Here is a 57,671-nt window from a genome sequence, read left to right as displayed (position 1 = left end):
CTGATATTCCTGGCTTGATCGAAGGTGCGTCAGATGGCGCGGGTTTAGGCATTCGTTTCTTAAAGCATTTAGAGCGTTGTCGTGTGTTATTACACATTATCGATATCGACCCTATTGATGGTAGCGATCCGGTTGAGTCTGCGCGTTCAATTGTGGCTGAACTTGAGAAATATTCTCCTAAATTGGCTGCTAAGCCGCGTTGGTTAGTATTTAACAAGATTGATTTACTACAAGAAGATGAGCTTGCTGAGAAAATGGAGCACATCGTTAAGGAAATCGATTGGAAAGGTGACATATACACTATGTCAGCATTTAATCGCACCAATACTGAAGAGTTAAGTTTAAAACTTCTCGACTTTATTTCTGCATTGCCTGACGAAGATGAATCAATCAGCCCTGACGATGAAGTCGAGTTTAAGTGGGATAATTACCATCAAGCTAATGTTGAATCTGTTAACGAAGACTACGATGATGACTTCGACGACGATTTTGACGATGATGACTATGATGTGGAAATTATCTACCAACGTTAAATTGAGTTAAATAAGAGAAAAATTGTGTACGCCGACACTCAAAATGATATCACTCGTCTTGTAGTACGAAGTGCACAACTTCTCTTAGCTTATGGCGCTGAATCTGATCTTGTTGAAGAGATTAGCCAGCGCCTAGGCAAAGCCCTTGGCCTAGCCAGTGTCGAACTGTCGATTTCTTCAAATTCCCTCGTATTGACCAGCCTTGTCCATGGCCGTTGTATTACCACGACGCGCCGTTTACGCGAGCACGGCATTAACATGATGATTGTATGTGAAGTGCAACGCATCTGTATCTTGGCCGAAAAAGGCATTTACAACGACAAGCAAGTTAAACGCCGTTTAGAAAAAATTGAACCCAAAACGTATCCAGCCAAATATGTCATCGCGATGATTGGCTTGTCTTGTGCGAGTTTCTGTCATTTATTCGGTGGTGATTTAGCGGCATGCTTTATTACGTTTATCGCTTCAGCTGTCGGCATGTCGGTTCGTTTATCCTTAGTGAAAAAACATTTCAATTTGCTGATAATTTTTGCTATCACCGCCTTTATTACCACCTTGGTTGCGCAACTTGGTCACCTTTTGGAATTGACCTCAACACCGAAAATTCCAATGGCTGCAAGTGTGTTAATGCTTGTGCCGGGTTTCCCACTGATAAATGCTATTTCTGATATGGTCAAAGGGCATATGAATGTCGGTATATCTCGCTGGGGACATGCCACTTTACTCACTCTGGCAACGGTTATCGGTATTACGCTAGCTATGGCATTTGGAGGGACGTTGATCACATGAATCTTGTGCTGACTTTACTTAATGATGCATTCTTTTCTGCAATTCCAGCAATGGGGTTTGCGATGGTATTTAATGTCCCAAGACGATTTTTACCTTATTGCGCTCTTGCAGGTGCAATCGGTCATAGTTTTAGAACCTTGTTATTGCACCTAGATATGCCAATTGAATGGGCGACATTTGCTGCTGCCGCGCTCGTTGGAGTGATAACCATCCGTTTTGCTAAAAGGCATCTTGCTCCACCGCTGATGTATGCAGTGGCAGCAATCATTCCCATGGTACCAGGGACTTATGCGTATAATACGTTAATTGCAATTGTTCAGCTAAGTGTGCAAGAGCAGGTGAGTTCAGATCTCACCACTATGGTTATTCAAAATGGGTTAAAAACAGTTTTCATTCTGGGGGCGCTGTCAGTAGGCCTGGCTATGCCGGCCTTGGTTTACTATCGCACTCGACCAATTATTTAATTTCTCCAGCATCAAATAAGGATTTTACATGCGCATCGCTATGATCGCCGCTATGGCCAATAATCGTGTAATCGGTAAAGACAACAAAATGCCATGGCACCTGCCTGAAGATTTAAAACATTTTAAAGCTATGACACTCGGCAAGCCTGTAGTGATGGGGCGTAAAACCTTCGAATCAATTGGTAGACCATTACCGGGTCGCCACAATATCGTCATTACCCGTCAAAGCGACTATCAACCAGAAGGCGTTTCTTGCGTCAATTCTTTTGAGGCTGCAAAAGCCCTTGTGACAGGTTGTGAAGAATTAGTTGTTATTGGTGGCGGACAACTCTATAAAGAAATTTTACCTTTGGCCGATACCCTATATCTAACCTTTATCGACTTAACGGTTGATGGTGATACTTTTTTCCCTGAATGGGATGACGGTAGCTGGACGTTAAAAGATAAGGTAGTTGAGATAAATGAATCACAATTGCAATATAGCTTTAACACTTTGGTGAAATAATGTTAAATTGTGGCCTGTGTTACCCTGAATAGATACTTGCCCTTGATGGCAGGTACAAAAATAAAAATACCTAAAAAGGAGTGTCAGATGCGTTTAATGCCTGTGGCCTTAGCAGCCCTAATCGCAGCATCTTTTGTGTCAACCCCTGCCGAAGCGAATACTGATCAACTTGTCGCGAACATTTGTGATTATGTAAAATCTAATGACAAAAACCGTTTGCGTAAAAAGTTGAAAGAAAGCCGCGTAAAATTACGCAATATTTACACTGGTGTTTCTTGCGACGGTAATAGCTTATTAAGAACTGCATACAACTCTAACGCCTTAGAAGTGGGTGAGTACATTGCAAAACGTCTTCCTGCTGGAGATTTAAATACTCCTGAAGCAGACGGACAAAGCATTCTTGATTGGGCAAATGCAAATGGTCATAGCGGTAGTGCAATCACTGCTGCAGTACAACAACGAATCAGTAGTGGCGAATAAGCCATCTCGTTGGAATGACTTGCTTTAGCATTATGTAACTGTTGTGAGTGTTTGTATTCATAACGTGTAAAGCAGACTCAGATACATCTGATTAAAAACCGCCTTTGGGCGGTTTTTTTATGGCTAAGCTTTTTCGTCTCGCTCATTTTACTAGCAAGAGTTCTCAAGAGCAGCACAGACATCTGAATTTAAATAAAAGAAGCGTATAAAAAGGCTTGAATAGAAACCGATAACAGTGAGCTATCATAAACAGTTATCACAGACTGCTATCCAAGACTGTCACCCTAGATAGTCAACAGAAATAGTCAACATAGATAGCCACCCTAGATACTTGTCACTGACACTGTTAAAACTTTATCGAAATCTAACTTAATGAGTGAGATGGATTATTGGGGAAGAGTGGTTGAGTGAAATAATAACCGAGCTGATACGGTTCGGCATATTGGGTAATATGTTTTTTATTCTGACAAGTTGAGTAAACTATATAAACTCAGGTAGAACTGAGTTTATATTATTAAGTTTAAGCCACTAAAAAAGGCTCCTGAGAGCCTTTTTAGTAAAAGATGAATATCTATAGCAGTTAGACCTTAAATTCACCTACAGAGCCTTGTAGCTCTTCAGATAACATTGCAACTTGATGGCTTGATTGTGCAGTTTGATCAGCACCCGTCGCCGTTTCCTCTGATATTGCTGCAATATGTTCTAGCATCTCAGAAACCTGTTGGCTCACTAAGTTTTGCTCTTGAGCAGCTTGAGCAATGTGGTTTCCTGAATCATAAGCTTTGTGCACTGACTGGCTAATCGTTTCTAGTGCTAAATTCGCTTGCTCTGTCTTATCAACACAACTTGTAGCTTGGCTGCGTCCTAGTTCCATCACTGATACCGCTTGTTGCGCGCCTTGTTGCAGCATTTCAATCATTTGCTGAATTTCGCTGGTTGATTCTTGTGTTCTAGAAGCAAGGCTTCGAACTTCATCAGCAACAACAGCAAAGCCACGACCTTGCTCACCAGCACGTGCAGCTTCAATTGCCGCATTAAGTGCAAGTAGGTTGGTTTGTTCTGCAATTCCTCTAATAACATCCAAAATAGAACCAATTGATGCGCTGTCAGAATGAACCTTGTTAATCACTTGTCCTGCTTTGGCTACTTCATCTGCAAGTGCGAGAATGGTGACTTTGTTTTCTTCTGCAAGTTTACGCATGTGCTGAGTTTCTTCGTCAGCTTGCTTGATTTGCTCTAAGGCTTGGTCAGCACTCATTGAAACCTGCTGAGCACTTGAACTTAATTCAGTTGTTGCTGTTGCCACTTGGTCGACTTGGCTCTTCTGTTCTTGAATGCCACTGGTCGTTTGCGTGGTAATTGCTGATGTTTCTTCAGCTGCTGCTGCAAGTTGATTAGAGCGATCTAAGATACCTACAATCAGGTTTCGTAAGCTATCAACTAAGCTATTACAGTTCTTCGCTAACTCGGCAAACTCATCGTGACCTGAGTCGTCGAGTTTATGGGTTAAGTCACCTGAAGCAAGAATGTTAAGAGCTTGATTAACCTTGGCAAGTGAGCGAGTCAGTGGTTTTACTACTGCAATACTGACGATAATAGAAACCAAAATCGCTAAGATAACAACAAACATAGTTTTGAGGCTGGCTGAATCAATATTTTCAATAGCACTATTACCAATGTGACTAGTGAAGTTTTCGATATTATCGGCGAGACTAAACATTTTAGCGTTGACTTCTAAACGATCTTTGTCTGTTGCAGCTAATAGGTTGGCAGCTTGTTTATTGTGTTTAAGTTGTTGTCCTTTTAGGGCAACGATTGAGTTATTACCATTAATCAAAGCAAATACAGCGTTACTTTCAGTATTTAAATCGTCTAATGTACCGTCGCTGATAATGCCACGACCTTGAAGATTAATATGTTCAATCTTTCTTCTCGTGTCACTCACCATGTACTCAAGCTCTTTAACGATAACATTGTATTTACTGTCATCAGTAGCAGCAACTAAGTCATAAATGGTGGTGATAATATTAATAAAAGTACTGTCAACAACCCCTGCTGTTGCTGCAATGCTTTGTTCGGTCGTATCGTCACTCATTTCTAAATCGATCAGATCAAGTAAGATAGACGAGGCTTCGTCAGCACTGTCTTCAAGATCATCACGTAAAGATAATAATTGTTCATTCTTAATTAATGCATTTTCATGCTCTTTAAGCATTAATTTACCGTTCTTTTCAAAACCAGCGTAGCTAGATTTTAATTGCGATAAATTACTTGAGAATTCTTGTCTATCTGAAATCAGTGCAGTCAATCTGTTAAGCGTTTTATGAAACTCACTCGACTCTATTTGGATTTTTTTCTCAACAGCGGGGATTTTATTTGATTCATTAGTGTAATAACCAAATAGAATTTGGATTTGCTGGGCACTTAAATTTTTTGTTAATTCACCTGTTGCAGTCAGCGCGGGTAAGCTAACTTCTTGCAAAGTTGTTGTACTATCTTTAATGGTATTATTGGTCAGTAAAGATACGCCACCTAATACAATTAAAAGCAGTGTCACAACAGTAAAACCGCCAATAACTCTGGTGGCAACATTAATTTTCATAGCATACTCCGGCTGTTATTATTTTATCCCGAATTTGTCTCAAGATCGCTCAGGGTTATGTGATCATATGAGATCTAATAGCTTTATCGGCTAAGTTTATTATTAGTTTAACAATTTATTAATTATTTTAGTTTTGCTTGAGTGAGTTGTTCATTCGTTTCAGCATGCCAAAGTGTCATATATTCACCCCAGCAGCATCCTGTATCTAGTGCCTTTACATTTTCTTGGTGAGTGATTCCCATTAAAGCAGCCCAATGGCCAAATACGAGTGTATGGCTAGATTTAAGGACTGAGTCGAATTCAAACCAAGGAGTTAATTCAGAAGGTTTATCACTGATTGGCGTTTTGCAGGCAAAATCCAAGCTGCCGTCAGGAAATAAATAGCGCATGCGCGTGAGTGCGTTGATGCAATATCTCAATCTGGGTAAACCTTTTGCCTTACTATCCCATAAATCAGGCGCTTCAGTGTACATTTTCGAGATAAGTGTTTTTAAATAATCATCTCGTTTTAGCGCGTCGCTGACTGCTTTTGCTTCAGCTAACAAGGTCGTTAAATCCCATTGAGGCGGCACGCCTGCGTGAGTCATGATGATGTTGTGAGAAGGTAAGGTGTGAACTAAAGGTTGTTCACGCAGCCAATCAATTAACTGGCTTAAATCATCGGCATTTAGGAGTTCAGTGAGATTATCTTTGGGGTTTGCTCTTTTGATTTTACCGTGTAGCGCCAGTAAGTGAAGATCGTGATTGCCTAAGGTGATTTTAGCGCTATTATCTAATGACTTTAAATACCTGAGCGTTGCAAGCGAGTCAGGTCCTCGAGCAACGAGATCCCCAACAGCCCAGATTTCGTCTTTTGACGGGTTAAAATCGACCGCAGCAAGTAAGCGTTGAAGTTCTTTAAAGCAGCCCTGAATATCACCAACAAAATAATGTGCCATAGGATTACTGAAATATTCCTGGGACAGCGAGTCTGAATGTTGGGATCTGCGCACTAAAGCTTTCGCCTTGGTCTGTCACCATGCCATAGCTTCCTTCCATAAAACCGACAGGCGTTTCCATTACAGTACCGCTTGAATATTGATAAGCAGTATCAGGATCTATGGTTGGGGTTTCGCCTACCACGCCAGGTCCTTTCACTTCGCTTGTCTCACCGTTGGCATTAGTAATGATCCAGTGGCGATCTTTTAGGGTAACGGCAATTTCACTGAGGTTGATAATAGTGATGGTATAGCTGAATAAGTACTTTTCATCTTCTGCTGAAGATTGATCTTCGAGGTATTTTGTTTCAACTTTAATTTTGACGTTTGAGGCTACAGAGGTCATTCAACATCCTAAAAAGCAGAAGGGCATTTAACGATATAAATGCCCTTGAGGTGACTAACTTTTATCGCAAACTAAATTAGCGAGAGCAACGTATTGCTCGACGCTGATTTGTTCTGGTCGTAACGACGAGTCTATATTGAGTTGTGTAAACTCTTCGTCAGTGACCATTTGCTTTAAGTTGTTTCTTAATGTTTTACGGCGCATGTTAAACGCTGTGGTACAAACATGTCTTAATACATCGACATCTTTGCATGGGAATGGTTTTTCATCAAAAGGCAATAAACGTACTACCGCAGAATCTACTTTTGGAGCGGGTTTAAAGCTTTCAGGTGGTACTTCTAATACTGGAACAACTTTACAGAAGTACTGAGCCATAACAGTTAATCGTCCATAGGCTTTGGTGCCTGGACTGGCTGATAAACGAAGTACAACTTCTTTTTGCAGCATAAAGTGCATTGTTTCGATAATTTCAGCGAACTCGAAAAGATGAAACATCAGTGGCGTTGATATGTTGTATGGCAAGTTACCAAACACCTTGAGCTTTTTATCACCTTGCTGCAGTTGGCTAAAGTCAAAATTAAGCGCATCACCTTGATTGATGGTTAACTTATCTTTTAATACAGGGTGGTTTTCTAAACGCTCAACGAGGTCTTTATCTAACTCAACCACGGTTAAGTTGTCAACGGCTTCAGCCACAGGCTCAGTTAATGCACCTAGACCAGGGCCAATTTCGACCATGACATGATCATTATCCGGAGAAATTGCGCCCACAATTCTACTGATGACGCTTTCATCAGTTAAGAAGTTCTGTCCGAAACGTTTTCTGGCCGTGTGGCCTAAATGTACTTTATTGCTCATTGGAAAATTATTTACTTACTTTTGAGGCCAATTCAATGGCTTTATTTAATGCGCAGGTAAAACTACCGCAATCTGCTTCACCTGTACCTGCAAGTTCTAATGCAGTGCCATGATCGACAGAGGTTCTGATATACGGAAGACCTAAGGTAATGTTAACCGATTTTCCAAAACCTAATGATTTAAGTACAGGAAGTCCTTGGTCGTGATACATAGCAAGAACCACATCTGCTTCTTGTAAGTATTTAGGTTGGAATAAAGTATCCGCTGGTAACGGTCCTACAATATCAATATTTTGCTCTCTCAGCTCATCTAAAGCTGGGATCATTATATCAATTTCTTCTCTACCTAAGTGTCCATCTTCACCTGCATGTGGATTTAGTCCACATACATATATTTTAGGTGAAGCAATACCAAATTTCTGCACTAATTCGCGGTGCAAAATTTGAATAATATGATGTAAACGATCGCGCGTAATCGCTTTAGCAACATAAGCTAAAGGAATATGCGTAGTCATCAATGCCACTTGTAAACCTGGTGCTGCAAGCATCATGACCACATCTTGGCAATTTGCTTGTAATGCAAAGAACTCTGTGTGACCACTAAACGGAATACCCGCTTGGTTAATAATGCCTTTATGTACTGGGCCTGTTACAACAGCGGCAAATTCATTACTCATGTTTTTTTCACCAGCGTAACGCAAGGTGTCAACGACATAAGCACTATTTGCTTCGTCCAACTGACCACATTTAACCTCAGCAGCCAGTGTGAAAGGTGCAATGGTTAATGTGCCCGCTTCTTGAGGTTTTGGCTCAAGCGTTGGCTGATAAGGACGAAGGTTAAGCGGCAAGCCTAACATCTTAGCTCGGCTGATTAATAAATCAGGATCTGCACAAACAACTAACTCAGCAGGCCAAGCCTGCTGAGCAAGTTTTATAACGAGATCGGGGCCGATACTTGCCGGTTCACCCGGTGTTATCGCAATTCGTTGTGTCATTAAGTTAGCTTAACCTCGAATAATCTCTGGTTCAAAAACTTCAATGTAAGCTTCAGAACGCATTTCGTCTAACCAGTTCTGCAGTTCTTCATTGAACTTACGACGATAAATCAATTGGTGAGCACGATTACTATTAAACTGATCCGTTGCATCCGTTGTACGTTTTTCTTCTAACTGAGCAATGTGCCAGCCATGAGTTGTACGGAATGGTTCACTAATTTCGTTAATTTCTAAGCTATTTAATGTCTGTGCAAACTCAGGTACGTAGACAGTTGGTTCAGCCCAACCTAATTCGCCGCCTTTTGCTCCTGAACCCGGATCTTCAGAGTATTGACGAGCAAGGTCTGCAAAGTCTGCTTCACCAGAACGAATTTGAGTTAGGAAGTTTTCTAACATCGCCTTAGCACGTTCTTCTGACAAAATTGGCGAAGGCTTTAGTAGGATATGGCGAGAGCGAACTTCATTAATTTCTTGAGTTTGTAAGCCTCGAGCATCCATGATTTTAATAATATGAAAGCCTGATGCACTTTTAATTGGCCCAATAACATCACCGGTTTTTGCATCAGTGACGACTTCTGCAAATAATGTCGGCATTTCATTAATGCTCATGTAGTCCCAGATACCGCCTTCAAGTGCTTTAGGACCAGACGATGATGCAATTGCTGTGCGGCGGAAGTCTTCACCATCATTTAGACGTTTTAACACGATGTTGGCACGTTTACTTGAGGCTTCAAGTTGCTCACTTGTTGGATTGCTTGGTACTTCAATGAGAATATGACCCATTTGGAACTCAACGTCTTTAAGACCTTGTTCTTGGATCATTTTTACCAGGTTATTGATTTCTTGCGGTGATACTTGAATACGGCGTTGAACCTGAATACGTTGAATTTCACCTAGGGTGATTTCTTCACGTAGTTGCTCGCGGTATTGAGCAAAGCTCATACCTTCGCTTTCAATCTGTTGTTTCATTTGGCTAACAGATAAACCTTGTTCTTTTGCGATGTTTTCAATGGTTTGGTCTAACTGTAAATCACCAATAGATAGACCGATTCGCTCAGCCATTTGTAGCTGTAAATGCGTTAGAATAAGTCGCTCGATAACCTGTGTACGCAGTGCGTTGTCAGAAGGAAGACCTTGACCGGCTTTTTGCGCATTGGCTTTAACCGAGGTAACCATGTGACTGATTTCGCTTTCGAGTATAATGCCTTCATTAATCTGCACAGCAACTCTGTCCAACTGAACAGGCGCCGCAACTGATACTTGGCTAACCGCCAGAGTAAATAAAGCAAAAATCATTTTCTTACAGTGTTTCATCCACAGAATCCTTGGCACTTAAATTTCTAATTATTGTTGGCGTTTCGCCAAAATAGTGTTGTTAACTTTTATTAGGACTATTTGTTTTCCACTAGGTTCAGCAATCTATCACAATTGATGGATAAATGATGGCTAATTCCTTAAGTAAAGCGGTTTACGGTAGTTAAATAACCCTTCGTTAAGCATATCTTCAACCCCTAATGGACCTGAACCGCCTAAGCCTTTAATAATAAAGTTTAGATAAACACCACTTTCAAATTCTTCACGAGCATCAACACTCGGGTTTAAATCATCATCGTAGTTGGTTTTAATACGGTAATGATAACTTAGGCGCATTGCCCAGCAACAAGATTCGTATTGCACCCCAGTATAAGTTTCAATACTACGAGATTCGTTCAAGTCGTAGTAAAAATTACCAACAAAGTAAAAGTCATCGTTGATAGGCCAGGTCGTACGCATACCAAGCTGAGAAATATTCACTCTATCGTTGGTATTGGTATTTAATAAATCTGGCACGTAACGATAACTGAACTGAAGTAATTTATCATTACTTGGGCGAAAATCGAGTGTCATTTCGCTCTTCTTGGTATCACCGTTTTCAGTATCGAATTGAACTGCGCCACTAACAAACCAATCGTTATAAAGGTTGGCATCAAGCTCGGCTGCTAATACTGAGGTTGAAGGCGCTGCCTCAATATTTTCATCGGTGTAATTAATCTTACTGTCTTGGAAGAAGATAATTTGGCCTAGGCTAAACTTTAACTTCTCGATGTTAGCGTCATCAAATAGGCGTGTTGTTAATCCTAAAGTCATTTGGTTAGCATCAGCAATTCTATCTAACCCTGAATAACGTCTATCACGGAATAATCCGAAGTAATCTTCCTGGAGTTGTGCAGAATCATAGATACCAATGCCATCTTGGTTTTCATATCCTACATATAAGTATTGGAACTGAGGTTCCAGTGTTTGTTTATAATCCATTTCAAACATTTGAGTTTGACGCTCAAAGTTAACTTGGCCATGTACCCGGACTTGAGGAATAGTACGGCTAACGGAGTCATCTAGGTCACTATCATCGGCAATATCTTGCCAATATTGTGTTTGCATTAGTTTAACTTCACTGGTTAAAGAGCCTGCTGGCCCTTGAATAGGTAAGCTAATGCTTGGTTCCATATGGAAGCGGGTTGCAGTTGAATATTCGTTTTCTTTATGCTGGAAATTGGTTAATTCTGAATTAAATTTAAAGTCCAAACTGTTCCAAAAGTCATTGGTTTGGTAATTAAAATTAAGTTGCGGCATAACTTGATAAGGCACTTCATCTTCGCCCAAAACTTTAATGTCTTGCACTTTCATGCCGAAATCCCAATCTCGCTCAAAATAGCTTATTTCACCCACTCGAGATAATTGGTTGTCAGTTGAGCGGTTGACGTCAGAATTCAAATCATTGAAATAGTTGTTATCTGATACATCAGTGAAGTTAGCTTGAACACGCCAGTTGTCATTGATGGCACCTTGATGACGCCAATGGTAAAGGTAACGGTCTGGGCTGTTATCTAATTTATCGTCGTTAGCTAAGTATTCGAAGTTTAATTGACCATCTTGATTCTCACCCGCTAAATAACGGAACTCGGTTTTTGAATAAAAGCCGCGAGCTGACATATAGGTTGGGGTGAAAGTGAGGTCAAACTCAGGTGAGATATTCCAGTAATAAGGGGTACTGACTTCAACACCGTTAGTTGTACTGGTACTAAAATCTGGAAATAAAAAACCAGATTTACGCTTGTCAGAAACGGGAACGGTCATGTAAGGAATATACATCACTGGCACACCGCCAATGCGCATTTTAGCTTCCCAAATTTCTCCCCACTCTTCAGTGCTATCAATGCGAATTTCTTTGGCTTCTAATAGCCAAGATTCATCGCCAACAGGGCAGGTAGTGAAATTGGTATTGGTTAACTCTAAGTTATTTTGCTCGGTAATGTTGAGTTGCTCTGCATCACCGTGAATTTGTTGGCCGTGCAACCAATATTTAGCGCCTTTCAAGGTTGCGCTATTGGTAACCATTTGGGCATTTAATGAATCAGCGGTAACGGTAAACAGTTCGTCCGAAAAAATGAGATTGCCGTTGGCATCTAATTTTTCGTTTCGTTGATCAAGAATCGCTTCGTCTGCACTGATGTGTCTTGAACCTTGACTAAAACTCACATTACCGGAGAAGTGGGCTTTGTCACCCATAGCAGCTTCAGAGCGATCAGAAATGATGACAATATCTTCAGGAGATAAATTAGTCAGTTGTTGACGGTCATCAACAGAACTAGAAACAGGCGGTTGAATCACACATTGAAGTTGAACCGTTTCTGTTTCAGAAGGTTCTTGCGCCGAGACTAGGTTTGGTAACAGGCTTAGTGCCAGAAAATAGCGGATCTGCATTTTAATTAATGATTATGAATTCTTAGTCTAGACAAAATGAATCGAAAAAAAGCCGCAGCTAAACAAGTTATCTTTAGCTGTTTCCAAGTGTTATGTTGGCTATAATAAAGCAATTTTCCCATAAGAGCCATTGAGATGACTTTATCTGATACAAGATTTATTTTACTTAGGAAGTGGTTAAGTCAATATTTTAAGACAGAAGTCGAGATAGAGCTAATCTGTGGAGACGCAAGTTTTCGCCGTTATTTTAGAGTTAAACATTTAGCAAAGTCTTATATAGTCTCAGATTCACCGATCGAGCTTGTGCCAATACAACCTTTTATTGATATGGCAATTTCGTATCAAAAAGTCGGATTAGTTGTACCTGAAATTATTGCTCAAGATAATGTGTCAGGATTTGTTTTGCAGTCTGATTTAGGTGATGAGCAGCTAATTAATCAGTTAAATCTGCAAACAGTTAAGCCGCTTTATACTCAAGCACTCGAATTACTACCACAAATTGCACAAGTCAAAGCTACCGCCTCAGGTGAGCTGCCTTTATATGATCGTCAATTTGTTGAACGTGAATTAGCGATTTTTAGTGAATGGCTGTTAGGAACACATCTGAAATTAACTTTATCAGACCATGATAAGCAAATTATCTCACACGCATTTAGTGTGCTGATAGAAAATGCTATCGCTCAGCCACATGTCGGCATGCATCGAGATTATCATAGCCGCAATATTTTACTGGTGGATAAGCAACTCGGTGTGATTGATTTTCAAGATGCAGTGATAGGCCCTGTGACTTATGATGCCGTGTCTCTTTTACGAGATTGCTATATCAAATGGCCAAAAGACATCGTTGATGAGTTAAAGCAATCTCATTTTCGTCTTTGTCAGCAGCATCAGTTCATTGATGAGTCTGTGTCATTTGAGCAGTATGAGTCTTGGTTTGATTTAATGGGATTACAACGCCATATCAAAGCCGCAGGTATTTTTGCAAGGTTACATCACCGAGATGCAAAACCAGGTTATTTAAAAGATATTCCGTTAACACTCACTTATATCGTCGAGGTCTCGGCGCTTTATCCTCAGCTAGAAGAGTTTGGCTTATGGGTTAAAGAGCGAGTGTTCCCTCTGATATCAAAGTAAAGAAATCAGTAGCGAATTAATAAGTTACCTATTTTGTTGGAGATAGAATGAAAGCAATGATTTTAGCTGCTGGCCGTGGTGAGAGATTACGACCTTTAACTGACACATTACCTAAACCAATGGTAAAGGCGGCTGGAAAAGCATTAATTGAGTACCATTTAGACAAATTAGCTCAAGCAGGATTTCAAGACGTTATTATTAATCATGCCTGGCTTGGGCATAAGCTTGTCGACAGTTTAGGCGACGGAAGTCGATGGGGCATAACGATTAAATACAGTGCCGAGGAAACAGCTCTGGAAACGGCAGGTGGTATTAAGCAGGCATTGCCTCTTATCGGTCATGAGCCGTTTTTTGTTATTAATGGTGATATTTATATCGATAAGTTACCTGATATAACGCAGGCAATAGATGTGATGGCGTCAAATTCAGCATTAGATGCTTTTTTGTGGTTAGTGGATAATCCTACGCATAATCCTAGCGGGGATTTTGCTATAATAGACAATATGCTAGCTGAAAGTGAACAGGACAAATTAACCTATTCAGGTATGGGAATTTATCACCCTAAGATGTTCACAGAACTAACAGCGGGTAAAAGTGGTTTAGGACCATTGTTAAGGCAAAAACTAGCGAGTGAAACATTGGCGGCGAGCCACTTTCAATCCTATTGGTGTGATGTCGGTACAATCGAGCGATTAACACAGTTAACACATTATATTGAGAATCAATAAATTCATTACATGGTGAGCTCATGTTTACCATGATTAATTAGCAGGAAATTCAATGCGCATTTGGGGTAAGTTTTTTGGGTTTGTCATTGGATTTATGGCGGGCAAATTTTTTGGCGCTTTAATCGGTTTATGGCTGGGGCATGCTTTTGATAAACGGGCAGGGTTGGCCGATTTAGTGCGCAAAGGTCATGAGAGGCAAGCTCAATTTTTTAACACTACATTTATGGTGATGGGCCATGTTGCTAAAGCATCTGGACACGTAACCGATGTGGATATTCGCATTGCTACAATGCTGATGGATCAAATGAAGCTCACCGGTGATGCGAGGCGTGATGCACAAGCGGCCTTCAGAGCTGGTCGAGATGCACAATTTGATTTGGTTAAAACCTTGCAAGAATTTCGAGCTATGGCACAAGGCCGTAGTGAAATTCTACAAATGTTTTTAGAAATACAAATTCAAACAGCGCTTTCTGATGGTGAATTACACAGTAAAGAAAAACAAATTTTATCTACAGTTGCCAAAGAGTTAGGTTTGGGGCAAGCTCACTTAGACGCACTACTTAGTCGTTGGCAAGCTGAGTTTCACCATCACCAATCTGGCAAAGGCAATAATATGCAGTTGGATGATGCGTATTCTTTACTGGGTAAGCAGGAGTCCTCCAGTGACCAAGAGATTAAACGTGCTTATCGTAAATTAATGAATGAACATCACCCTGATAAGTTACTTGCAAAAGGCTTACCTGAAGAAATGATGGAGCTTGCTAAATCTAAAGCCCAAGATATTCAATCTGCGTATGAAACGGTTAAAGCGTCAAGAGGGATGCGTTAGTATTCGATTAATGCGGTATTTACCGTGTTTTGCTTATGACATTGGTTGTTGTACATGGAGTTACACATGAAATTACGTTCTTTTATTTGCGCGCTATCTTTATCCGCTGCGGCTTTGCCTGCAAGTGCCGAGATATATGTATCACCTTTTGGCGGCTACAGTTTTGGTACATCTGAATTTGATATTTCAGAAGTGAGTACCGATGAAACTGGCAAACTGAAAATATCAGAATCAGAGCACTATGGTGTCATGATAGGTACAACCACAAAAGATCCTGGCAATATCTACTTCCTTTATAGTACACAAGCGACAGATGTTAGAAGTGGCGCATTTAGTGATGAAATTTTTAATGAACTGGATGTCGATTATTTCCATTTAGGTGGCAGTCTATATTTCCCTAATGGCAAATTTAAACCTTATGTCACTGCCACTGTCGGTGCAACTCATCTTAGACCAAGCGGTAACTACTCATCTGAAACGCGATTTTCAATGGGATTTGGTGGCGGTGCAGCATTTGAAATAACTCCACAAGTTGCTTTATTTGCTGATGTGAGAGGTTATGCCACCTTTATAAATTCCGATAACACCTTCCTTTGTGGTCCTAATGAATGTCTTTGGCATATTTCGGGAGATGTTATGTGGCAAGGGCAAGCGAATGTGGGTTTAGAGGTTAGATTCTAAAAACGCTTTTTAGCACGGTTAAATTCAAGCACTGTAAATTATAGGTGGGTGAGCGAGTATGAAAATTGTAGTGCTTGATGGTTATACGCTTAACCCAGGCGACCTAAGTTGGGATGCGCTTTCACAGTTCGGGGATATAGAGGTGTTTGAGCACACTGAACATGATCAAATCATTTCTCGAAGTCGTGATGCCGATATAATACTAACCAATAAAGCCGTTATAACGAACAAGGTTATTGAGCATTGCCCAAAGCTTAAATATATCGGTGTGACGGCAACAGGAACCAATGTCGTTGATATGACTGCGGCCAGTTCCCGTAATATCGTTGTGACGAATGTGCCAGCATACGGTCCTGATGCAGTTGCGCAAATGGTGTTTGCTCTTATTTTGCAGCATAGCCAGCAAGTGTCTTTGCATGATGAGGCGGTTAAGCAAGGTCAATGGTCGAATGCGAGAGATTTTTGTTTTACCTTATCACCATTAATGTCACTAAAAGGCAAAACCATTGGCATTGTGGGTTATGGGGATATTGGTCAACAGGTTGCTACATTGGCCTTAGCATTCAATATGAACGTCATTATTACTAGTGGCTCAAAGAAAACCAATTTACCTCTTAATGTAAGTTGGCAGCCCTTAGAGGTATTACTGACTCAAGCTGATATTGTTTCATTGCATTGCCCGCTAAATGAGACGACAGATAAACTCATTAACAGTCAGAGTTTAGGTTTGTTAAAACCTGGTGCGTTATTAGTCAACACAGCTAGAGGCGGATTGATTGATGAGGATGCACTGGCATTAGCACTAAATCAGCGTAAGTTATTTGCCGCTGTGGATGTGCTTTCGACTGAACCCCCAGCAAAAGATAACCCCTTGTTATCAGCTAACAATATTGTCATTACTCCGCATATTGCTTGGGCGACGATAGAAGCAAGACAAAACCTGTTAACAATAGCAGTTAATAACATAGAGCAATTTTTACAGGGTAAGCCTTGCCATCAAGTTAACTAGACTTTGCTGGATAAATTAACACAGTCTGCAAAATGTAGTGATAACCAACAATCATAAAAAAAGCCTAACAACAGATGTTAGGCTTTTTTAATTTTAAAGCTACCGTCATTTAGCTAATGTCACTTAGTTAATGCCAGTAAGCTCAATGTCGGCAAGAGAGAGGCCATAAGTCGTCAAGCCCTAGGTAATCACGTTTACTTTTGCAGCTGCTCGTTTAGCTTTAGCTATTGCTAAATCAATATCGGTATCTCTAGCTAATGCAACGCCTAATCTTCTGCGGCCGTCGATATCTGGCTTACCAAATAACTTAACTTGAGTATCTGGCTCAACTAATGCGTTGGCAACGCCTTGGTAGCGAATATTATCTGAGCTACCTTCAGCTAAAATGACTGCAGAAGCACTCGAACCATGTTGCTTAATTTGCGTAATAGGTAAGCCCAAAATCGCACGTACATGTAGCGCAAATTCTGATTCATCTTGGCTAATTAACGTCACCAGTCCGGTATCGTGTGGACGAGGAGATACTTCTGAAAAATACACATCATCGCCTTTAATGAATAATTCAACGCCAAATAAGCCGAAACCGCCTAATGCCTTGACTACCGCTTGGCCGATTTCTTGCGATTTTGCTAATGCAATGGCTGACATGGCTTGCGGTTGCCATGATTCACGGTAATCGCCGTCTTCTTGTCGATGACCAATTGGGGCACAATAATGAATACCGTTGACTGCACTGATGGTGAGTAAGGTAATTTCATAGTCAAAATCCACAAAGCCCTCGACAATGACGCGCCCACCGCCTGCACGGCCGCCTTCTTGAGCATATTGCCAAGCTTGTTCAATTTGCTGTGCTGATTTGATCACACTTTGGCCTTTGCCTGATGAACTCATGACGGGTTTTACCACGCAAGGCAAGCCAATATCTTCAATTGCTTTAGTAAATTCAGCTAAGGTATCGCAAAAATAATAAGGTGAAGTCGGGATACCTAAGGTTTCAGCTGCTAAACGTCTGATCCCTTCTCGATCCATCGTCAGCTGCGTTGCTTTGGCTGTAGGGATGATATTAATACCAGTGGCTTCAAGTTCCACTAAAGCTTGAGTAGCAATAGCTTCAATTTCTGGAATGACTAGATGAGGCTTTTCTAGCTCAATGACAGCTTTTAACGCCACTTCATCCAACATATTTACCACATGACTTCGGTGTGCCACTTGCATGGCTGGTGCGTTAGGGTAACGGTCTACACCAATCACTTCTATTCCGTATCGTTGTAGCTCAATTGCTACCTCTTTGCCTAGTTCACCACATCCTAGCAGCATAGCTTTAATCGCACCTTCAGTACCGGCAGTACCAAAATCTAATGGGGTCTTCGCGTTCATTGTTTTACCTTCTAGGAAGCCTGTAGGGAGTTTGCTGCAGAATGTTAACTTGTATTCAAACTTGATTGATTAGCAAAGCCTATAAATGTGTAAAAGATCACGTGAAAAGAGTTATTTTTTTAACGAATAAACAGTGTTTTATAGTTATTTTATTGATATTCATGTGTTATCTTGAGGTTGTGTTTGTGTTGCGCTAATTGGTTGCGAATTGGTGAGGTTAACTTAAAACAATACTGGTTGGTTTTCTGGCTATGAGTCGATAGGAGAGTCATATGTTTTTGGATTATTTTGCATTAGGGCTGCTGTTTTTTGTAGCGCTAGTGATTTTTTACGGTGTGATTGCAATTCATGATATTCCCTATGAAATTGCCAAGAAACGTAATCACCCTCAGCAGGATGCATTGCATATAGCGGGTTGGGTGAGTCTTTTTACCATGCATGCTATTTGGCCATTTTTATGGATTTGGGCAACCTTGTATCGTGAAGATAGAGGCTGGGGATTTAGTAATGGTAAAAAGCGAGAGTTAATTCTTGAAGGTGAGGTACGCGAGTTAATGGAAAAGGTTGAAGATTTAAATCAGCGCTTAGCCTCTATTGAGACGCTAAAAACTGACAAGGTTTCAGAAAACACGCCAGAACAACAACCTAAGCAAGAGGTGTAATCATGGATCTACTACTGATTTTAACTTACACCGCGTTTTGTGTAGCAATATTCAAGATATTTAAGATCCCATTAACCAAATGGACAGTACCGACAGCAGTATTAGGCGGTATTGTGTTAATTGGTACACTGCTTATCTTAATGAACTATAACCATCCTTATACTCGTTTTGCACGTGAGTACTTTGTATCTATTCCAATCAACCCTGCTGTACGTGGATTAGTGGTTGAAGTGAATGTGAAGCCTAATATTCCAGTGAAGAAAGGCGATGTTTTATTTAAAATAGACCCGACACCATTTATTGCTGCGGTTAAACAAAAGCAAGCTGCACTAGAAGATGCTAAGCAAGCAGTACCGCAATTAAAAGCATCTTGGGATAGTGCTATTGCTCGTGTAACTCAAGCAGAAGCTAATCGCGATAGAGCGAAATCAGCTTTTGAACGTTATGATGAAGGTAAGCGAAAAGGTGGTAAAAACTCGCCATTCTCAGAAATTGAACTCGATAACAAACGCCAGTCATATTTATCTGCTGAAGCACAGTTTAAAGCCGCTGAAGCAGAAGAAATTCGCTATCGATTGGCTTATCAATCTAATATTGATGGAGTGAATACCGATGTTGCGGTTATTCAAGCGCAACTAGAAGAGGCGCAATTTAATTTAGACAGTACAGAGGTACGTGCACCCGTTGACGGTGTTGTGACTCAAATGGCTCTTCGTCCTGGTGTAATGGCAGTGCCTATTCCCCTTAGGCCTGCGATGACGTTTATACCTGATGAAGATAGATACTTTGCTGGTGCGTTTTGGCAAAACTCATTATTACGTCTTAAAGAGGGTGATGAAGCTGAAATTATTTTAGATGCAATGCCAGGGGTTGTTCATAAAGGCCGAGTAGCTAAGGTGTTACCAGCAATGGCTGAAGGTGAGTTACAGTTTGGCGGGGCACTTCGGTCTTCTAATCAATTGTTCCAGCGTGGTCGTGCTCTGGTATTGATTGAGCTTGACGATGAAAATGAATTGCTTAGAACATTACCTGCGGGTGTCGCTGGGCAATCGGCCATTTATACTGAGCATTTCACTCATGTATCGATCATTCGTAAAGTATTACTGCGTATGCAAGGTTGGTTGAACTACTTGTTTGCTGAAGGTCATTAATCGCTATTTTTCTGATACTGACGATAGTAGTAGTCAATCATGGTATTAGTAAATAGTGACGATAATGAAACTAGCGCCATAATGAATAAGCACAATAATGGATAGTTACGAGCTAACCTTATAGCAGTAAAATAAAAGTCCGCACTATGCGGACTTTTTGTTTTTGATTAAGTACCTTGAAGTTGTTTTAACACTTTGGCTGCTTAGTTAACCTTAGGGCTAGGGGGGAATAAGGCCAGTATATTGGTGATGGTTTTACTGGTTTCTACGACTTTCTCGTCGCCGCCAGATTCAAAATCAAACTCATCTGTTCCACGCCAGATAAGGCGGTTCTCTTTTGCATCGATGATATCTACTTGAATAACTTGGATTTTCGCACTGTCACTACCGATTGGGATCCCCATACTGGTGCCCACACCGACACCACCGTGGCTCCCACTGGTGCCAGTACCTAAACCAATCGATAACCCAGAGCTTTTAGGTTTATCTTTGGTTAAAAAGCCATAACTAACAGTAAAATCGCTGTTTTCTTGTTGTTCAACAAACCCCTTAGCTGTGAGAGTAGAAAGAATATTTGCACGAATGCGTTCAGCGCTTAGTGGATCGCCTTGATCTGGCGTATCAATGAAATGGAACGTTTTTAGATCAGAGAAATCATACTTGGTATCATAATCAGACTGAACATTGGTGCTTTGGCAAGCCCCAAGACACAGTAGCATGGTAAATAACATCATATATCGATAAAACATAGACTCTCCATTAATTCGAACGTTTCAGACTGCAACTCATGCTTTAATGAAATGTTTTAAGCACAATGTAGTTATTAATTTAACGGCAGTTTGTTCATAAACTTACTGTTAGCTTAATGCAAATTCAGTGCTTTAACCAATGTTAGCGATGGCATGCTACTGATTAATTGATGAATAATTGTTTAGTTATATGGCAATCTGCTTATTTAATGCTAAGTTAGAATGATTATTGTGCAATACGAAAGAGGTTATGGAGCAACTCAGTTTTCTGTCGGTACCCAGTCCGTGTATAGGTGTGTGTCAAACAGATGCGCGCGGATATTGTGTGGGCTGCTTAAGAAACCGAGATGAACGTTTTAACTGGCTTCATTTTAGTGACGCGCAAAAGCACAATATTATTCGCTTATGTATACAGCGTAAACGTCGTAGGCAATATGCAAAATATAAAGCGCATCAAATAGCGGTAAAACAGCAGCAAGCCGAAGTTAACCCTCAATTTGATTTTGATGAAAAGCCAGATGATGACCTTGATTTTGGGGATTTTTCGTTAGATTAAACTCGCTAAGGTGTTGGATTTACCTTGGCCATATTAACGTAAAAGTCGTGGCCTTGTGGTCACTTTCTAACTTCACTTGTCCTTTATGGCGCTGCATTATTCGTTTAATAATCGCTAAGCCTAATCCGTGTCCTTTATTGCCTTTATGTTGAGATTTACTACGATAAAATGGCTCAAAAAGTTTAGGCTGATCTTCTTCTGGGATAGCTTCACCATCATTGACTACCGCTAAATAGACTTGCCTTTCATCATAACTTAGATAGATATGAATATCGGTGTTGGCGTATCGTTGTGCGTTTGTCACTAGGTTCTGAATCGCTCGCTCGACAAGCGATGTTTCCGCCATAATACCCATGTTATTCATCGAGTGATGAAAGTGAATAGGTTTCTCATTCAATGGCTGCAGGCGGCTGACGAGATCCTCTGTAAGACTCACTAGTTCGCATTTTTCTAATGTCGGCTCTAGTTGAACCTCAAGGCTTGCATAGGTTAATAGCTCTTGCAGTAAGGTTTCCATTTCTTTTATGTCTAACTGCATTTCATCTAGAAAAGCTTGTCTGCGCTCTGCATCACTTTTAGGAAGGCAGTATTGAGGTAGAAGCGCTAAAGCAAACTTTAATCTCGCTAAAGGGGTTCTTATCTCGTGCGATACAGCATTGGATAGGTGTTTCTGGTTCTCAATTAAGTCACTGATATGTTTTGCCATATCATTGAATGTATTGGCCAGTGGTGCAACCTGTGAACCTGCATTAAGTTCGATGCGAGTGTTCCACTTGGCCTCACCAAAGTTTTGGGTCGCTTTTTTTAATGTTTTAAGGTCTTTTGATAAAGGCCAAACCCAAATTAGCGCAACAAATGCGAGTAATAAATAAAAGAAAATGGTGAACAAGTTTCTAAGCTGGCCCCTCGGGTCAACATCCACAGGCCCTGCCATCAGGACTTGATCGCCTACAGCAATGAATTGCAGTTCATGATCTTTATCTGCTGTGGTGGTAATGATTTGATTGTCAGAGAACACCACTTCAGCACTGAGTGCTATTTCATGTTTTTCAAATAGTTGTAAGGGGTATGGGTATTTTTCGATGATCGCTTCTAGCTGCTGTTGTCGATCAGCTTTAGGTTGTTGCGCCAATAGAAGGGCAAAAGCAATTAAAGGCGAGTCTATGTTGTCGTGATCGTCGACTTGTTGTTGCCAGAGGCTATCTAAAGTCCAGCCTATACCTAAAAAGCTTAAGCTTAATAATAGGTATAGGCTGATGAAGAGTCTTTTCAAAGTCTTCTATAACTCGATTAGTTATTCCACGCTTCCGGCGCGAATAAATAACCTTGTCCCCAAACAGTTTTAATTCTGAATGGTGTCTCAATACTGTCGCCTAGCTTTTTACGCAAACGCGAAATACGGACATCGATTTTTCTATCTTTACCATCAAAGTCAATATTAAGCAGGTATTGGTAAATGTATTGACGACTCAACACTTGGCCCGCTTGTGAGGCTAATAACCATAATAACTCAAATTCATGGCTAGTTAGGTCTACTTCCGTATTCCCCAAGCGAATAGCTTGAGTATGAGGATCAATACTTAATTTACCAAAACTTAAACAGTGTGACTCAGGTTTTGAAGGCTGTGCCTGACGGCGAAGTAAGTTATTGATTCTAGCTACTAATAAACTAGGGTCAACAGGCTTAACTACGTAGTCGTCTGCACCCAATTCTAATCCTTTGATTTGATCTTCAGGTGAGCCTAATGCGCTCATTAATAAAATTGGACCTGCAAAATAGTCAGGTAATTTTTCACAAAGGCTTAATCCATCAAGTCCAGGTAGCATGATATCCAGTAAAATAATATCAGGCTTGTAACTAATTAATCGTGTTAGAACGGTATCGCCACGTCGCTCAACTTCAACGTGCATATCGTGTGACTTTAAATAGTCCACAATCAAATTGGCAAGACGAATATCATCTTCAACCAATAAAACTCTATGAGTTGATGGGGGGGTTGCCATTAAAATAAACTCCAAGGGTTTCGGTAACGTCGTCGAATTTTGGGTTCAGACGTTTTTGTGACTTTTAGGATTACTTCCGCCAGTTCATTATTATTGCTTTTATTTATTAAGACAAAATGAATATCTTCATTTGTACTTACTGATATTTGCAACGAGTGTTCATCAGTTGAATCACTACACCAGCGAGCAATAGGTTGGTAATTTGACTGGATACAAACCAATTGTTCGTTTTCGACCTGCCAATTTAGCTCAATGTCAATTTCACAAATACTATCATTTGCATCAATAAGACATAAACGAGGCGTAGCCGAAAGCTGTGCTTGCCCGATAAGCGTATCAGCTTTGGCAAAGAAAGCACTAAAAATCAGTATTAATATACCGAAAAGGTGATAGACCTTATGTTCTTTGAGGAACAAGGTTAGAACCTATATGCAGCTCCTGCAAAATAGGAGTTGGAGTAATCTTCATTTATTATTGGGCTGTCTATAATTTCATCTGCAAGTAGAGCATGGCGCAAAGCTAATAATAAGTCCCAACGCTCTGATATACGGTATCGCGTTGTTAATTCTATTGCTTTATTCCAGCCTGAACTTGGTTGGTATTGTTCACTCCAGTATGCATTTTCACTGGGGCGAATACCATAGTAATAATCAATGACTTCAGCGCTTTTCCATTCAGTTTCTAGAGTGAGATCAAAACGCCAATCACTCACAGCTAAAGAATAGTTCCAGCTAATATTTACTTCTTGCCCGTTATGGACATTCAGTAAGTCATGAGCGGCTGCGATTTTCAGCACGCCAAACTGGCCATACCAAAATAATTCAGCACCACCATATACGGTGAAGTTTCGACTTTCAAGTTCATTTAAAACAACGGGTTGCTCAACACTCTGTACTCCAAACCCTCCAATATTAGGTAGAGAAGAAACTGGGTCAGTATTAGCAGATTGAGGAAGAAAGATATTAGAAGGATCCCAGCGATAAAAAAAAGCGCGTTCATCGCTATAGCTTGTTGCTAAGTTGATGGTAAAGGTTTCTTGTTCTGTTAGGGTATAGCCAAAATTAAAGTTGTCAAAAAACCAGCTTTCACCATAGTAAGCTATTGATGGTATTACATATAATGGAATGTCGTCGTAATTGGCAATAGGATTAGTTTTATTGCCATAGCCAACTGCAACACTAATATCCCATTCACCTACAACAACGCAATCACCGTCAAGTTGACAAGGTTCATCCGCAATGGCAGGAAAAAGAATGAATTGTGATACAAATAAGGCAAAAAATAATCGATACATCAAAAACAAACAACCTATATTTATCAATTAAACCGATGAATAGGTGCCACTTTAACACCTATTTAATCAATGAAAAATTTGTTTAATTGATTTGATACAAACTGATACTTATGTTTGCTTGGTGTTGTTTAGGTTGTGTGTTGGTTTGTTTTTGGCTATATCAATGTTTTTACAGGTTAAATGTTTTCTTTTGTCTCATCTGTTTTTGCTAGCTGACGTTGGCGTTGATAGCCCATTTCAATCAGTTGAGCATTGATGCAATCAGATACAAACTGTTGCCTTTCGTTTTTATCCACTTGTTCTTCTGTTGCTGTTGTTTCACAGGCGACAGTAAGTGAATTAACAATATCAATTGGCGCTTGCGTATTATTGGCTAAACTGGCTGAACTCACTATGAGTGATAATGAAATGAATGTATAAAAAGCTGGCTTTTTCATGTGTTGTCCTTTGAGAACTTATTATTGGTTTAAGGCCACTGTGACATCTTTTTTCATGGTTAACTCATTAAAATGTGGACAAATAATGTGAAGTATTTATCCACTTAAATTTACTAATGACTTAACCTCGTTACGCTCATAGGTAGCCTTGTACGTTATTTAGTCAGCTTAAAATGGTTTTAGTTCAGTTTTAGATTAATAAACGCTATGGCAGCATCATTTAAGCAACGCTTAGAAATGTAATGCTTTAATGATTGAGTGGTTAATAAGAAGCCTTCATCGGTCTCTTTAGCACGACAGATATCTGTCCAAGGAAGAAGGTGATCAATATAGTTAGATTTAGAATGTATTCCCTGCTCATTAATCGTAATAGTAACGGGATTGTTGGCCGACTTACTGATCATTTGTCTCATTAGCCACCATGCGCGATTAAAGCGAACCTGTAATGCTTCAACGCCACCTAAACCAATAAAAAAGTAGGCAAGATAAGGTGTCACATCGGTGAATGTCATTAAAAATCCTGCAACAGTAAAAGCGATCGCTTTGAGATACCGTTTGGGACTTAAGTTAACTTCGACAGATTGGTCGTAGGTTTCTTCAAAATGAGATTTATCAAGGATATATTCTTTAATGTAACTGAAACCGACGGTATTGGTGTCATCGGTTTCAGCAACATTATTAATAGTACTGGCTTCAGTTTGATTATGACTTTCAGACATATAAGGCTCTAATACAACAAAGATAGGGCAATTATAATGTTGAAGTGATCGATTTGACTAATTTTTCCTGCAGTTCAGCTTGCTCCAATTCAGTTAACTGTGCGCCATGTTGATTAGATAATGCAAATACATTATCCGCACGTTCGCCCACAGTACTAATTGCTGCTGAATGAATGTTGAGATCGAGTGCTCTAAAGGCACTGGCAATTTGTCCCATAAATTCATGGGTTTCTAATGCCAGTACATGCACTAGTGTGCGGTCGGCCTTCTTAGAATGAATAAACTCAATCGTGGGTTTATTATCAAAGTTTTTGGTATGGCGAGAAGGTCGAGTTTTAGGCGGTGACATATTGTCATCGAGTACCTGACGTAATTTTTTAATGACTTGTTTACGGCGTTGGGCACTAAAAATAGGTTTGCCATCAAAATCGAGCACTTTAAATGCTTCAACAACATATCCGTCTTTGGTTTTAGATATTTGAGCTTGGTTAACGGAAATTTTTAGTGTCGACAGTGTGTTAAATAATGAAATAAATAATCCAGGTCTGTCTTTGGTGTAAACAAACACATCACTACAGCCTTTAACGCTACTGTCATCAAGTATGATGAGTGAGTGATCATCAGGATGATTTTCTTGTTCGTGGCTTAGAATACCTAGACTGTATTTAGCGATTTCACTTGGAATTGCATTACTAAAGAATGATAACGGTAACCGTTTCCACAAGGTATTTATTTCAGTAAGTTGAGCTTCACTAGGACTAATAATGCCTAAAGCATCTTGTTTGTGCTCTCTGACGAGGGTTCTTAATTGCAACACATTTTCTAAGCCATTTCTGAGCGCTTTTCGCGTTGCAAAATACAGGTCGGTAAGTAAGCTTGCTTTCCAGTCATTCCATAAATCGTCATTGGTTGCTTGGATATCTGCAACTGTGAGGCAATATAGTGCATCAAGTTTTGTAATACTACCAACTGATTTTGCAAAGGTTTTAACCACTTCTGGGTCGTGTATATCCATTCGTTGAGACGTAATAGACATTAATAAATGTTGCTCAACTAACCAGCTGATTAATTGCTGTTGTGAGGTTTTTAACCCGTGAAACTTTGCGAATAGTTTGGCATCTACTGCGCCAAGCTCACTATGATCACCGCCACGACCTTTTGCTAAGTCATGGAATAACGCTGCAAATAATATGGATTCTTTCGCTTGAAAACGTTCAAAAATATCAGCAGCCAGTTTTTGATCTGCTGGCACTTCATCTTGAGTTAAGCCATATATTTTTTTCAGTAGCTTATGAGTATGCTCATCTACTGTATATGCATGGAATAAATCAAACTGCATTTGACCTACGACTTCACGCCATTGAGGTAAGTAGGAGGCTAAAATACCGTGCTGATGCATTAAGGTTATTGCCAGACCCATTCCATGAGGGTGCTTAAATAAGCTAACAAATAACTCTCGGCAAACCTGATAATCTTGCAAGTCACCCATTAGTCTTCGTCGCACTTGGCGCAATAGTCGTAATGTTTCTGGGGTGATACCTGTTACTTGCTCGTGATAAATGGCAATAAAGGTAAACATCGACATGATTTGGGTACGATCAATAAAAACGTCTTGGTTTTGAGCGTGAATTTGCCCATTATAAATTTGGAAGTTTTCATTTATCTCAATTATCACAGGTGTTTTTTGTGGCACAATTTCACGTTCGAAATAAGCCATTAACATTAGATTTAGCTCACGAATACGTTTCATGGCTCTAAATAATTGGCGCATCATTTTTTCAATGGCGATATTACCGCTATCGCCAAAACCTTGCAGACGTGCAACTTCAGCTTGGTGCTGGAGTAATAATCGATTTTCAGAGCGGTTAGAGGCTTGATGCAAAGCAAAACGGACACGCCAGATGAAGTTTTGACACTCCATAAACTCAGCGTATTCATCGTCAGTTAAAAATTTAAGTCGGCGTAGATCTTTTAAACCATCAATAGAGAAATGCTTACGAGCAATCCAGGTAATGGTTTGAATATCCCTCATGCCACCGGGACTGTTTTTTAAATTGGGCTCAATATTAAATGCGGTGCCTTGCGCCTTATTGTGTCGCACTTTTTGTTCATCATATTTAGCATCAAAAAATGCTTCACTTGACCAAATTGTTTCGCCATAAAGCTTACTCAGAACTTGGTGTTGGTGATTCTCGTGGCCACAGATATGTCTAATTTCTAGCAGTGTTGTCGCAATAGTGACATCTTCTGCGCAGGCTTTAAAAGTATCATCAAGTCGTCTTACTGCATGGCCCAAATCTAACCCTAAATCCCATAATTGAGTTAAAAAATGGCTTAAGGAGTTTGCGTCATGTGCTGATAAGTCACTGTCATGGATAATGCAAATATCAATATCAGAAAAAGGGTGAAGTGTTTTACGCCCATAACCACCCACTGCATTTAAGGAAATGGTGCTGGTTTCAAACGGGGTAGCTTGCCAAAGGTGATTTAGTAAAATGTCGAAAAACTGCGCTCGATGCTGCAGTATTTCTGCGATAGAACAACTATTTATTTGTTGTTCTAACCAGGTATCAAACTCAGTAATGGATTGTTTTAGGTCTACAATGCTCATTTCTGGCTGTAAAATCGGATAAGCTGGTTGCAAAGACATGTTACTCCTTTATTGTTTTGCCTTTAAACAGGGTATTCGATTTGGTTTGTTAACTCAAACGAAGTAACTAAATGAATCGGAATAAGTTAATTCTTTTAATTAGTTAATTGAGAATAAATTATAAAATGCGAAGTAAGCGAAGTCGGTTAGATCAATTTTTTGCTCAAAAGCTGCAAATTTCTAAGAAAGCTGTCAGGCTGTTATTACTTGATAATCGCATTGAAGTGGATGGTGAAATTTGTAAGTCAGTCGATTTACAAATTGATGAATTTACTCATATACGCTTTGATGGTGAGTGGTTACAACATCATACACGGCAATACTATATGTTAAATAAGCCTGATGGTGTCGTCAGCGCAACTAAAGACCGTATCCATCCCACTGCTTTGTCATTACTTGACAATATCGATCTGGATTTGATGCATATTGCAGGTCGCCTAGATTTACATTCGACTGGATTACTATTAATTACCAACGATAGCCGTTGGTCTGAAATGCTGATGGCACCTGATACTAAGGTTAATAAGCAATACTTGGTGACGTTAGCAAATCCACTTGATGAAAGCTATATTGCTGGTTTTTTACAGGGGATGCATTTTGGATATGAAGATATAGTCACCAAGCCAGCAAAATTAGAAATTCTATCGACTTTTCAAGCTAGGGTGACTTTACAAGAAGGTAAGTATCATCAAATAAAGCGTATGTTTGGGCGCTTTAGAAATCCTGTTTTGGCATTACATCGTGAGTCGATAGGTAGTATCAAATTAGATACTCAACTCGAATGTGGAAAATTTCGTCATTTAACTGAGGAAGAGATTTTAATGAAATAATTTAGATAGATATGAGCAGATTCAAGATTAATAAGTCTGCACTGGATCAATATACTTTGTAAATATTAGTGCTAATGTTTTGGCTGGATGAAATTTAAACAGGCAATAACATGGATATAAAAGCACTAAAAAAAATTAGCGAACTTGATGTATTCAGTTTATTGGTTTTCAAAATTATCTATGAAACGGGGTTTGCCAATCTTGCTGCAAAAGAGCTTGGCGTTTCAGCGCCTAAAATTAGTCGCTGCCTCACAGCACTTAGGCTGACCTTTGACGACGAGTTGTTTTATCGTCGCCAGCAAGGTTTAAAACCTACCGCGTTAGCTGAGCACCTTTATCAACCCATCTGCGAATTTTGTGAATCTGCCTCAAATATAGAAAGAATTGTTTGTGCAGGGAATAAAACCAATTCTTCTAAAGTCCTCAATATTGCTGTCACTCCTATCATTATTAATTCGCTGGCTTTGTCTTTAGGCCGTGAAGAGGTGATGGATAAATTGGGTAAAGTGAGGCTTCATTTATGGAACGAATACTCAGAAGAGAAAATTCATCAAGGTGATATCGACCTCGGGATTAATTTTGGCGGGGCTTGTGTGACTGAATTAGAGTCTCAAGTTATTGGTATTTCTACTTCTACTTCTATTGCTGCTCGGCGAAATCACCCTATTTGGAACAGCGGTTATATTGATTTAGAAGAAATTAGCAACTATCCGTTTTTGATTCTTGAAGGAAAGGGGTTTAATGACAAATTAGATCCGTTTGAAATCTATTGTCGTCAATCGGGTATCGAACCACCAAGCATCAGTCGGGTGACTTCAGTTTCAGAGTGGTTTTGTCATCTATTGACGATGAGAAGCTTCAGTTTTATGTCGACTGCTGAATCCAAAGTATTGGGTAGCTTAGACGATATACGTGTAGAAAAGCTCCCCGCTTTTGAAAGACAAAAATTGGTGGGTAAATGTTTATCCCCTGAGTACAACATTATTGAACGTTCATCGCCTTATAGACGTTACTGTGAAAATAGCAGAGAAATTATATTGGACTCAGTGAAGTATTTGATCAGTTTGTAACGCATAGCTTCTCGAAATAAACGCCTAAAATGAAGCCGAAAGGCTTCTTTTTTATCCTTCAAATTAAGTCTGGTTTTTGAGTTTGTTTACCGTGTTTAAATAAGTTTATTCCTACTCAGACGATAGTACCTATTACCCATCATTTTGTTACTTTGTTTTCTTCCCAGTTTTGCTGATTATAAAATTGTAAATATCATAAATTGAACTCAAACTATCAAATAAAAGCAATAAGTTATGTGAGTTTTACATAGCGAAATTGCTAAGCTCGAATTGTGCAATTTTTAGCTAAGAATCTTTAAATTTCAATCACAATTACCACACAAGTTTAATACATATTACAGGCTGTCTTTTATATTGGAATCACTGCCACGGCAGAATCAAATACCTAAAATAAAGGGATACGATAATGAGAACTTATAAGAGAACAATACTCGCAACAGCGTTGATGGCTGTTATCGGGTTAGTGGGATGCAGTGATGGTGAAGATGGCCAAGATGGGGCTCCGGGTGAGCCAGGGGCACCAGGTGAACCGGGTACACCTGCGGGTAATGTTGTTTCAACAGTAGAATCTGCAGCAGACTTTATATTAACGGTTGCACCAGAAGATATCGTTGTAGTGGGGAGCGAAGAATTTTCTGTTAAATTTACTGCCACAGGTAAAAATTCAGCAGGTGAATCTTTACCTTTTACTGGTTTAGAGCAAGTGGCTATTTATGTGGCTAACCAAACGGAAAATATGACTGATACCGGTGCACCTCTCGTTTGGGAAAGTAATGGTTTAGCAAATGATTTTAGCTACAGCATGTATTGTACGCCTACGGGCAAAGCAGATTCATGGGGAACAGAGGTAGATGCCTGTACTCTCGTTGAAGATGAAGCCAATCCTGGTACATATACCGGGACTTGGGAGCATGATGGTAATGCGCCTATTGTCTTAGAAAATGGGGATGCTAATAGTCTTCATCGTGTCATGGTTCGAACTTATAATATTGTCGATAGTTCTGGCACATCGGTTTCAGATAAACTGCTTTCTACCCCAATTGACTTTATTCCTGCGACTAATGAAATCGCAATTTCAGAGAAAGACTCTGTTTCAAATGCGGCATGTATTAAATGTCACGGCCAGTTAGATGGTTATGAAGATACTGATTCACGTATCGCTGATCTTAGCGCGCACCATAATTATCAAAAAGTAGAAAACTGTGTGTCTTGTCATAACCCTTCTTATCCAGTGACGGATGAAGAAGCGGAAGCCTTAGGTTATAACCTTAACTTTAATGCCATGATCCACACCATTCACGCTGGTCATCATATTGATAATCTAGAAGGTGCAGCTAAAGAGATGTTCTCTGAAATTGCCTTCCCTGCAGAGTTGAATGAATGTACAACATGTCACGACAACGGTACTCAGTGGAATGACAATGTTTATGCAGAAGCCTGTGTGTCTTGCCATACCAATGTCGATTTTGAAACTGGTGAAGGTCACTTAGGAATTGTGCCTGAAAGTGATGCTTCATGTTCAGGTTGTCATGGTGCGGGCAGTTTAAGCCCTATGCAAGCTCATGGTGTTGGCGGCAGAGATGAGTTAGCTGATAAGTTTATTATTGATATTCAATCAGTAGAAGTAGAAGCTTCTGCAACTGCTGGGATGTCTACGTTAGTCGTTACGTCAGAAGTGAGCATGAACGGCTCCTTACTTGATGCTGCAACCTATGCGTCAATTACAGATTATATGACTAATGCAGGTCGTGGTTTATTAATCGGCACGTTAGATGCAGATACAGGCGCTGTGTCACATGGCTACGGTGCCGATGGTGGATTTAAAATGGACTTCGTTGGTGGCGTGATGAGTTCTGATGGCGTAGTCGTTAACGAAGCTGAATTTGCGACTGATTTATTAGTTGGTCCAATTTACGCAACGGCTGAAGTGCAATTATGCGGCTCAGGAAGTGAAATTGTCGAGTGTACCCAAGATGATGATGGCAATATTGTTGAAATGGGCGTGGCGAATCTGGCTGAGACTAAGTACTTTAACCTAACGCCTGATGCAGATATTGTTGAGATGCGTATCGCTGATGCAGATCGTACTTCAATTAGTGAAGCTAAGTGTAATGATTGTCATGGTAACTTAACGCATATTAAAAGCACTCACGGTGTCACTGAGTTCACACAATGTGCTTATTGTCATAGCGAAAACTTAGGTGGTTCTCCTACTTATCACCCTACAGCATCGTATAAAACTGACGAAGTAGATGCTGATGGCAATGCAATATGGGATGTCGTTGAAGGTTTATCTTTTGCTAACCGAGACCTCGTTACTGTTGCTCATAGATTCCATGCTGGCTACTGGGATGGTGAACCTGCTGTATACCGTGATGCTGAAGGCAATCTTAATGGGTACTCTGCAATGTTAAATAACTGTCAGGCTTGCCATAAAGAAGATAGCACCGTATTTGCTGCAGATGGTGGATTAACATCAGGTAAACGCTCTGTCGAAACTGATGCTGGTTTCATCTCGCCAATCTCTGAAGCTTGTCGTAGTTGTCACGTGAGTGCCTCTGCATTAGCTCACTTCAAGAGTAATGGCGCTTATGTACAGGATGAACCTGGTTCAGTGGTCGATTTACCGATTGAGTCTTGTTCAACGTGTCATGCCGAAGGTAAAACCTATGGTGTTGACGTGATGCATAGTGGAACAAGTCATTAATGACTTTTCGGTTTATTAGCATGCTAAAAAGGTTACGATAACTTTTTGTGATTAGCATAATGATTAAAGGAGCCTTAGGGCTCCTTTTTATGTTTTATTGCTTAGAAAAGGGTTAACAATGCAATCGCGAATTCAAATAGTTCAGAGTGAAGAGTTTAACGTGTAGCGTCATGAAGTACGACCTTGAATTTTTACACTACTTTAATAACACTTGCCCCATAAAAAAGCTGACATCATAGTCAGCTTTTTACTATTAACATGCAGAGTTTGGTATTAGCTTTGTTGTAATTTGTATAACCATTTACCGTAAAGGAAAATACCTACTGCTGAAATAGTGCCGATGGCAGCGATGATATACCACGCCATACCAATGTTATGGGTGTTATACAGCAAGGTAGTGAGTTCTTGAGCAGGTTCACCTGTGAAAGTTACTAAAGTACTAAAGGCTTCACCTTGTGGAATAGCGCCAATTGTAGCAGCATCCATGCCTCGCTCAGCAAGGAGTTGAAGTGAAAATACTTCTTTTGATGCGTACATTTCATATAACTTAGGGCCAAAGTAGCCTTCAAGTGTCCAGCCAATCCCTTGCGGTAACATCACAAAACCTAAGTACATCGCTTTTTTGCCTTCAGGGGCAATATTACCCATGAACTCGTTTTTCTTCGGGCTAATCATCATTTCACCGAAAGAGAACATAGCAATGGCTAGTACAATCATCCATGCCGCATTAGTTGCACCTATAAATACAAATGCGAGGATACTCAGCAAACAACCACCTAGCATTGCTGTGGTAATACGGTATTTAGCAGTAAGCGCAGCCACCAAAAAACAACTGGTCATAATCATACCAGCATTGAGGTTAAGCATGCCTTCTGGCATGACCTTAGTACCTGTGTTATCTAGGCCTAACCAGAATTGGAAAAAGCCATTAGATGTGCCGTCGGGGCCAAATAGCGAGGTCACAATCACACTGGTATCGACCCACTCTGCAATATGAATAGGCAATACATCAAATAAGGCATTGAACAAGAACCAGAAACCAGCAAACACTAGCATGTAGTAAATCACCACTGGTTTTTTAAGCTCGTTTAAGGCATCACGCCATAGGGCTTCTTGTTTAATTTCGCCAGATTTAATTTTACGATTTCGCTCAAGACGTTCTTCTTTTCCTGGCTCTTTATAAGCTAATAGAAATAAAAAGTTTAACGAGATAATGGCTGCACAGGCATAAAACACATTATCCCAAGATAATTGGCGCATATGCACAGCAACTAGCGGACCTAAGAACCCACCAATATTAACAACTTGGTAGAATATACCCCAAGCCATTGAGGTGTTTTGTCTGCCAGTGGATAGCACTAAGGTACCTTGAATACCCGGTTTAAAAATACCTGTACCCGCCGCCAGCAAAATGGCGCCAAAGAGGAAACCATAAAAGCTTGGGAAGAAAGCCATGACAAGATAGCCAGCGATTTTAATTATCGTAGAGGCAAAAATGGTTTCTTTGTAACCAACGCGATCTGATATGCCGCCCGTAAAGACAGGTATGAAGGTTTGCATGAAGGCCCAAATTGCGATGATCACACCATAATCGCTAAGGCTAATACCTAAGCCACCTTCAGAGGTGGGGGCTTTTGCATAAAGACCAGCACTGGCCTTTACACCGTAGTATGCGATACGTTCAACCAGCTCCATGCCGCCGACGATCCAAAAAATATAACTCAGGCTGGCAATCGATGCCCACATCCCAAGTTGTTTTACTTCACTGAGGTCGTTACCTGAGTGTGAATTTTCACTCATATCTCACCTTTTATTATGATTATTATTAACATTAAGCTGGCAGACACTTTACCTAATTTGAAACAAAATACAAAAGAACTGTGATAAAAATTGCGCTTTATATTGAATGTTAAATCTTTGAGGGGAAGATTGGCGTGATGAGAGGGTTACATAATTGAAATATGGACTAATTATTGCGCAGGTTGCTGCTTTTTTAATTATGGATAACCGTTCTTCAAATTATTTTTTAACCACTTAGGCACGATTTGTTATGAAGTAAAAAAGCGGTAACAACCAATCCATGGCTAATGAAGCGGCAACTGGGTGTTAGAAATACCATCTAGTGGCTAATTGCCACTGCTGCTCTAGCATCTCTTTGGGTAAACCTTGTTCAACTCTGGCATCACGAGTCGCGTCTATACGGTTATATTCAGCTTGGATAAACCAGCTTTTTTGTAAACGATATTGATACGACAAGGTGAGGGCATTGCCTTGTTCATTATTGTTATCGTCGAACGTGGCATCATTGTCTGATACCTCAAAATCTTCTGCTCGAATAGTCAGGCGATGTTTATCCCAACGTTTAGTTAATAAAACAAAGGCGGCTTGATAGTCATTATTAACCACATCTACAGCTTCTGGTGACTGCATCAACGTGCTGCCATACATGATTTGGCTGATGAGTTCGATTTGGTAGGGTAAACGCCATTTGACACCAGCATGAGTAAACTTTGTCAGCCAAGCATATTGGCCATTCTTAAAGACGAGAGTATTGGCATTGTTATCATAATAGCCTAATGACACTTCGCCATTTCCTTTAAATCGCCATTGACCATGTACGTGATAACCAAAACGATCATCTAGTTCGATAAAAGGATCTGATTCATCGGCCTGATCATCTAAACTGCCTCCTGCTAAGCTGGGCATATTACTTAATGGCAAGGATTCATGGAGTAAGGTTTGACGGGAGCTGAGTGTCCAACCATGCCAAGCGAGCATGGCGCCAGCGGTATCATTATATTGGAATAAAGCTGCAGATAAGGCTAAGTCATGTTTTGAGTTATGGAATTTTCCTAAGCGCTCAAGGGTGAGTTCTGCACCAAGATGGCGAAACTCCTCACCTAACCAGCTGTTTATCGCCGAATAGCTTAATGTATAAGGGGACGACCAAGCTGTGGCGATATTTTCCAGAGAAATATCAGGGTACATTAAGCCTAATCGACCTTTTAACCTAAGGCCATTTTGCCACGGCAAACTGCGATAATTTAAAAATGCTTCGGTAATACCAATATCATTACGGGTATTATCAAGATAACCATTGGCTGTCACATGTGCTGAAAATGCGTTTTCCCAATCCACTTTATAGGTCAGGCCAACTTGGGAAAGTGATAATTGAGTGCCGTCATCAAAGCGAAATTTTCCTAAGCCACCATCGACATAAGATTCAGTGCCATCTGTGTAACTGGCTCTTACATCAATCAGGCCTGAAAAGTGATGTTCTGCAGCAGTGGCAGAATGACAAGCTAAACATAAAATACAAATCCATTTTCCTGTTCTTTTCCAATATTTCATCCGCGTACCTTATTGATTTATTTATTACGGATTAGTGACGTGTTAACGGTATTTTGATTGTGCTAACCATTGGGTTAACTTTTCGGCATCAACGGGTTTTGACAAGTAAAAGCCTTGGCCCATTTCACAGCCTCTCTGGGTTAACCATTTGAGAGAACCTTCATCTTCAATGCCTTCAGCCACCACTTTTAAGCCTAAGTTATGGGCAAGCTGCAAGGTTGAACTGACAATAATTTTATCATCTTCACTGCTCATCAAGTTTTGCACAAATGACTTGTCAATTTTTAGCTCATCCACGGGAAGTTGTTTTAGCTGGGCTAAAGAGGAGTAGCCAGTACCATAATCATCAATTGATAGCTTAAGCCCATGCTGTTTGAGCTCTGTAAGTTGCTTGATGGCATGTTCAGGGTCGGCAACAACGGCATCCTCGGTGATCTCTAGCGTTAATGCTTCGATAGGCACTTTCTTATCTTTAATCATTTGCAAAATATGCTGGCAAAATTGATCATCCTTTAAATTCTCTGCTGAAATATTGATTGCTATGGATAGCTCAACTCCTTGTTGTTGCCATAGTAGGTATTGGTCTAGCGCTTGATTGATTACCCAGTTCGTTAGAGCATTCATTTGTCCCATTTTTTCAGCGATAGGAATAAAGCTATCTGGCGGGATCATGCCTCTTATCGGATGTTGCCAACGAACCAATGCCTCTACATGGGTCACTTTATTGAGCTTGAGGTTCAGCTTAGGTTGGTAAAATAACACTAGCTCATCTTGCTCAATTGCCGGTTTTAGGTCGTTGACTAATTGCAGTCTGTCTACGGTATTAACATCAATTTGCTGGTGGTAAATCTGTAAATGCTGACGATGTTTCTTTGCATACTGTAAGGCGGTGTCGGCTTGGCGTAATAGTGTTTCGAGATCACTTGGGTAATAAACAAAACTGATGCCGATAGTGGTTTGTAAATGCAACGAAATGTCTTGATAGCAGTAATTGGCTTCAACAGTTTGTTGGACATGATTTATTAATGCGGTAAGTGATTTTTGCTCTGTGTGCTCAATAGCAAGGACAAATTCATCGCCGTTAATACGGCAGACGAGATCTATTTCATCAAAGCTTGCTAATCGACGGCCAACTTCTGTGATCACCATATCGCCAACAACATGACCTAAGGTACCGTTGATTTCAGTCATACGACGAATATTAATCAGGCATATTGCTAATGGAGATTTGCTTTCGAACCAACTCGAGGTGATGCGGATTAACTCGTTTTTATTACCTAGATTGGTCAGTGGGTCATGGTAGGCTTGAAAGGCGATTTTGTTTTCACGGCTTAATATGGCTTGTTGCATGGCAGTGATTTCTTCAGCGAGTTCTTTCATCTCTGCACTGTTGCCAACTTCTACCTTTGAATTGTAATTACCTTTTGCAATAAATCGAGCTTGTTTTATCAATAATGTAAGTGGCTTAGTGACACCTCGAGCAATAATGTAGGCCACAAATAGTGACATCGGCAACATTAATAAAATCAATAATAATTGTTGAAACCAATGATCTTGTGCTGATTCAAGCGCAGCATTGCGACTCAAATACATAAAGGCATGTAGTTGAACATTGTCTTGGCTATCACGCTTAACCTCACCTAAATCTGATTGCCATAAAATGTATTCATCATTGGTTTGATTGTGTTCAATAAAGTCACTGATGACTTGATGGTCTTCGTGGGTGAATCTGGTATTGGAGAGGCTAATTAATTGGTTACTTTTTTCAGATGTGAGCAAAAATCCAGTGTTCAAGCCGGTTTGCTCCGATAACGAATGCGTTAACTCGTCGCCAATGATAAAGCCAAAGCCCACCCAGCCAATAATGTTTGCTGCGCCACTGGTTAATGGTGAAAACCTTAACTGATAAACATGCTCGCCAAGAGGGTATATGGGGCTATTGGTTTCAAATTCTGTTGCAAGCGGGAATCTAAATGGCTGACCTTGCTCTGGTCCAACATTAACTTTGCCTTTGTTAGGTCCTTTTGCTGTCGTTAACAGTTCGCCAATCACATTCCCTTTATGATCAACTGCAATAGCTAAGTCTGCATTGATGCGTTTTCGATGATTATTTAATGCCACCAAAAAACTGCGGCTGTCGCCATCAATAAAAATATCTTTAAGGCCAAAGTCTTTTGCAGCCGTTTCGGCAAAAGCGGATAAATAGTAATTTCGGTTGTCATATTCTGACTTAAATACCAACTCAGCTACTGACAGTTGGTTTTCTAACTGCTGTTTTTCTAAACGTTTATTCGAATAGTAATTAATGGCAAAAGAAATAGCTTGAACAGCTATTAATAACACCATGAAAAAGGTGAATATACGAGTTTGAATACTATTGAACGTATTTCGCATTAATATCCATCCAGAAAGTCAAAGTCATCCAAACTTTGTTGAGTTGGGATGTCGTCCATTGATGCAGTTATTTGTATGGTTAATGCCTCTGCTAAAGGCGTTGTTATCGTCTGGCTAAATTGATTGTTATCTGCCCGTAATTGCGGGTGCCAGACAACGAGTTGATATTCAGAATCAGGTAGCTCGTCGAATGTGACGTTACCATTTGAATCAGTCACGCCGTAATAAGGAGTATCGACCACCAACACATGTCCGCTCATCCAGTCATGGATGTTACACCCCATTGAAATGTGGCCTGCTTGATCAAATAACATATCTTGTTGAGTGCTATCTTTGCGTAGTTTAAACGAAAAGCGTTTGGGGCCTGATGCCGAATAAATGTGGTGAGTAATATCATCATCATTAACAAATTTGAGTTGGTAACCTTGTTGAATAACCGTGATATATGGGCTGAACTGTTTGTTTTCTTGATGTATTTCAATTGGAGGCTGAGTTGACTCAGGGGCTATCTTTTTTGCTGAAGAGGTAGAGGTAGCAGTGAGATATACCACCATATTTGCCATAGGAGTATGGTTACTGTTGACGAGACTAAATTGTTGACTCATGACGGGCCAACTTAGGGTAGCGCAGCACAAGATGCCCGCCGTTATCAAGGACTTTACTGCTATAACTGTGTTCACTCTGACCTCTAGTATCACGTTGGTTGATTAATTAACCTGTTGATATAAGTGTTGCCTTTTATTAAGCACACTATGACTGAGTATAATAAGAACGAAGTTAAGCTTATAATATTTCACAAAATAAAGATATTTTCATAACAAAAAATGGAATCAAAAACATGTTTTGATTCCATTTTTATTGTTCAAGCTAAAGTGGTGCTTAGTGTGTCGCTTTAAGCTGTACTAATTAATTGCTTAAGCCAAGGCATGATTAACCACAGCACTTTTTGTATTTTTTGCCACTGCCACAGCTGCAAGGATCGTTGCGGTTAATTTTTGCTTCGGCTGTTACTGCGGTAGGCTTATTGATAATGCCCTCTAGCTCAATAATATTTTCAGGGTTATTTTCATCAACAGTCATGTTCGCAAACAGGTTTTTGTCATCTAGTATTTGCTTTACTTGCGCAGCTCTTTCTGCGGTTTGAACTGACAAGGTTAGTGGCTTAACTTTAGAACCAAGCTTAGCCTGACGTTTAGTATTGTAACCACTTTCGCCATAGGCAGGTTTAGGCGTTTGACGGCCTTTGAAGAAAAATTTGTCTGACATAATCGTACCTGCCCATCTTATAAATATGAAAAATTGAATCTTTATATTGATTGACTTTTATAACGTGCAAGCTTGTTGGCTTTGATGTTTGCAAACAAAGTGCTTGGTTAAGAAAGTTGAAAAATATTCTAGAGGCGATGCTTATACAGGAAATCAGAGCAATTGACTAGAAACACTTGCCAATATGCGAGTATTGTTTAGCACTTACAATAAAGACCTGTGAAAGAAAGAGCTATTGCGTTGTTTTGTCGGTTAGTGATAATTCACTTCAATGGTGTATGACAATTGCTGTTGCCCAACATTTTCATCGTTAAGCACATCCACTTTACCACCGACATTGATAATTGTTGCTGTTTCAGATAAAGCAAATGATTGCTGCTGATTGCCATTGGGCAGAATAGGGGTAAATAATACGTTGGACGTGGAAGTTGGGTAAACCCTCACGTTAATAGAAGACTCGCCATTACCTTGAATTTTAAATTGACCGAGTTGATTATCGGAAGTGAGGCAGCCGTTACCTTGGCGGTTAAATTGATCTAACTGACAATTAACGTTGGCTTGGTTGTATATCATTCCAAGATCCATTGGTCGAATTTGCTCAATAGACACAGGGGTCACTAAGTTAAAATGGGCTTGTGAAACGGCAACCACCAACATAAAGAGTGACATGCTTTATTTTTTCCACATCAATAAATCCATAATTTATTCTAGTTGTTGCTGAATAAATGCGCACTTATTTATCTTGTTTTGGTTTAACGAGAAATGGTTTGTGTGGCGAGGGTCACATATTCACCTGGCTTCAGTTCGATTGGTGTGGCTTGGCGTTGTTTATTGATTTCAATTTGATAGCGACCGGGTACCAGTTGCTCAAAGATAAACACTCCATCGTACTCTACTCGGGCATGATATTGATTATCAGCGTCATCAATTAACGTCACCAGCACACCTTTTGCCGCAACCCCATCATCATAAAATATCTCGCCATCTAGCTCTGCAGTAAATAACACAGGAAATAGCACTTCGGCTACATTCCCTGGATGAGCGTTTACTAATAAAATGCTGTTTTGAGGCTGTAAAAATGGGTCAGGTAGTGATTGCTCATTTAGCACAAGGCGATGTGGTCTTGAAGTTTGTATGTGGGTAATTAATAACTGGCCGCGCTCATCCGTTGCGCTATCAGCTTGACTATGGCCTGAAAAACGTAGGCCGCTGAGTGGTAATTCATCTTCATCAAATAGGCCGTTGTTGTTGTCATCTTGAAAAGCGATAATTTTTACACTTCCAGTATTTAAATGGCTAACTCTGTCGAGTAACCAAGTGTTATCGGGTGCAATTAATAGCGCAGAACTACTCCACTTAAATTGTGCAAACCAATCACCTTCAGAGTCATTTTCTAATGTCAGCCTTAAGGTACTGGTATCTAAAAAATAAGATAAAGAGTTTCTCACCGTGACTTCTGCTAATGCCATTGGTTGGTAACGAACTTCAAACTGATAGTTACTTTGCTCGCTTAAAGACGTACTGGCATTAGACACTAACTGGGTGAGTTCTGTTGTGGGCAGCAGTGCAATATCAGCATAGCTACGTAAGTACCAGTCGGAGACTCGACCTGAAAGGGCTAATCGATTGGCCCAACGTTGTGTATCGGCGATGTTTTGCCAACTTAACTCGTTACTCAATGCTAGGTGCTGAAACTGGCCTGCTACAGTTGCTCCAAGGTAAATACTGTCTGTACCAAAGTTTTGTTCTTGCCATGAGCCATTGAGCCCCCAGCTCATATTCGTGTGGTCTAGGTTGCCATTCACATTAATATTGGCCAGTTGTTTTACTTGGTTATTTGGATTTTCCCATGATTCAAAGTCTTGGTAGTGTGCCCATTCAGCTTGCCAGTCAATTAAGCTATTACTCCCTTGGGCAATAATGTTAGCTGCTGTTCCAGTTTCATTTCCTGTGAGATTAAGTTGCCAGACGCTGTTGTCGGTTAACATACTGAAAGTCAAAGAAGGGTTGAACAGCCATTTGTTATCACTCACTTGTTGCTCAATTAAGGCAATACCAGCCGAGAAGTTATCAGATATCGCCCAGTTTGCACTCGCATAAACTTGTTTTAAATCATCTTGCTCTCGTTGCATCACGCCAAAGTTCATTCCGAAGCTGTCGGCTTGCATTAAAGAAGGGTCGAGCAGTTTACTAAAGGACTCTGTTCGTGTTTCACCATTTGGCCCAAATAAACGTAATTGGTATTGGTTAGTTCCAATATAATAGGGCACTTGTTCAAAGCGATATTGTCCATTGTCACCAACACGTTGAACACTGATTAAACCGCCATTTCGGTATAATTCAACATCCCACCCTGGCTCTAACTCACCTTCAACGACAATGTATCTAATGTCATCTGAAAATGCGTCACCAGCATTAAGAATGAGACCTTCACCAGAGCTGGCGCCTGAAACCAACGCCAAGTTATGGGAGTCGATACTACCAAGTCGATAGTATTTAACCCAAGTGTCGGCCATTGCTTTTTCTATATAGGCGTTAAATGTTTCGCCGTATTCCGACCAAGAGTAACCAGCATAGGCACTATGTCCGAGTAAATCAGTCCTTGCTTGGATAAAACCATCAACATTCGGTTGTTGGGTTTCTATTTGTTTACGCTGCGAGACGCCGACATCTGCATGTAACGCCAAATCGCCAATCGTGGCATACTCGCTAGTTACTTGACGCATTCTTTGTTGGTCATTGGCATTTTTTTGATGATTAAATTGCTGGTGGCGCTTTTGCCTCTCAAGCAGCTGACTTAGTGGAACTAAGGTGTTTTCATTCACCGCTAGTAACTGACGAGCATGATCAAAGTGAATTTCTAATCCTAGTATTTGTTCTACCACCTCAATATCGACATAGATGTCCCAATCATCAAAATAGACGTCAGTTGGGGTTTGATTACAATCACTATTTTGCGCAGTAAATTGCATGAGGTGTTGGCTTATATCGACAGTGTTTTCTGTGGTCAAATACCAGCCGCTCACGCTTAATGGTTGCATGTTAACTTGTAACGGCAACATCAAATTATCGGCTAAAAATTGTATTGGCAGGTAAAGAGTTGCTTTATCTTGATAGATAAAAATCTCATCGCTTAGCTGCTCAGAACCATAATTAAACTGCCCGACAAGAAATTGCTCTTCATTTGCTGCAGAACTTGTGTAACTTCGAGTCAGTCGTCGGGAACAATTCGCTAATGCTATTTCAGGGTTATTTGCTGTTGAGGCTACAGTCACTGGCGAGGTAGCCTGAATGAGCTTTGGCGCGTCAGATAGTGTCACTTGTTGGCTAGTTTTTTGACTAAGTTCTTGATTAGTTAGCAGGTCGCTAAGGCCATTAATGGAGGCTGAATCAATTGTTGGTGCTCTCTTGGAAGAGACTGTTTCAGGCTTAATGTTAACTTTTTTCTTGCTTTCAGAGTTCACTATAGCGGGTTTGACTAATGCTGAAGTAGAAGCTGAAGTTAATACTGTTGATGTAAGTGCTATTGGCTTTGATGTGATAGTTAACTCAGGTTCTGGCGTAGTTGTTATTGATTCTGACGCCATTGTCTTTGATTTGGTTTGACGTTGAAATGAAGTGCTTTGCTGTAATGATGAGGTCGTTTTCGTTAACGAATCATTGACGGTAGCTTCTTTGTCAGGGATTTCCCTTTCTTTATGTTGGGATTGGTTGTTTGAGGCGGCGAGATTGAGATTGGCAATAAAATCAATTGAATCGGTTCTCCAGGGCGTTGATGATTCAAGCCCTGGATTGATTGTTTCTATGTATAGCAATAATAAACAAATACAAAAAGTATATTTTGCTATACGGTTGATATGCCGAAAAAGCATAATCTGCCGAGATAAAGTAGGTGTTTTTCAGTCACACTGTCCTTATAATTTGATCACGGATTCGATTGTTTTAGCCTCGAATAAAGTGTCATTTTCAACATATCTAATCAGTAGATCCGTCCCAGGTTTTACAGCTTGGCTAAGTGTTATTGCAAATCGACGTTTATCGTTTTCAGTATAGATGGATGCATTTTTTAAACTGCCAACTAATTGATTAGATGCACTGTCATACACTTCAATATCACCGTAACTGCTACGTTGACCGCTGCGGGCGATATCAACAATTAGTTGTTGCTGATTATCTGGGCTTGCTAGCAATTCTCCGTTCACTGTTAATTCTGCGATTAAATCACCGACTCTCATGATCACCGGAATGGCAATACGTAAATAGGCTGTGACTGATAAGTTCATCGTGTCATTGGATTCAGTGGTGTCTGAAACTGTGGTCGGGGCTAAAGGGATTTGATGAAAAACGATGTAGCTTCGGTATTCACCAGCTTTGATGTCTTTTGGCGGACGCACAGCAAGCCTTACTCTTGCACCTTGCTCAGGGGATAAACTGACTCGTCGAGGAGAGTAACGGGTGAAACTGGTAAGTGAAGTTGGACTTGTTTTAGGCTCTAAAGTTAAAAATTCGTCATTGGAGAGTAACTTTTTGTCTTCTAAGTAAATTTCGTAGCGAGCGGTGTCGCTGCTTTTATTAACTAATGAAAAAACGGCGCTTTTGTTGCGCTGGTTGTCAAGTTCGACACGGGTTGGTGTCACGAGTAAGTTTGCACTCACACTAGGTATAAGACTTAACACCAAAGTGGTTATAAGTAGTAAGTTTTTCATATTGTTGCCCAGCTAAATTTTGATGCATTAAATGCAAATTTATTAATTATTATTGTTAGCTTACTTCGAGCTTATTTTAATTTTGTTTGTTAGTGGGGTGAATATAATCCCGCAACCACGTTGCGGGATTCATCAATGTTACTGGTGATGTAAGCAATATAGGTTAGGGTAAATTGCTTAAATCAGATAACAGGTTTAGTAAACCACTGAAAGAGTGTAAGACAGTGCGTGAGTCCCTTCAGTTGCTGAAGCTGCAACGATATCAAGTGTACCAGCAACATCAACGTCTAACGTATTACCAGAGACAGTACCCGTTGCACTAGCAAGAGTTGGGGTAAACGTAACGCCAGAAACAGACGTATCAGGACCAGATACTGAAAGGTTTACTGTTCCGTCAGCGGCAGCCACATTGAACACACCAGTACGTGCAGCATTACCACCAGCAACACATGCAGCTCCAGAAGTTGTATCTGAGTAGTCAAGAGCACACTGGCCGTCAGCAGCGATAGATACATCTCCAAATTCCATTTGGGTCGTTTCAGATACAGTGATTGGGTAGATTAAGTTGAAGTTAGCAGTACCAGTTTCGTCTGCGGCACCCACTTGAGTAGAAAGAAATAGTGTAGAGGCGATAACAGATGATAATAGTATTTTTTTAGTCATTTTATTGTTCCCAGGTGTAATATTATAATTTTAATAGCCCATAATTTTTATGTGGATATTTGTCGCTTTTAAACAAGGACTTAATCAATGGGCAAAGTCAAAATAGCAGTATTGAAATAATTTGCAACACTTTGGTTACAATTGTGTCTTGCATTTCTTTATATAGCGAAGAGTTATAAGTTATTGCTAAAGTTTAATTTAAAATACTAGCTACAAAGTATTAGATTTCAAACTAGCGTTTAACTCTATGAAAATTAGAATAATATCGGCTATGAAAGATCTTACTTATTAGTTGAGTAGTTTGGTTGGTTTTGTGATGCTGTTGATATAACGGTATTTTTTGTTTGTTTTTTGGTCAGCTAACAAGGTTTCATCTAGATGATCTTTTGATTTAAAAATGTACAACATTGATCTTAGGCTGGGAATTTTACAGAATTCAACCAAAAATTGAGTAGACTGAACTCGTCAACATTGTCTGACTTTCTTAAATGAGTTTGTTGATTTTTTGTAACGTTATTGAGATGATGCTAGAAAATATTGATAAGACTATTTGATACAAAATGTTTTTATAGACTTAATTTAGCTTTTATTTGCTTAAGGTTTATTAATTACATTTTTGTTTTTAAAATACCTTAAAATCAATGACTAATAAAAATAATAATAAAATTGAGTGGTCAGCGGTATGCCAACTTGTATTGACTCTTCCAGATATCTCCAGCTCATAAAGTTGACCTTGATCGCTGCGTTAAGTGTGCTGTGTTGTTCTTCAGCTTTCGCACAAATTGTTATTACAGAAATTCAGCCTATTAAATTTCCTACGGTGTTACAAAATAGTGGAACAAGTTCTACTGTGGTAGTGAACTGGAAAGGCGGGATTGGTAATTCAACCAATGCGACGTTGCTTGATGATGATTATTATCAAGGGCGCTATTTTATTACTTCTGATACTAGCGATCCCATAACGATTAATTTTATTAGTTTGAATAATGAGCCGCTAATCCAAATAAAAAACATTAAAATTCGCTATAAAAATACCACTTATAAAACGTTTCCTGCAATGGGGTTAGACAATCCTGGTGTCGATGGAGAGTACATCGAAATAGGCGCTAAGGTTGTGGCGAATAAAAAATCTAGCCAAGGGGCTAAATATCCGCAATATACCTTAAGCGTCAATGAGCAATAAGTTTCCCCATCTAGCATCTAAGATCGGGAGCCGTTCACAAACAGGGCTTTGACTGTGCAAGTCAATTTAGACATAGAAGAAATAAAAAAGGCCATCAACTTTTGTTGATGGCCTTTTTCGTATTACTGAGGTTAACTTTCTAGTTTAGCCAGTTCAGCTTTTTGTTCGGTTAGCTTTTCAATATCTCGTTGGTATTCCGCTTGTTTAGCACGCTCTTTTTCAATCACGGCTGCAGGTGCTTTAGCGACAAACCCTTGATTCGATAACTTGCCTTCAATACGTTTGAACTCGCCGGCTGCTTTTTCAAGTAGCTTGTCGATACGAGCGACTTCTTTAGCAACATCAATTAATCCAGCCATTGGAATTAACAACTCCATATCGCCTACAAGCTGTGTTGTAGACATTGGCGCTGTTTCACCGTCGGCAAGAATGGTCATAGATTCAAGCTTAGCTAGGGTCTTGAAGAAGGTTTGGTTTGCTTCTAGACGTGCTTTGTCTTGTTCACTCACGCCACGTAGTAGGGCGTTAAGTGGCTTAGAAGGAGCAATGTTAAGTTCTGCACGAATATTACGTACAGCCGTAATCACTTGCTTAACCCACTCAAGATCTTCCATCGCTTGAGAGTCTACTTTAGTGGCATCAAATTCAGGGAATTCAGCCAACATTAACGTCTCTCCCTCAACTCCTGCTAGCGGTTTAATGCGCTGCCAGATAGTTTCGGTGAGATAAGGCATCATTGGGTGCATTAAACGCTGCATTTGTTCTAGTACAGTGACTAGAGTATGACGTGTGCCACGAAGCTGTGCTTCGCTGCCGCTTTGCATTACAGGCTTCGTTAGCTCTAAGTACCAGTCACAGAACTGATTCCAAGTGAACTCATAAATAGTGTTAGCGGCTAAGTCAAAGCGGTAGTTTGCCATATGCTCGTCATAAGCTTTTACCGTTTGATTGAACAAACCGATAATCCAGCGATCAGCAAGTGACAGTTCCATTTCACCAGGCTTGCCGTCAACAAGTAATTGACCACAATCTAGGGCTTCGCCAACCGCATCTTCATCAGCGCCTTCAGCTTGTACTTCGGTGTTCATTAGTACGTAGCGTGAAGCATTCCAGATTTTGTTACAGAAACTGCGGTAACCGTCTAGGCGTTTCATGTCCCAGTTGATGTCACGTCCTGTTGAAGCCATTGACGCTAAAGTGAAACGTAGCGCATCAGTACCATGTGCTTCGATACCGTCTGCAAACTCTTTGCGCGTGCTTTTTTCAATCTTAGCTGCAAGTTTAGGCTGCATCATGTTGCCAGTACGCTTAGTCACAAGTGACTCAAGGTCAATACCGTCAATCATGTCTAATGGGTCAAGTACGTTACCTTTAGACTTCGACATTTTGTTACCCGCTTCATCACGGATAAGACCTGTCACATACACAGTCTTGAACGGGACTTGCGGTTTGCCATTTTCATCTTTAATGAAATGCATGGTCATCATGATCATACGGGCAACCCAGAAGAAAATAATATCAAAGCCTGTAACCAACACATCTGTTGGGTGGAAAGCTTTTAATTCTTCGGTGTTTTTTGGCCAACCTAATGTTGAGAATGTCCATAACGCAGAGCTAAACCATGTGTCTAACACATCGTTATCTTGGCGTAAGACAATAGACTCATCTAAGTTATGCTTTGCACGAACTTCAGCTTCGTCACGACCCACATAGACTTTACCTGCTTCGTCGTACCAAGCTGGGATACGATGTCCCCACCAAAGTTGGCGAGAGATACACCAGTCTTGAATATCGCGCATCCAAGAGTTGTACATGTTCTCGTATTGTTGTGGTACGAATTTGATGTCGCCATTATCAACAGCTTCCATCGCAGTTTTAGCCATTGGCGCAACAGAGACATACCACTGATCTGTCAGTAAAGGTTCAATGACAACACCTGAACGATCGCCATAAGGCACTTTCAATCCGTGAGGGTCGATTTTGCCAAGTAAACCTAATGTTTCGAACTCTTCAACAATGGCTTTACGGGCGGCAAAACGTTCAAGACCGGCATAGCGCTCAGGCAAGCTGTTATCAAGTTCATTATTTGCTGTACCATCGGTATTGACGACTTCTGCAGCACTGCGGATTTCTGCATTAATCGTTAAGATGTTGAACATAGGTAGGGCGTGACGCTTACCGACTTCATAATCGTTAAAGTCATGTGCAGGTGTGATTTTTACACAACCTGTACCAAATTCCATGTCGACATAATCGTCAGCTACGATAGGAATAAGACGGTTTACGATTGGCAATAAAATGAACTTACCAATCAGTGATTGATAACGTTCATCGTCAGGGTGAACTGCAACAGCACTATCACCTAACATGGTTTCAGGACGTGTAGTGGCGACTTCTAAATAGTCTTTACCATCAGCAGTTAATGCACCCTCAGCAAGCGGATAGCGGAAATGCCACATGCTGCCTTGCTTTTCTTTGTTTTCAACTTCAAGATCAGAAATTGCAGTGTGCAGTTTTGGATCCCAGTTTACTAAGCGTTTACCACGGTAAATCAACTCATCATCGTATAGACGTACAAACACTTCTTGTACGGCTTCAGACATGCCTTCATCCATGGTAAAACGTTCACGGTCCCAATCAACTGATGCGCCTAAACGACGTAGCTGTTTGGTAATAGTACCGCCAGATTCATTTTTCCAATCCCAAATGCGTTCAATAAAGTTATCGCGGCCTAAGTCGTGGCGGCCTAATCCTTCTTCTGCAAAGACTTTACGTTCAACCAGCATTTGAGTTGCAATACCCGCATGGTCAGTACCCACTTGCCAAAGGGTATTTTTACCCTTCATGCGTTGGTAACGAGTCAAGGTATCCATGATGGTATCTTGGAATGCATGACCCATGTGCAAACTACCCGTCACATTCGGTGGCGGGATCATGATGCAATAGTTACCTTTTGACTCATCGCCATGTGGTTTGAAGTAGCCTTGCTCTTCCCAGTTTTGGTAAAGAGATTGCTCAATTGACTGCGGATTATATGTTTTTTCCATGGGATTTTTGTTTTCTCAATCTAAATTAATAGTTGGTATTGTTAACGAATCAACTGACTTAAACGCCAGTGAACTCAGTTGTTGTGAGCTCAATGCCTAATTGCTTATATTCGCGATAGCGAGCACGTGCAATTTGTTTAAGCGCATCATCATTAGCAACAAAATCGATAATATGCGGAAAGTTAACCGCAAATGATGGCACTTGATCTGCGAGGTTAATGAGTAAATGGCGGCTTTTATTCGCGCCTAATTTATCAAAACCAATTTCCACAGGTGAACCGGTTACCGGTCCTTCCCCTTTTAAATTGTGGGGAACAAATGCCGTTGGCTCAAATTGCCAAAGTAATTCGTCAATGGCGTATGCCTGCTGCTTGTCTTGGCAATGAATATAAATTAATTGCTGCTGACGATAATGCTTTTCTGCTAATTGGCAGGCGCTTAAAAATACACTTTCGATTGCACTTGGCTGCGTATTGATGGCGGGCATTAAGTAAAACAGAGTCTTTGGCATGCTTTTACTGTATTTGACGAAGTAAAGACGGATTTTACACTAAAAGCAACTCATGGGGCTAGGGTGGACAGCGGTTAAATTAACATTTAGATGTGATTAGTTTTAAATCATTTATAAATAAAAAAGGTGAAGAATGATTTCTTCACCTTTTTTCATAAAACGCATTGTCTAACTTGGATAATAAGGCTTATTCGCCTTGATCAACACCAGCTCTGTTAATTAAGAACTGACTTAATAATGGCACAGGGCGACCTGTAGAACCTTTATTTGCGCCGCTGTTCCAAGCTGTACCAGCCACATCGATATGTGCCCAGTTATATTTCTTAGTGAAACGAGATAAGAAACATGCAGCTGTGATAGAACCTGCTGGACGACCGCCTAAGTTAGTCATGTCAGCAAATGGGCTCTCAAGCATTTCTTGATACTCATCCCAAATCGGCATACGCCATGCTCGGTCACCTGATTGCTCACCCGCATTTAATAGTTCGTGAGCCAACGGGTTATGTGAAGAGAATAAACCAGAGGCATGTTTACCTAAGGCAATCACACAAGCGCCAGTTAATGTTGCGGTATCGATAACCAATTCAGGGTCGTAACGTTCAACATAAGTCAATACATCACAAAGCACTAAACGTCCTTCTGCATCAGTATTCAATACTTCGACAGTTTGGCCTGACATAGTGGTTAAAATGTCACCTGGACGGTAAGCATCACCTGATGGCATGTTTTCACAGCCAGCAAGAATACCAATAACGTTTATAGGTAAATTCATTTCACATAAGGCTTTCATTGCGCCAATAACACCTGCTGCGCCGCCCATGTCATATTTCATCTCATCCATGCCATCACCTGGTTTTAATGAGATGCCGCCTGAGTCAAACGTCAGGCCTTTACCAATGAGGACAATTGGCTTTTCTGTTTCATCAACAGCGCCTTTGTACTCCATGATTGTCATAATGGATTCATTGGCACTGGCACGGCCAACTGCTAGGTATGAGTTCATGCCTAGCTTAGCCATTTGCTCTTCACCGACAGTCGTTACTGTCAGGTTTTGGTGAACTTCACCAATCTGACGTGCTTGAGATGCAAGGTAAGCAGGATTACAGATATTAGGTGGCATATTGGCAACGTCACGACATAAATCCATGCCTGATGCGACAGCCATTCCATGATCGATTGCACGTTCACCAATCGTTAGTTCACGACGTGTCGGTACATTAAACACCATTTTACGTAATGGACGACGAGTTTCGCCTTTACGTGTTTTTAAGGTGTCAAAGCTGTATAAACTGTTATAAGTCGTCTCAACGGCTTGGCGAACTTTCCAGTACGTATCGCGACCTTTAACGTGCAATTCAGTCAAGAAGCAAACCGCTTCCATCGAACCTGTTTCGTTTAAAGTATTGATGGTTTTGGTGATGATTTGTTTGTATTGGCGTTCATCAAGTTCACGCTCTTTACCACAACCAACCAATAAAACGCGCTCACTTAGCACATTCGGAACATGATGTAATAACAACATCTGTCCTGGCTTGCCTTCTAAATCACCGCGTCGAAGTAGGTTACTGATGTAACCTTCACTGATTTTATCCAATTGCTCCGCGATACCAGATAAACGACGTGGTTCGTATACACCGACAACGATACAAGCTGAACGTTGCTTCTCGGGGCTGCCGCTCTTTACGCTAAACTCCATGAGCACTCCTAGATTATTAAAGACAAATTTTTATATTTATTAGATAATGTTTTAATTAGGCCTGTTAGGCCATATTTACAACCCTTTAAGGAAATAAATCCTTGGTAATTTTCTGCTATAGCTGCTAAATGAATTACACTAAAGGAAGCTCACGAGCTGGTCAGAAAACTATCAATAACTGCTAAAAGCAGACATTTTATAGTGAACTTACTCTGATACCAGCAAAAAGACAAGTTTAGACAGTGGATCCTACCTGTGATTGTATTTAGATACTTGATCGTTGAAGTTTTAAAAGCGCAATTTGCGATACTTTTGGTGCTATTAACTATTTTTATTAGCCAGCAATTTGTGCGTGTATTAGGGGATGCCTCAAATGGCGAATTTCCCGCCACATTAGTATTGACCTTATTAGGTCTAAATTTACCGCAATTGACGGTATTGGTGCTGCCATTAAGTTTTTTCTTGGGCATTTTACTTGCTCACGGGCGAATGTATGCCGAAAACGAAATGGTGGTGCTCCATGGCGTTGGGATCAGTGAGTGGTATGTTACTCGCGTTACTTTACTGATTGCCGTGGCCAATTTAATATTCACAGGTATTTTATCTGTGTATGTTGGACCGTGGGCGGAAGAGAGGCAAAATCAAGTATTAGAGCAGGCCCAGTCAGAAGCAGGCCTTGCTGCGATTGTTCAAGGCCGTTTTCAGGCAAGTCCTAATGGTAGGGCGGTTCTTTTTGTAGAAAAAATATCTAAGTCCAATGAACTTGAAAAAGTATTTGTTGCGCAACTTCCCGATCCAGAAGACGAAGAAGGCCTAACTAATATTGTTGTTTCTGAGCAAGGTCGTGTGGTTGAAGACAGCTTTGGCAGTCAACAATTACAGTTAGATAATGGTATTCGTTATCAAGGTAGCGCTCAAAACCTCGACTATCAAATGATTGAGTTTGGTGGTTATCGGATGGAAATTAAAGAGCAAGAAGTGGATGAAAGGCGGCGTAAAATGTCTGCACTGCCAGTGGGTGAGCTACTTGATACTCCTGGGCCAGAGGCGGTTGCAGAGTTCCAGTGGCGATTAGCGTTACCACTAGCTATTCCACTGATGACGTTAATTGCTGTGCCATTAGCTCGTGTCAATGTAAGGCAAGGTAAGTTTGCTAAAATGTTCCCTGCTATTTTGCTCTATTTGGGCTATTTCGGATTAATGGTTGCAGGTCGAAAAGCCTTGGAAGATGAAGTTATACCACTTGCTTTAGGTATGTGGTGGATCCATGGTTCTGCATTAGTGATTGGATTATTTTTGTTAGGTAAGGAACGTCCAAGTGGCGCCAAATTATTGCAAAGCTTTAAGCGCAAGCAGGTGGCATCATGAAGATATTAGACCTCTACATTGCTCGCGTTATTATTAGTACATCTGCATTATGTCTACTTATCTTGACAGGTTTGTCAGGAATTATTAAATGGGTTGATCAACTGCGAGTTGTGGGGCGTGGTGCTTATACCATGTTAGATGCAGTGATTTATGTGCTGTATTTAATTCCACGTGACATTGAGTTGTTTTTCCCTATCGCGGTATTACTGGGTGCGTTAATTGGTATGGGGATGCTCGCCTCTAATTCAGAATTAGTCGTGATGCAGGCTTCAGGCATGTCTCGGTTACAAATCACTGTTTCTGCGATGAAAACAGCTATTCCCCTCATGATTATTGTTATGGCATTAGGCGAGTGGGGCGCTCCAGTTGCTGAACGAAGTGCTAAAGAGCTACAAGCAACTAAGGTATCTGGCGGTAGTTTGATTAAGTCTCATCGCGGTGTATGGGCGAGAGACGGTGATTTATTTGTCAATATTGGCGAGGTAGAGTCCATTAACACCCTCAACAATATCACTTTTTATGAATTTGATGATGACCTTAAATTAAAAACCATGACCCAAGCGATGCGAGCGAATTTCGCTAATGGCGTATGGCGATTAATGGATGTGAAAAATACGCACATCACTGAAGAAAAGATTACCCTAGAGTACCAAGAAGAAAGAGTGTGGAACTCAACACTCACCCCAGACAAGCTAAGTGTCGTATCGGTTAAACCTGAAGCCTTGAGTATTCAAGGACTCATTGGCTATTTGGACTACTTGAAAGTAAATCAACAAGATCCTAGCCGTTATGAATTAGCGCTTTGGCGTAAAATTATGCAACCAGTGACGGTCGCAGTGATGATTTTGGTTGCGTTATCTTTCGTATTTGGACCTTTACGAACGGTAACAATGGGCGCACGAGTGTTATTAGGCGTGGTGGCTGGGTTTAGTTTTTATATCTGTAGCGAAATCTTTGGACCATTGAGTATTGTTTATGGTCTGCCAGCATACATCAGTGCTGGGATGCCGCCGTTATTATTTAGTTTAGGTGCGCTTTACTATATTCGTAAGTAACTTAATTGCGCCAAATACAAACGACATCTTATTTAAAAAATAGTCCTAAAAAGCCAGCAGTTGCTGGCTTTTTTATTCATGGAATATCAACAAAGAATGTTAATGATGGAAATAGAAATGTAAATGGCTAGGCTATTTTGTCCACTTTGGGATAGACACTATCACGTCCTTCTTCTTTAGCTTGATATAAATGTTCATCGGCCTGAGATATTGCCGAGTCAACAGAATGATGGATATCAGCTTTACCTATACCGATACTGACCGTTATCTCAATCGTTTTATCATCGAATGTTATAGGATTTTGTTGGATAGTTTTCCTGATTTTTTCTGCCACTTCAAATGCGTCATTAAACCCCGTGTGAGGCAATAAAATCAGAAATTCTTCACCACCCCAACGTGAAATCATATCTTGCTTACGTAAGGTGGCAGTAAAGGATTTTGCCAACTTAATAAGCACTTCATCACCACATTGATGACCGTATTTATCGTTAATCTTTTTGAAAAAATCCACATCAATAAGCAGTATGCTCATATCATAATTATTTCTAACGACTCTGGCATACTCGTAGTTAAGTTGCTCCATCATGGCTCGTCGATTAGGAATATCGGTTAAGTGATCCCGTAAAGCTTGTTGTTCAAATTTGGCGCTCAATTGCTTTACATGTTGAAATGATTGATGGCGAGAGTATTCGTAATATCCAGATAAGAAAGTCAGTGTAATTAATGAGTACAGCACACGGGTTTTAAACTCGTGTGTGTAACTCGCTTCAAGTAATTGATTTTCTGGATAAAACATGATGATGCAGTAACACGTGATAAACACACTGGTATTGCGTAAACCACCTTTAAGCCCGCCAAAGAACATCATGACAGGAGGGACTAAAAAAACCCATAATGGCCCAGTGTTATTGGCCCCACCGCTATAAACTAAATACAGCATTAAGGCGAGCAAACTAAGCTGGATGAGTGTGGCAGAGGTTTCAAACCGATACTGTTTTAAAAACTTCCAGTGATTCAATAAAGATAAGAAAAAAAGAACGCAAGATAGCAGCAAAACAATGGCAAGTCGGTCGTTATTTTGAAAGTAAGCGTTGATACCTAAAATAAATGTAATCGAAAACCCAACCATCCCGAACCAATTGATAATGAGTATTCTATGACGCTTTTCTGGGTCGTCATAAAGCTCAGTACCTCGGTTAAGATAATTGACAAGCAATGTTTTAATCGCTGTTAAAAATTTCAACTGTTAATCAGCTTCCTTTTGAGAACTTAATATTCCTTTATTAAGATGTCACTTCACAGAGTCACTTAGACTACTTAACACCTTGTCCCCTAAGATAGCGTAGTATTTAACCAACGCCAAGTTAGATTGAACTTGCTGTGCAGGAATTGTTGGTCAAATAGAGTATTTTCGACTTCTTTTGAGAGGACAACACCTGTCACAAAGGCTTTTTTATCGGATAAGGCTGTAATTCCATCAAAAAAGCCAACTGAAAATTCAGTTGGCTTATGAAGATTAAGCAGGTTTTCTCGTTAGCTAATATTGCGGTTAAGCACCATGCCAGTTGCGCATTTGATTAGCCTCAACCGATAGCACTACAACTTCGGAGCGTGTCATTTTATCTTGTAGGGCAAGCTTGTCAGGATTAATTAAAATAAACAGGTTACTAACCCCTGCAAATGACCATACAACCCGAGCTACGGCAGTGATGAAACTTAAATTTTGTCCGTTTGGGTGCTGAACTTTCAGGCGCCACGCTCGCATGCCGAGAGTTTGGCCACCACGACTCCAAAATAGCGCATAAAAAGCCACAACACACATCACCAACCAAAGCTGGTAAATTCCTTGATAAAGCGGTGTTTGATTTAGTAGATCTGATACATGCTCGTGACCATTCATGCCGATAACACCTGTGCTGGTTAGGCCTAAAAATATACCAAAGCCGACAGCTCCTGCCACCATATAAACGGCAACGGCTAATAGGCCGTCATAAATCATTGCACCGCAACGTCTCGTGAAGCTGGCTCGAGGAAAGTTTGCGTGTTCTGTGTTGATCATGTGATTTCCTATCGATTAGCTATTTGATGTTTCTTCGTCGTCTTCGCGCACAAACTTAATGCTTGAAAAGCCAAAGCGAGCAAACTCAGTTTTACGGAAATCCTTCTCGGCGCGAGCCCCTTTTTTAGAAGTGAGCGCTATTTGCTGTTCCATCGCTAAAAAGCGGCTTAAGTCGATACCTTCAGCTTCTGCAGCAGCTTCGTAAAGATCATGATGTTTGTCGTAACTGAATGCGATAGTTTTGGTTTGACCTTTAAAGGTATAAATGACTTGGCGAGCCATGGGAACTCCTGAAACAAATGCTGTAGGTATAAGGTTTATGGCTTATACGAAAATAGTGTATGACAAAGTAAGTTCACAACAACTACTGTCAACAGGCGCCATTATAACCAAACTGATCTGTGCAAGATAGTTTTGTTATTGCTCAGCTATACGCATACGCTTGGCAAATACCGACAGCTTATCTATTGCTTGTTAAATCAACATTAACTGATTAGAGTTTGAAAGGTTTATTACGCATCTTTATAAATCGTATTATCACAAGGAAGCAGATTAAATGGTTAACTATTATCAGCAGGTTTTCAATGTCAGCACAGTGCTATTTATTGGAGCGCTTATGCTGATGTCACCGTCAGCCATTGCTGGCAAAGAGGCTTTTAAATCCGGCACGACCATAAAAGAATACGGTAAGATTGCGCCAGTGACGTCGAGCTTAGTGATCCCAAAAGGTATGGTATTTAAAGTGGCCTTTGATATGAGCAAAGCTGCTAAGCCCAGCGAAGTTAATCGTAGCCTAAATACCTTAGCACGGTTTATTAATATGCATGTTGAGGCAGACGTTAAGCCACAAGATATTCAATTAGCTATGGTCGTTCATGGATCGTCGATAACTGACTTGGCTAATGATGCTTTTTACCAACAGGTTCATGGCAAAGATGTTAGTGAGGGAAATCCGAATAAAGAGTTAGTGCAGCAGCTGATAAATCATGGCGTTAAAATTTATATTTGCGGCCAAAGCGCTGCTTATTATGGTTTAGAACACACGGCATTATTACCAGGTGTCGATATGGCTTTGTCGGCAATGACAGCTCATGCCGTATTAGCCCAAGAAGGTTATAGTCTTAACCCATTTTAGCCAAGGTGTCTGGCTACCTTAATTTAGAAAATAAATAGTAAAGCCCTCGAAAGGGCTTTATTTTTATCCAAATACCGTTGATTTAACGACAAGGACGTCAATGTGATCACTATTTATTGACTGGTGATATTACTAATCTCGAACTTGACCATCACCTGAAACTAAAAATTTTTCAGCCGTTAACGATTCCAGTCCCATTGGACCATAGGCGTGTAATTTTGTCGTAGCAATACCTATTTCAGCGCCTAAGCCTAATTGGCTACCGTCAGAAAATCGCGATGAGGCATTCACCATCACGACTGAAGCATCAACACTGCGCTGAAATAACTCACCACGCTGTTTGTCTTCAGTGCAAATA

General features: G+C 40.4%; 52 protein-coding genes (2 of these 52 cut by a window edge). 20 read left to right on the top strand and 32 right to left on the bottom strand.

Features of this window, described 5'->3' with window-relative positions; genetic code table 11:
• The 5 genes from cgtA to AB4128_RS08840 form a co-directional block, all read left to right on the top strand.
• Positions 1-533 carry the end of an Obg family GTPase CgtA gene (cgtA, locus tag AB4128_RS08860; RefSeq protein ID WP_055024327.1) on the top strand. 634 nt of this gene lie to the left of the window's left edge, so the window shows 533 of its 1,167 coding nt (coding positions 635-1,167); its start codon lies off the left edge, out of view; its stop codon occupies positions 531-533.
• A gap of 24 nt (positions 534-557) precedes the next feature.
• On the top strand, positions 558-1,322 hold the full coding sequence (locus AB4128_RS08855; RefSeq protein ID WP_082419968.1) for a threonine/serine exporter ThrE family protein: 765 nt from the start codon (positions 558-560) through the stop codon (positions 1,320-1,322).
• Positions 1,319-1,786 (top strand): threonine/serine exporter family protein, encoded by a 468-nt coding sequence (locus tag AB4128_RS08850; protein ID WP_055024325.1) that lies wholly within the window; start codon positions 1,319-1,321, stop codon positions 1,784-1,786. The genes AB4128_RS08855 and AB4128_RS08850 overlap by 4 nt, the downstream gene beginning before the upstream one ends.
• A 28-nt stretch (positions 1,787-1,814) precedes the next feature.
• Positions 1,815-2,291 carry a dihydrofolate reductase gene (locus tag AB4128_RS08845; RefSeq protein WP_055024324.1) on the top strand — a complete coding sequence of 159 codons (477 nt, stop codon included), beginning with the start codon at positions 1,815-1,817 and terminating at the stop codon, positions 2,289-2,291.
• Between the two features lie 87 nt (positions 2,292-2,378).
• On the top strand, positions 2,379-2,771 hold the full coding sequence (locus AB4128_RS08840; RefSeq protein WP_055024323.1) for a DUF3718 domain-containing protein: 393 nt from the start codon (positions 2,379-2,381) through the stop codon (positions 2,769-2,771).
• Positions 2,772-3,351: 580 nt separating this feature from the next.
• Here AB4128_RS08840 and AB4128_RS08835 read toward each other — a convergent pair.
• The 7 genes from AB4128_RS08835 to lptD form a co-directional block, all read right to left on the bottom strand.
• Positions 3,352-5,373 (bottom strand): methyl-accepting chemotaxis protein, encoded by a 2,022-nt coding sequence (locus AB4128_RS08835; RefSeq protein ID WP_119968857.1) that lies wholly within the window; start codon positions 5,371-5,373, stop codon positions 3,352-3,354.
• A gap of 122 nt (positions 5,374-5,495) precedes the next feature.
• Positions 5,496-6,311, bottom strand: a complete 816-nt coding sequence (locus AB4128_RS08830) for a symmetrical bis(5'-nucleosyl)-tetraphosphatase (RefSeq protein WP_080915144.1) — start codon at positions 6,309-6,311, stop codon at positions 5,496-5,498.
• A 4-nt stretch (positions 6,312-6,315) separates the two neighbouring features.
• Positions 6,316-6,696 carry a Co2+/Mg2+ efflux protein ApaG gene (gene apaG / locus AB4128_RS08825; protein ID WP_065108972.1) on the bottom strand — a complete coding sequence of 127 codons (381 nt, stop codon included), beginning with the start codon at positions 6,694-6,696 and terminating at the stop codon, positions 6,316-6,318.
• Between the two features lie 54 nt (positions 6,697-6,750).
• Positions 6,751-7,554: a 16S rRNA (adenine(1518)-N(6)/adenine(1519)-N(6))-dimethyltransferase RsmA gene (gene rsmA / locus AB4128_RS08820; RefSeq protein WP_055024319.1), complete on the bottom strand. Its 804-nt coding sequence runs from the start codon at positions 7,552-7,554 to the stop codon at positions 6,751-6,753.
• Positions 7,555-7,561: 7 nt separating this feature from the next.
• Positions 7,562-8,548: a 4-hydroxythreonine-4-phosphate dehydrogenase PdxA gene (gene pdxA / locus AB4128_RS08815; protein ID WP_065108973.1), complete on the bottom strand. Its 987-nt coding sequence runs from the start codon at positions 8,546-8,548 to the stop codon at positions 7,562-7,564.
• Positions 8,549-8,557: 9 nt separating this feature from the next.
• Positions 8,558-9,862: a peptidylprolyl isomerase SurA gene (surA, locus tag AB4128_RS08810; protein WP_055024317.1), complete on the bottom strand. Its 1,305-nt coding sequence runs from the start codon at positions 9,860-9,862 to the stop codon at positions 8,558-8,560.
• Positions 9,863-9,994: 132 nt separating this feature from the next.
• Entirely contained in the window at positions 9,995-12,292 is a 2,298-nt protein-coding gene (lptD, locus tag AB4128_RS08805) for an LPS assembly protein LptD (protein WP_192022285.1), read from the bottom strand.
• A gap of 135 nt (positions 12,293-12,427) precedes the next feature.
• Here lptD and AB4128_RS08800 point away from each other — a divergent pair, with 135 nt between their 5' ends.
• From AB4128_RS08800 to AB4128_RS08780, 5 genes are all read left to right on the top strand, one after another.
• Positions 12,428-13,426 carry an aminoglycoside phosphotransferase family protein gene (locus tag AB4128_RS08800; protein ID WP_372037465.1) on the top strand — a complete coding sequence of 333 codons (999 nt, stop codon included), beginning with the start codon at positions 12,428-12,430 and terminating at the stop codon, positions 13,424-13,426.
• Positions 13,427-13,473: 47 nt separating this feature from the next.
• Positions 13,474-14,154, top strand: coding sequence for an N-acetylmuramate alpha-1-phosphate uridylyltransferase MurU (murU, locus tag AB4128_RS08795; protein ID WP_372037464.1), 681 nt, complete (start codon positions 13,474-13,476; stop codon positions 14,152-14,154).
• 52 nt (positions 14,155-14,206) lie between these two features.
• Positions 14,207-14,983 (top strand): co-chaperone DjlA, encoded by a 777-nt coding sequence (djlA, locus tag AB4128_RS08790; RefSeq protein ID WP_372037463.1) that lies wholly within the window; start codon positions 14,207-14,209, stop codon positions 14,981-14,983.
• Between the two features lie 66 nt (positions 14,984-15,049).
• Entirely contained in the window at positions 15,050-15,664 is a 615-nt protein-coding gene (locus AB4128_RS08785) for an outer membrane beta-barrel protein (protein WP_055024312.1), read from the top strand.
• A 58-nt stretch (positions 15,665-15,722) separates the two neighbouring features.
• The gene (locus AB4128_RS08780; RefSeq protein WP_372037462.1) at positions 15,723-16,673 is read left to right on the top strand and encodes a D-2-hydroxyacid dehydrogenase; all 951 of its coding nucleotides are present in this window, start codon (positions 15,723-15,725) and stop codon (positions 16,671-16,673) included.
• A gap of 180 nt (positions 16,674-16,853) precedes the next feature.
• On the opposite strand, the gene purT is transcribed toward AB4128_RS08780, so the two are convergent.
• Entirely contained in the window at positions 16,854-18,050 is a 1,197-nt protein-coding gene (gene purT, locus AB4128_RS08775) for a formate-dependent phosphoribosylglycinamide formyltransferase (protein WP_372037461.1), read from the bottom strand.
• A gap of 272 nt (positions 18,051-18,322) precedes the next feature.
• Between purT and AB4128_RS08770 the strand changes: the two genes are divergently transcribed.
• On the top strand, positions 18,323-18,712 hold the full coding sequence (locus tag AB4128_RS08770; protein ID WP_372037460.1) for a DUF3302 domain-containing protein: 390 nt from the start codon (positions 18,323-18,325) through the stop codon (positions 18,710-18,712).
• A gap of 2 nt (positions 18,713-18,714) precedes the next feature.
• Positions 18,715-19,863, top strand: a complete 1,149-nt coding sequence (locus tag AB4128_RS08765; protein WP_055024308.1) for an HlyD family secretion protein — start codon at positions 18,715-18,717, stop codon at positions 19,861-19,863.
• A gap of 203 nt (positions 19,864-20,066) precedes the next feature.
• On the opposite strand, the gene AB4128_RS08760 is transcribed toward AB4128_RS08765, so the two are convergent.
• A complete protein-coding gene (locus tag AB4128_RS08760; RefSeq protein ID WP_065108979.1) occupies positions 20,067-20,612 on the bottom strand; it encodes a DUF4136 domain-containing protein in 546 nt (181 codons plus the stop codon).
• A 250-nt stretch (positions 20,613-20,862) separates the two neighbouring features.
• Between AB4128_RS08760 and AB4128_RS08755 the strand changes: the two genes are divergently transcribed.
• On the top strand, positions 20,863-21,168 hold the full coding sequence (locus tag AB4128_RS08755; RefSeq protein WP_065108980.1) for a DUF1289 domain-containing protein: 306 nt from the start codon (positions 20,863-20,865) through the stop codon (positions 21,166-21,168).
• 19 nt (positions 21,169-21,187) lie between these two features.
• Here the strand turns inward: AB4128_RS08755 and AB4128_RS08750 are convergent, their stop codons facing one another.
• The 7 genes from AB4128_RS08750 to glnD form a co-directional block, all read right to left on the bottom strand.
• The gene (locus AB4128_RS08750; RefSeq protein WP_372037459.1) at positions 21,188-22,441 is read right to left on the bottom strand and encodes an ATP-binding protein; all 1,254 of its coding nucleotides are present in this window, start codon (positions 22,439-22,441) and stop codon (positions 21,188-21,190) included.
• 17 nt (positions 22,442-22,458) lie between these two features.
• Positions 22,459-23,172 carry a winged helix-turn-helix domain-containing protein gene (locus tag AB4128_RS08745; protein ID WP_055024304.1) on the bottom strand — a complete coding sequence of 238 codons (714 nt, stop codon included), beginning with the start codon at positions 23,170-23,172 and terminating at the stop codon, positions 22,459-22,461.
• Positions 23,172-23,588 carry a DUF3019 domain-containing protein gene (locus AB4128_RS08740; RefSeq protein ID WP_055024303.1) on the bottom strand — a complete coding sequence of 139 codons (417 nt, stop codon included), beginning with the start codon at positions 23,586-23,588 and terminating at the stop codon, positions 23,172-23,174. Before AB4128_RS08740 ends, AB4128_RS08745 begins: the two co-directional genes overlap by 1 nt.
• A gap of 2 nt (positions 23,589-23,590) precedes the next feature.
• Positions 23,591-24,466, bottom strand: coding sequence for a MipA/OmpV family protein (locus AB4128_RS08735; protein ID WP_055024302.1), 876 nt, complete (start codon positions 24,464-24,466; stop codon positions 23,591-23,593).
• Positions 24,467-24,642: 176 nt separating this feature from the next.
• On the bottom strand, positions 24,643-24,903 hold the full coding sequence (locus tag AB4128_RS08730) for a hypothetical protein (protein WP_065108984.1): 261 nt from the start codon (positions 24,901-24,903) through the stop codon (positions 24,643-24,645).
• A 179-nt stretch (positions 24,904-25,082) separates the two neighbouring features.
• Complete coding sequence (locus AB4128_RS08725; RefSeq protein WP_082419967.1) at positions 25,083-25,622, bottom strand: YcxB family protein; 540 nt, start codon at positions 25,620-25,622, stop codon at positions 25,083-25,085.
• 31 nt (positions 25,623-25,653) lie between these two features.
• Positions 25,654-28,272 carry a [protein-PII] uridylyltransferase gene (gene glnD, locus AB4128_RS08720; protein ID WP_055024300.1) on the bottom strand — a complete coding sequence of 873 codons (2,619 nt, stop codon included), beginning with the start codon at positions 28,270-28,272 and terminating at the stop codon, positions 25,654-25,656.
• A gap of 125 nt (positions 28,273-28,397) precedes the next feature.
• Between glnD and AB4128_RS08715 the strand changes: the two genes are divergently transcribed.
• The 3 genes from AB4128_RS08715 to AB4128_RS08705 all read left to right on the top strand — a co-directional run bounded on the left by AB4128_RS08715 (position 28,398) and on the right by AB4128_RS08705 (position 32,879).
• The gene (locus AB4128_RS08715) at positions 28,398-29,102 is read left to right on the top strand and encodes a 16S rRNA pseudouridine(516) synthase (RefSeq protein WP_055024299.1); all 705 of its coding nucleotides are present in this window, start codon (positions 28,398-28,400) and stop codon (positions 29,100-29,102) included.
• Between the two features lie 110 nt (positions 29,103-29,212).
• Positions 29,213-30,172: a LysR family transcriptional regulator gene (locus tag AB4128_RS08710; RefSeq protein WP_080915159.1), complete on the top strand. Its 960-nt coding sequence runs from the start codon at positions 29,213-29,215 to the stop codon at positions 30,170-30,172.
• 406 nt (positions 30,173-30,578) lie between these two features.
• Entirely contained in the window at positions 30,579-32,879 is a 2,301-nt protein-coding gene (locus AB4128_RS08705; RefSeq protein WP_372037458.1) for an OmcA/MtrC family decaheme c-type cytochrome, read from the top strand.
• Between the two features lie 273 nt (positions 32,880-33,152).
• Here the strand turns inward: AB4128_RS08705 and AB4128_RS08700 are convergent, their stop codons facing one another.
• The 9 genes from AB4128_RS08700 to AB4128_RS08660 form a co-directional block, all read right to left on the bottom strand.
• Positions 33,153-34,679, bottom strand: a complete 1,527-nt coding sequence (locus AB4128_RS08700; protein WP_055024296.1) for an MFS transporter — start codon at positions 34,677-34,679, stop codon at positions 33,153-33,155.
• A 306-nt stretch (positions 34,680-34,985) separates the two neighbouring features.
• Positions 34,986-36,230: a hypothetical protein gene (locus AB4128_RS08695; protein ID WP_240433814.1), complete on the bottom strand. Its 1,245-nt coding sequence runs from the start codon at positions 36,228-36,230 to the stop codon at positions 34,986-34,988.
• 42 nt (positions 36,231-36,272) lie between these two features.
• The gene (locus AB4128_RS08690; protein WP_372037457.1) at positions 36,273-38,624 is read right to left on the bottom strand and encodes an EAL domain-containing protein; all 2,352 of its coding nucleotides are present in this window, start codon (positions 38,622-38,624) and stop codon (positions 36,273-36,275) included.
• On the bottom strand, positions 38,624-39,229 hold the full coding sequence (locus AB4128_RS08685) for a hypothetical protein (RefSeq protein WP_372037456.1): 606 nt from the start codon (positions 39,227-39,229) through the stop codon (positions 38,624-38,626). The genes AB4128_RS08690 and AB4128_RS08685 overlap by 1 nt, the downstream gene beginning before the upstream one ends.
• A 325-nt stretch (positions 39,230-39,554) precedes the next feature.
• The gene (locus tag AB4128_RS08680; protein ID WP_372037455.1) at positions 39,555-39,890 is read right to left on the bottom strand and encodes a PBPRA1643 family SWIM/SEC-C metal-binding motif protein; all 336 of its coding nucleotides are present in this window, start codon (positions 39,888-39,890) and stop codon (positions 39,555-39,557) included.
• A 252-nt stretch (positions 39,891-40,142) separates the two neighbouring features.
• On the bottom strand, positions 40,143-40,559 hold the full coding sequence (locus AB4128_RS08675) for a hypothetical protein (RefSeq protein WP_055024292.1): 417 nt from the start codon (positions 40,557-40,559) through the stop codon (positions 40,143-40,145).
• An 83-nt stretch (positions 40,560-40,642) separates the two neighbouring features.
• Positions 40,643-43,762 (bottom strand): carboxypeptidase-like regulatory domain-containing protein, encoded by a 3,120-nt coding sequence (locus tag AB4128_RS08670; RefSeq protein WP_372037454.1) that lies wholly within the window; start codon positions 43,760-43,762, stop codon positions 40,643-40,645.
• Positions 43,763-43,804: 42 nt separating this feature from the next.
• Entirely contained in the window at positions 43,805-44,596 is a 792-nt protein-coding gene (locus AB4128_RS08665; RefSeq protein ID WP_372037453.1) for a hypothetical protein, read from the bottom strand.
• A gap of 195 nt (positions 44,597-44,791) precedes the next feature.
• The gene (locus AB4128_RS08660) at positions 44,792-45,259 is read right to left on the bottom strand and encodes a hypothetical protein (protein ID WP_055024289.1); all 468 of its coding nucleotides are present in this window, start codon (positions 45,257-45,259) and stop codon (positions 44,792-44,794) included.
• Positions 45,260-45,941: 682 nt separating this feature from the next.
• Here AB4128_RS08660 and AB4128_RS08655 point away from each other — a divergent pair.
• Positions 45,942-46,442, top strand: a complete 501-nt coding sequence (locus tag AB4128_RS08655) for a hypothetical protein (protein WP_156669136.1) — start codon at positions 45,942-45,944, stop codon at positions 46,440-46,442.
• 131 nt (positions 46,443-46,573) lie between these two features.
• Here the strand turns inward: AB4128_RS08655 and AB4128_RS08650 are convergent, their stop codons facing one another.
• The 3 genes from AB4128_RS08650 to pepA all read right to left on the bottom strand — a co-directional run bounded on the left by AB4128_RS08650 (position 46,574) and on the right by pepA (position 51,696).
• A complete protein-coding gene (locus tag AB4128_RS08650; RefSeq protein WP_372037452.1) occupies positions 46,574-49,489 on the bottom strand; it encodes a valine--tRNA ligase in 2,916 nt (971 codons plus the stop codon).
• A 58-nt stretch (positions 49,490-49,547) separates the two neighbouring features.
• Positions 49,548-50,000, bottom strand: a complete 453-nt coding sequence (locus tag AB4128_RS08645) for a DNA polymerase III subunit chi (RefSeq protein ID WP_055024286.1) — start codon at positions 49,998-50,000, stop codon at positions 49,548-49,550.
• 187 nt (positions 50,001-50,187) lie between these two features.
• Positions 50,188-51,696: a leucyl aminopeptidase gene (gene pepA, locus AB4128_RS08640; protein ID WP_055024285.1), complete on the bottom strand. Its 1,509-nt coding sequence runs from the start codon at positions 51,694-51,696 to the stop codon at positions 50,188-50,190.
• Positions 51,697-51,951: 255 nt separating this feature from the next.
• Here pepA and lptF point away from each other — a divergent pair, with 255 nt between their 5' ends.
• Together lptF and lptG are read left to right on the top strand one after the other, a co-directional pair.
• Positions 51,952-53,064 (top strand): LPS export ABC transporter permease LptF, encoded by a 1,113-nt coding sequence (gene lptF, locus AB4128_RS08635; RefSeq protein ID WP_055024284.1) that lies wholly within the window; start codon positions 51,952-51,954, stop codon positions 53,062-53,064.
• Positions 53,061-54,119: an LPS export ABC transporter permease LptG gene (gene lptG, locus AB4128_RS08630; RefSeq protein ID WP_055024283.1), complete on the top strand. Its 1,059-nt coding sequence runs from the start codon at positions 53,061-53,063 to the stop codon at positions 54,117-54,119. The genes lptF and lptG overlap by 4 nt, the downstream gene beginning before the upstream one ends.
• 127 nt (positions 54,120-54,246) lie before the next feature.
• Here lptG and AB4128_RS08625 read toward each other — a convergent pair whose 3' ends face one another.
• The 3 genes from AB4128_RS08625 to AB4128_RS08615 form a co-directional block, all read right to left on the bottom strand.
• On the bottom strand, positions 54,247-55,362 hold the full coding sequence (locus AB4128_RS08625) for a GGDEF domain-containing protein (RefSeq protein WP_372037451.1): 1,116 nt from the start codon (positions 55,360-55,362) through the stop codon (positions 54,247-54,249).
• Positions 55,363-55,668: 306 nt separating this feature from the next.
• Entirely contained in the window at positions 55,669-56,178 is a 510-nt protein-coding gene (locus AB4128_RS08620) for an RDD family protein (RefSeq protein WP_080915170.1), read from the bottom strand.
• 15 nt (positions 56,179-56,193) lie between these two features.
• Positions 56,194-56,460, bottom strand: a complete 267-nt coding sequence (locus AB4128_RS08615; RefSeq protein WP_055024280.1) for a DUF2960 domain-containing protein — start codon at positions 56,458-56,460, stop codon at positions 56,194-56,196.
• A 274-nt stretch (positions 56,461-56,734) separates the two neighbouring features.
• Here AB4128_RS08615 and AB4128_RS08610 point away from each other — a divergent pair, with 274 nt between their 5' ends.
• Positions 56,735-57,313 (top strand): DsrE family protein, encoded by a 579-nt coding sequence (locus AB4128_RS08610; protein WP_080915171.1) that lies wholly within the window; start codon positions 56,735-56,737, stop codon positions 57,311-57,313.
• A gap of 132 nt (positions 57,314-57,445) precedes the next feature.
• Here the strand turns inward: AB4128_RS08610 and AB4128_RS08605 are convergent, their stop codons facing one another.
• On the bottom strand, positions 57,446-57,671 hold the end of the coding sequence (locus tag AB4128_RS08605) for a glutamate-5-semialdehyde dehydrogenase (protein ID WP_192022304.1). It continues 1,022 nt past the right edge of the window; 226 of the gene's 1,248 nt are visible here — the last part of the coding sequence; the start codon falls outside the window, past its right edge; the stop codon is at positions 57,446-57,448.

Source organism: Shewanella sp. 10N.286.52.A9 (assembly GCF_041468985.1).
GTDB lineage: Bacteria > Pseudomonadota > Gammaproteobacteria > Enterobacterales > Shewanellaceae > Shewanella > Shewanella japonica.
Note: the sequence above shows the minus strand (reverse complement) of the source record. Positions and strands in the feature narration are given on the sequence as shown.

What these genes read in the sequence shown, in the direction of transcription:
- AB4128_RS08850 (WP_055024325.1), top strand. Translation starts at nt 1,319, where the DNA reads ATGAATCTTGTGCTGACTTTACTTAATGATGCATTCTTTTCTGCAATT.
- AB4128_RS08845 (WP_055024324.1), top strand. Translation starts at nt 1,815, where the DNA reads ATGCGCATCGCTATGATCGCCGCTATGGCCAATAATCGTGTAATCGGT.
- AB4128_RS08840 (WP_055024323.1), top strand. Translation starts at nt 2,379, where the DNA reads ATGCGTTTAATGCCTGTGGCCTTAGCAGCCCTAATCGCAGCATCTTTT.
- AB4128_RS08835 (WP_119968857.1), bottom strand. Translation starts at nt 5,373, where the DNA reads ATGAAAATTAATGTTGCCACCAGAGTTATTGGCGGTTTTACTGTTGTG.
- AB4128_RS08830 (WP_080915144.1), bottom strand. Translation starts at nt 6,311, where the DNA reads ATGGCACATTATTTTGTTGGTGATATTCAGGGCTGCTTTAAAGAACTT.
- apaG (WP_065108972.1), bottom strand. Translation starts at nt 6,696, where the DNA reads ATGACCTCTGTAGCCTCAAACGTCAAAATTAAAGTTGAAACAAAATAC.
- rsmA (WP_055024319.1), bottom strand. Translation starts at nt 7,554, where the DNA reads ATGAGCAATAAAGTACATTTAGGCCACACGGCCAGAAAACGTTTCGGA.
- pdxA (WP_065108973.1), bottom strand. Translation starts at nt 8,548, where the DNA reads ATGACACAACGAATTGCGATAACACCGGGTGAACCGGCAAGTATCGGC.
- surA (WP_055024317.1), bottom strand. Translation starts at nt 9,862, where the DNA reads ATGAAACACTGTAAGAAAATGATTTTTGCTTTATTTACTCTGGCGGTT.
- lptD (WP_192022285.1), bottom strand. Translation starts at nt 12,292, where the DNA reads ATGCAGATCCGCTATTTTCTGGCACTAAGCCTGTTACCAAACCTAGTC.
- AB4128_RS08800 (WP_372037465.1), top strand. Translation starts at nt 12,428, where the DNA reads ATGACTTTATCTGATACAAGATTTATTTTACTTAGGAAGTGGTTAAGT.
- murU (WP_372037464.1), top strand. Translation starts at nt 13,474, where the DNA reads ATGAAAGCAATGATTTTAGCTGCTGGCCGTGGTGAGAGATTACGACCT.
- djlA (WP_372037463.1), top strand. Translation starts at nt 14,207, where the DNA reads ATGCGCATTTGGGGTAAGTTTTTTGGGTTTGTCATTGGATTTATGGCG.
- AB4128_RS08785 (WP_055024312.1), top strand. Translation starts at nt 15,050, where the DNA reads ATGAAATTACGTTCTTTTATTTGCGCGCTATCTTTATCCGCTGCGGCT.
- AB4128_RS08780 (WP_372037462.1), top strand. Translation starts at nt 15,723, where the DNA reads ATGAAAATTGTAGTGCTTGATGGTTATACGCTTAACCCAGGCGACCTA.
- purT (WP_372037461.1), bottom strand. Translation starts at nt 18,050, where the DNA reads ATGAACGCGAAGACCCCATTAGATTTTGGTACTGCCGGTACTGAAGGT.
- AB4128_RS08770 (WP_372037460.1), top strand. Translation starts at nt 18,323, where the DNA reads ATGTTTTTGGATTATTTTGCATTAGGGCTGCTGTTTTTTGTAGCGCTA.
- AB4128_RS08765 (WP_055024308.1), top strand. Translation starts at nt 18,715, where the DNA reads ATGGATCTACTACTGATTTTAACTTACACCGCGTTTTGTGTAGCAATA.
- AB4128_RS08760 (WP_065108979.1), bottom strand. Translation starts at nt 20,612, where the DNA reads ATGTTTTATCGATATATGATGTTATTTACCATGCTACTGTGTCTTGGG.
- AB4128_RS08755 (WP_065108980.1), top strand. Translation starts at nt 20,863, where the DNA reads ATGGAGCAACTCAGTTTTCTGTCGGTACCCAGTCCGTGTATAGGTGTG.
- AB4128_RS08745 (WP_055024304.1), bottom strand. Translation starts at nt 23,172, where the DNA reads ATGGCAACCCCCCCATCAACTCATAGAGTTTTATTGGTTGAAGATGAT.
- AB4128_RS08735 (WP_055024302.1), bottom strand. Translation starts at nt 24,466, where the DNA reads ATGTATCGATTATTTTTTGCCTTATTTGTATCACAATTCATTCTTTTT.
- AB4128_RS08730 (WP_065108984.1), bottom strand. Translation starts at nt 24,903, where the DNA reads ATGAAAAAGCCAGCTTTTTATACATTCATTTCATTATCACTCATAGTG.
- AB4128_RS08725 (WP_082419967.1), bottom strand. Translation starts at nt 25,622, where the DNA reads ATGTCTGAAAGTCATAATCAAACTGAAGCCAGTACTATTAATAATGTT.
- glnD (WP_055024300.1), bottom strand. Translation starts at nt 28,272, where the DNA reads ATGTCTTTGCAACCAGCTTATCCGATTTTACAGCCAGAAATGAGCATT.
- AB4128_RS08715 (WP_055024299.1), top strand. Translation starts at nt 28,398, where the DNA reads ATGCGAAGTAAGCGAAGTCGGTTAGATCAATTTTTTGCTCAAAAGCTG.
- AB4128_RS08710 (WP_080915159.1), top strand. Translation starts at nt 29,213, where the DNA reads ATGGATATAAAAGCACTAAAAAAAATTAGCGAACTTGATGTATTCAGT.
- AB4128_RS08705 (WP_372037458.1), top strand. Translation starts at nt 30,579, where the DNA reads ATGAGAACTTATAAGAGAACAATACTCGCAACAGCGTTGATGGCTGTT.
- AB4128_RS08700 (WP_055024296.1), bottom strand. Translation starts at nt 34,679, where the DNA reads ATGAGTGAAAATTCACACTCAGGTAACGACCTCAGTGAAGTAAAACAA.
- AB4128_RS08695 (WP_240433814.1), bottom strand. Translation starts at nt 36,230, where the DNA reads ATGAAATATTGGAAAAGAACAGGAAAATGGATTTGTATTTTATGTTTA.
- AB4128_RS08690 (WP_372037457.1), bottom strand. Translation starts at nt 38,624, where the DNA reads ATGCGAAATACGTTCAATAGTATTCAAACTCGTATATTCACCTTTTTC.
- AB4128_RS08685 (WP_372037456.1), bottom strand. Translation starts at nt 39,229, where the DNA reads ATGAGTCAACAATTTAGTCTCGTCAACAGTAACCATACTCCTATGGCA.
- AB4128_RS08680 (WP_372037455.1), bottom strand. Translation starts at nt 39,890, where the DNA reads ATGTCAGACAAATTTTTCTTCAAAGGCCGTCAAACGCCTAAACCTGCC.
- AB4128_RS08675 (WP_055024292.1), bottom strand. Translation starts at nt 40,559, where the DNA reads ATGTCACTCTTTATGTTGGTGGTTGCCGTTTCACAAGCCCATTTTAAC.
- AB4128_RS08670 (WP_372037454.1), bottom strand. Translation starts at nt 43,762, where the DNA reads ATGCTTTTTCGGCATATCAACCGTATAGCAAAATATACTTTTTGTATT.
- AB4128_RS08665 (WP_372037453.1), bottom strand. Translation starts at nt 44,596, where the DNA reads ATGAAAAACTTACTACTTATAACCACTTTGGTGTTAAGTCTTATACCT.
- AB4128_RS08660 (WP_055024289.1), bottom strand. Translation starts at nt 45,259, where the DNA reads ATGACTAAAAAAATACTATTATCATCTGTTATCGCCTCTACACTATTT.
- AB4128_RS08655 (WP_156669136.1), top strand. Translation starts at nt 45,942, where the DNA reads ATGCCAACTTGTATTGACTCTTCCAGATATCTCCAGCTCATAAAGTTG.
- AB4128_RS08650 (WP_372037452.1), bottom strand. Translation starts at nt 49,489, where the DNA reads ATGGAAAAAACATATAATCCGCAGTCAATTGAGCAATCTCTTTACCAA.
- AB4128_RS08645 (WP_055024286.1), bottom strand. Translation starts at nt 50,000, where the DNA reads ATGCCAAAGACTCTGTTTTACTTAATGCCCGCCATCAATACGCAGCCA.
- pepA (WP_055024285.1), bottom strand. Translation starts at nt 51,696, where the DNA reads ATGGAGTTTAGCGTAAAGAGCGGCAGCCCCGAGAAGCAACGTTCAGCT.
- lptG (WP_055024283.1), top strand. Translation starts at nt 53,061, where the DNA reads ATGAAGATATTAGACCTCTACATTGCTCGCGTTATTATTAGTACATCT.
- AB4128_RS08620 (WP_080915170.1), bottom strand. Translation starts at nt 56,178, where the DNA reads ATGATCAACACAGAACACGCAAACTTTCCTCGAGCCAGCTTCACGAGA.
- AB4128_RS08615 (WP_055024280.1), bottom strand. Translation starts at nt 56,460, where the DNA reads ATGGCTCGCCAAGTCATTTATACCTTTAAAGGTCAAACCAAAACTATC.
- AB4128_RS08610 (WP_080915171.1), top strand. Translation starts at nt 56,735, where the DNA reads ATGGTTAACTATTATCAGCAGGTTTTCAATGTCAGCACAGTGCTATTT.